The 57,671-nt window shown below is 47.1% G+C and carries 41 protein-coding genes and 2 pseudogenes (1 of these 43 running past the window's edge); 32 read left to right on the forward strand and 11 right to left on the reverse strand.

Annotated features, from left to right (window positions below; all coding sequences use genetic code 11):
- Positions 1–164: 164 nt before the first annotated feature.
- A complete protein-coding gene (gene xseA / locus IE064_RS14685) occupies positions 165–1,502 on the reverse strand; it encodes an exodeoxyribonuclease VII large subunit (protein ID WP_189618470.1) in 1,338 nt (445 codons plus the stop codon).
- A 127-nt stretch (positions 1,503–1,629) separates the two neighbouring features.
- On the opposite strand from xseA, the gene guaB reads away from it, so the two are divergent.
- The 6 genes from guaB to tadA all read left to right on the forward strand — a co-directional run bounded on the left by guaB (position 1,630) and on the right by tadA (position 8,564).
- Positions 1,630–3,096 (forward strand): IMP dehydrogenase, encoded by a 1,467-nt coding sequence (gene guaB / locus IE064_RS14690; RefSeq protein ID WP_133039912.1) that lies wholly within the window; start codon positions 1,630–1,632, stop codon positions 3,094–3,096.
- A gap of 88 nt (positions 3,097–3,184) precedes the next feature.
- Complete coding sequence (gene guaA / locus IE064_RS14695; RefSeq protein ID WP_189618472.1) at positions 3,185–4,762, forward strand: glutamine-hydrolyzing GMP synthase; 1,578 nt, start codon at positions 3,185–3,187, stop codon at positions 4,760–4,762.
- 416 nt (positions 4,763–5,178) lie between these two features.
- Positions 5,179–6,069: a sce7726 family protein gene (locus IE064_RS14700; RefSeq protein ID WP_189618474.1), complete on the forward strand. Its 891-nt coding sequence runs from the start codon at positions 5,179–5,181 to the stop codon at positions 6,067–6,069.
- Positions 6,070–6,076: 7 nt separating this feature from the next.
- On the forward strand, positions 6,077–7,012 hold the full coding sequence (locus IE064_RS14705) for a sce7725 family protein (RefSeq protein ID WP_189618476.1): 936 nt from the start codon (positions 6,077–6,079) through the stop codon (positions 7,010–7,012).
- A gap of 7 nt (positions 7,013–7,019) precedes the next feature.
- The gene (locus IE064_RS14710; protein ID WP_189618477.1) at positions 7,020–8,051 is read left to right on the forward strand and encodes an RES family NAD+ phosphorylase; all 1,032 of its coding nucleotides are present in this window, start codon (positions 7,020–7,022) and stop codon (positions 8,049–8,051) included.
- A 9-nt stretch (positions 8,052–8,060) separates the two neighbouring features.
- Entirely contained in the window at positions 8,061–8,564 is a 504-nt protein-coding gene (tadA, locus tag IE064_RS14715) for a tRNA adenosine(34) deaminase TadA (protein ID WP_189618479.1), read from the forward strand.
- A 199-nt stretch (positions 8,565–8,763) separates the two neighbouring features.
- On the opposite strand, the gene mltF is transcribed toward tadA, so the two are convergent.
- Positions 8,764–10,206 (reverse strand): membrane-bound lytic murein transglycosylase MltF, encoded by a 1,443-nt coding sequence (mltF, locus tag IE064_RS14720; RefSeq protein ID WP_189618481.1) that lies wholly within the window; start codon positions 10,204–10,206, stop codon positions 8,764–8,766.
- A 293-nt stretch (positions 10,207–10,499) separates the two neighbouring features.
- On the opposite strand from mltF, the gene purL reads away from it, so the two are divergent.
- The 5 genes from purL to ompW all read left to right on the forward strand — a co-directional run bounded on the left by purL (position 10,500) and on the right by ompW (position 19,754).
- Complete coding sequence (gene purL, locus IE064_RS14725) at positions 10,500–14,381, forward strand: phosphoribosylformylglycinamidine synthase (RefSeq protein WP_189618546.1); 3,882 nt, start codon at positions 10,500–10,502, stop codon at positions 14,379–14,381.
- 1,189 nt (positions 14,382–15,570) lie between these two features.
- Entirely contained in the window at positions 15,571–17,145 is a 1,575-nt protein-coding gene (locus tag IE064_RS14730; RefSeq protein WP_189618483.1) for a cytochrome ubiquinol oxidase subunit I, read from the forward strand.
- A 16-nt stretch (positions 17,146–17,161) separates the two neighbouring features.
- The gene (cydB, locus tag IE064_RS14735; RefSeq protein ID WP_189618485.1) at positions 17,162–18,322 is read left to right on the forward strand and encodes a cytochrome d ubiquinol oxidase subunit II; all 1,161 of its coding nucleotides are present in this window, start codon (positions 17,162–17,164) and stop codon (positions 18,320–18,322) included.
- 12 nt (positions 18,323–18,334) lie between these two features.
- Positions 18,335–18,448, forward strand: a complete 114-nt coding sequence (gene cydX, locus IE064_RS14740; protein ID WP_189618487.1) for a cytochrome bd-I oxidase subunit CydX — start codon at positions 18,335–18,337, stop codon at positions 18,446–18,448.
- Positions 18,449–19,082: 634 nt separating this feature from the next.
- Positions 19,083–19,754: an outer membrane protein OmpW gene (gene ompW / locus IE064_RS14745; RefSeq protein WP_189618489.1), complete on the forward strand. Its 672-nt coding sequence runs from the start codon at positions 19,083–19,085 to the stop codon at positions 19,752–19,754.
- Positions 19,755–19,815: 61 nt separating this feature from the next.
- Here ompW and IE064_RS14750 read toward each other — a convergent pair whose 3' ends face one another.
- Positions 19,816–20,574: an SDR family NAD(P)-dependent oxidoreductase gene (locus tag IE064_RS14750; RefSeq protein WP_189618491.1), complete on the reverse strand. Its 759-nt coding sequence runs from the start codon at positions 20,572–20,574 to the stop codon at positions 19,816–19,818.
- Between the two features lie 210 nt (positions 20,575–20,784).
- Between IE064_RS14750 and metA the strand changes: the two genes are divergently transcribed.
- The 10 genes from metA to IE064_RS14795 all read left to right on the forward strand — a co-directional run bounded on the left by metA (position 20,785) and on the right by IE064_RS14795 (position 32,034).
- Positions 20,785–21,732: a homoserine O-acetyltransferase MetA gene (metA, locus tag IE064_RS14755; RefSeq protein ID WP_189618549.1), complete on the forward strand. Its 948-nt coding sequence runs from the start codon at positions 20,785–20,787 to the stop codon at positions 21,730–21,732.
- 254 nt (positions 21,733–21,986) lie between these two features.
- Positions 21,987–23,174 carry a thiolase family protein gene (locus IE064_RS14760; protein WP_189618492.1) on the forward strand — a complete coding sequence of 396 codons (1,188 nt, stop codon included), beginning with the start codon at positions 21,987–21,989 and terminating at the stop codon, positions 23,172–23,174.
- A gap of 29 nt (positions 23,175–23,203) precedes the next feature.
- Positions 23,204–24,697 (forward strand): CoA-acylating methylmalonate-semialdehyde dehydrogenase, encoded by a 1,494-nt coding sequence (locus IE064_RS14765; protein ID WP_189618494.1) that lies wholly within the window; start codon positions 23,204–23,206, stop codon positions 24,695–24,697.
- 54 nt (positions 24,698–24,751) lie between these two features.
- Positions 24,752–25,909 carry an acyl-CoA dehydrogenase family protein gene (locus tag IE064_RS14770; protein WP_189618496.1) on the forward strand — a complete coding sequence of 386 codons (1,158 nt, stop codon included), beginning with the start codon at positions 24,752–24,754 and terminating at the stop codon, positions 25,907–25,909.
- Positions 25,910–25,920: 11 nt separating this feature from the next.
- Positions 25,921–26,694, forward strand: a complete 774-nt coding sequence (locus IE064_RS14775) for an enoyl-CoA hydratase (RefSeq protein WP_189618498.1) — start codon at positions 25,921–25,923, stop codon at positions 26,692–26,694.
- Between the two features lie 5 nt (positions 26,695–26,699).
- Positions 26,700–27,815 (forward strand): enoyl-CoA hydratase/isomerase family protein, encoded by a 1,116-nt coding sequence (locus tag IE064_RS14780; RefSeq protein WP_229800077.1) that lies wholly within the window; start codon positions 26,700–26,702, stop codon positions 27,813–27,815.
- Between the two features lie 27 nt (positions 27,816–27,842).
- The gene (gene mmsB, locus IE064_RS14785) at positions 27,843–28,745 is read left to right on the forward strand and encodes a 3-hydroxyisobutyrate dehydrogenase (RefSeq protein ID WP_189618501.1); all 903 of its coding nucleotides are present in this window, start codon (positions 27,843–27,845) and stop codon (positions 28,743–28,745) included.
- A 16-nt stretch (positions 28,746–28,761) separates the two neighbouring features.
- Positions 28,762–29,517, forward strand: a complete 756-nt coding sequence (locus IE064_RS14790) for an SDR family oxidoreductase (protein WP_189618503.1) — start codon at positions 28,762–28,764, stop codon at positions 29,515–29,517.
- Between the two features lie 186 nt (positions 29,518–29,703).
- The gene (locus IE064_RS18175; RefSeq protein ID WP_229800071.1) at positions 29,704–29,934 is read left to right on the forward strand and encodes a hypothetical protein; all 231 of its coding nucleotides are present in this window, start codon (positions 29,704–29,706) and stop codon (positions 29,932–29,934) included.
- Between the two features lie 39 nt (positions 29,935–29,973).
- Entirely contained in the window at positions 29,974–32,034 is a 2,061-nt protein-coding gene (locus IE064_RS14795; protein WP_229800073.1) for a S9 family peptidase, read from the forward strand.
- Here IE064_RS14795 and cueR read toward each other — a convergent pair.
- Positions 32,028–32,429: a Cu(I)-responsive transcriptional regulator gene (gene cueR, locus IE064_RS14800; protein WP_133039895.1), complete on the reverse strand. Its 402-nt coding sequence runs from the start codon at positions 32,427–32,429 to the stop codon at positions 32,028–32,030. The two genes, IE064_RS14795 and cueR, sit on opposite strands and share 7 nt — an antisense overlap.
- Before the next feature lie 141 nt (positions 32,430–32,570).
- On the opposite strand from cueR, the pseudogene IE064_RS18340 reads away from it, so the two are divergent.
- The 4 genes and pseudogenes from IE064_RS18340 to IE064_RS14815 all read left to right on the forward strand — a co-directional run.
- Positions 32,571–33,149: pseudogene (locus tag IE064_RS18340) on the forward strand (heavy-metal-associated domain-containing protein); the annotation flags it as partial.
- A gap of 180 nt (positions 33,150–33,329) precedes the next feature.
- Positions 33,330–35,537: a heavy metal translocating P-type ATPase gene (locus tag IE064_RS14805; RefSeq protein ID WP_229800079.1), complete on the forward strand. Its 2,208-nt coding sequence runs from the start codon at positions 33,330–33,332 to the stop codon at positions 35,535–35,537.
- Between the two features lie 169 nt (positions 35,538–35,706).
- Positions 35,707–37,299: an ABC-F family ATPase gene (locus IE064_RS14810; RefSeq protein ID WP_189618507.1), complete on the forward strand. Its 1,593-nt coding sequence runs from the start codon at positions 35,707–35,709 to the stop codon at positions 37,297–37,299.
- Positions 37,300–37,443: 144 nt separating this feature from the next.
- Positions 37,444–37,740, forward strand: a pseudogene (locus IE064_RS14815) (IS4 family transposase); the annotation flags it as partial.
- 42 nt (positions 37,741–37,782) lie between these two features.
- Here IE064_RS14815 and ycaO read toward each other — a convergent pair.
- Positions 37,783–39,549, reverse strand: coding sequence for a 30S ribosomal protein S12 methylthiotransferase accessory factor YcaO (gene ycaO / locus IE064_RS14820; RefSeq protein ID WP_189618509.1), 1,767 nt, complete (start codon positions 39,547–39,549; stop codon positions 37,783–37,785).
- A gap of 224 nt (positions 39,550–39,773) precedes the next feature.
- On the opposite strand from ycaO, the gene sohB reads away from it, so the two are divergent.
- A complete protein-coding gene (gene sohB, locus IE064_RS14825) occupies positions 39,774–40,796 on the forward strand; it encodes a protease SohB (protein ID WP_189618511.1) in 1,023 nt (340 codons plus the stop codon).
- A gap of 64 nt (positions 40,797–40,860) precedes the next feature.
- On the opposite strand, the gene IE064_RS14830 is transcribed toward sohB, so the two are convergent.
- Positions 40,861–41,919 (reverse strand): DUF3083 family protein, encoded by a 1,059-nt coding sequence (locus IE064_RS14830; RefSeq protein ID WP_229800074.1) that lies wholly within the window; start codon positions 41,917–41,919, stop codon positions 40,861–40,863.
- Positions 41,920–42,069: 150 nt separating this feature from the next.
- On the opposite strand from IE064_RS14830, the gene IE064_RS14835 reads away from it, so the two are divergent.
- Positions 42,070–42,573 (forward strand): GNAT family N-acetyltransferase, encoded by a 504-nt coding sequence (locus IE064_RS14835; RefSeq protein ID WP_189618515.1) that lies wholly within the window; start codon positions 42,070–42,072, stop codon positions 42,571–42,573.
- Between the two features lie 25 nt (positions 42,574–42,598).
- Here IE064_RS14835 and IE064_RS14840 read toward each other — a convergent pair whose 3' ends face one another.
- Positions 42,599–43,183 carry an arylesterase gene (locus IE064_RS14840; RefSeq protein WP_189618552.1) on the reverse strand — a complete coding sequence of 195 codons (585 nt, stop codon included), beginning with the start codon at positions 43,181–43,183 and terminating at the stop codon, positions 42,599–42,601.
- A 22-nt stretch (positions 43,184–43,205) separates the two neighbouring features.
- On the opposite strand from IE064_RS14840, the gene IE064_RS14845 reads away from it, so the two are divergent.
- Complete coding sequence (locus tag IE064_RS14845) at positions 43,206–43,919, forward strand: ABC transporter ATP-binding protein (RefSeq protein ID WP_189618554.1); 714 nt, start codon at positions 43,206–43,208, stop codon at positions 43,917–43,919.
- Between the two features lie 2 nt (positions 43,920–43,921).
- A complete protein-coding gene (locus IE064_RS14850) occupies positions 43,922–46,375 on the forward strand; it encodes an ABC transporter permease (protein WP_189618516.1) in 2,454 nt (817 codons plus the stop codon).
- 274 nt (positions 46,376–46,649) lie between these two features.
- On the opposite strand, the gene IE064_RS14855 is transcribed toward IE064_RS14850, so the two are convergent.
- The 3 genes from IE064_RS14855 to IE064_RS14865 form a co-directional block, all read right to left on the reverse strand.
- Positions 46,650–47,174, reverse strand: a complete 525-nt coding sequence (locus IE064_RS14855) for a hypothetical protein (protein WP_308427327.1) — start codon at positions 47,172–47,174, stop codon at positions 46,650–46,652.
- A gap of 114 nt (positions 47,175–47,288) precedes the next feature.
- Entirely contained in the window at positions 47,289–51,569 is a 4,281-nt protein-coding gene (locus IE064_RS14860) for an EAL domain-containing protein (RefSeq protein WP_189618518.1), read from the reverse strand.
- A 253-nt stretch (positions 51,570–51,822) separates the two neighbouring features.
- Positions 51,823–54,603 (reverse strand): insulinase family protein, encoded by a 2,781-nt coding sequence (locus IE064_RS14865; protein ID WP_189618558.1) that lies wholly within the window; start codon positions 54,601–54,603, stop codon positions 51,823–51,825.
- Between the two features lie 184 nt (positions 54,604–54,787).
- On the opposite strand from IE064_RS14865, the gene sixA reads away from it, so the two are divergent.
- The gene (sixA, locus tag IE064_RS14870; RefSeq protein ID WP_189618520.1) at positions 54,788–55,258 is read left to right on the forward strand and encodes a phosphohistidine phosphatase SixA; all 471 of its coding nucleotides are present in this window, start codon (positions 54,788–54,790) and stop codon (positions 55,256–55,258) included.
- A gap of 55 nt (positions 55,259–55,313) precedes the next feature.
- Here sixA and smrB read toward each other — a convergent pair whose 3' ends face one another.
- Complete coding sequence (gene smrB, locus IE064_RS14875) at positions 55,314–55,844, reverse strand: endonuclease SmrB (RefSeq protein WP_189618521.1); 531 nt, start codon at positions 55,842–55,844, stop codon at positions 55,314–55,316.
- Positions 55,845–55,925: 81 nt separating this feature from the next.
- Here smrB and prmB point away from each other — a divergent pair, with 81 nt between their 5' ends.
- Together prmB and aroC are read left to right on the forward strand one after the other, a co-directional pair.
- Positions 55,926–56,873, forward strand: a complete 948-nt coding sequence (prmB, locus tag IE064_RS14880) for a 50S ribosomal protein L3 N(5)-glutamine methyltransferase (protein ID WP_189618523.1) — start codon at positions 55,926–55,928, stop codon at positions 56,871–56,873.
- Positions 56,874–56,909: 36 nt separating this feature from the next.
- A protein-coding gene (gene aroC / locus IE064_RS14885) for a chorismate synthase (RefSeq protein WP_189618525.1) crosses the window boundary here: on the forward strand, positions 56,910–57,671 show its 5' portion. Its footprint extends 333 nt past the window's final position; only the first 762 of its 1,095 coding nucleotides appear in the window; the start codon lies at positions 56,910–56,912; its stop codon lies off the right edge, out of view.

Consider the following 57,671-nt stretch of genomic DNA (forward strand, 5'->3'; position numbering starts at 1 on the left):
ACTCGGCGGTAACCTGTAATTCTTTAGAAAATTCGGACATAAAAAATCGGCCTCAACAATGTTGAGACCGATTATGAAGTCTGCTCAGGATCGTTCAATTACTTAAAGCGATCGGCATTAGGAATTAAGCCCGGCTTTTTTGTTTTAGATGTCCGTACTAAGGGTTACTCCAATTTATCGATTTTGGAAATCACCTTGCCTTGCTTGAGTAAGGTGTATAACTGTTGCCCAGGTTGCAGTTGTGCCGTGCTTTGCACAATCTGACCGTTAACATCGCGGGTAATACTGTAACCGCGGCTGAGCGTTGCCAGCGGACTGACGCTTTCGAGTGCATGGCTGCTGTTACGCAAACGTTGCTGCGCTTGCTGCAGTCTCAACTGCGTTAATTTCTGCAACTGTTGAGTCAGGTATTCCAGCCGCTTACCCTCTAACGCCAGTTGATGCCGCGGGTGTTGAGCATTGAAACGGCCTTCAAGACTCAACAGCCGCTGGCGCTTACGTTGCAAGAAACTGGTGAGTGAATTGACAAGGCGCAGTTGCTGTTCATCAAAGCGTTGCACTAATTGTTGTAAATGCCGCAGCGGCTCTTGACGTTGCAAGCGATGATCTAATACCTGTAAACGTTGGCGTTTCAATAATTGCCAATGTTGCCAGCCCTGCATTAATCGCGCTCTGGCACTACTGAGTTGCTGCTGCTTTTCGCTGGCCGCTTGCGACAGTATCTCGGCAGCAGCAGAGGGGGTAGGTGCTCTGACATCGGCGACAAAGTCACTGATGGTCATATCTACTTCATGGCCTACTGCTGATACCACTGGCAGTTCACTATTATAAATGGCGTATGCCAAGGCTTCGTTATTGAAGCCCCAGAGATCTTCTAGACTACCGCCGCCTCGGGTAAGCAGCAGTACATCAACTTCCTGGCGTAAGTTGGCCAGTTCTAAGGCCCGCATGAGTTGCAGCGGTGCCTGCTCACCTTGCACGGCAGCCGGATACACAATCACTTCGATGGCGGGATCCCGGCGTGACAACACCTGCAGTACATCGCGAATAGCCGCGCCAGTGGGGGAGGTAATGACCCCAATGCGTTGAATATTTTTCGGCAGTGGTCGTTTACTGTCTGCGGCGAATAGCCCTGCTGCCGCCAGTTTCATTTTAAGTGCTTCATACTGCTGTGCCAGTAACCCATCGCCAGCGGGCAACATGCTTTCAATAATCAGTTGATAATCACCTCGAGGTTCATAAACACTAATGCTGGCGCGCACTAATACCTGCTGACCGTTTATTGGCTTGAAGGTGACATTCTGATTGCGACCGCGAAACATGGCACAGCGGATTTGTGAACGACTGTCTTTGAGGGTCAAGTACCAGTGCCCCGATGACGGACAAGAAAAATTGGAGATTTCACCGCTGAGCCAGATACGACCAAGCTGACCTTCCAGTAGTTGTCTGACTTCACCATTCAGACGAGAGACTGTATACACCTGATCTGTCGCTATCGACATTAAACCTTTCCATGACAGAATTTTTAGTTATTTTCCCATTTACCCATTAACGGTTGCAAGGTATAATGCCGCCGCAATATTTCACCTCTATTTTGATTTGTATCCTACCGCAAGGGGAGATGTTGCAATGTTACGTTTAATAAAAGAAGCGCTTACCTTTGACGATGTGTTATTGGTGCCAGCGCACTCCACCGTCCTCCCTAATACCGCAAGCCTGAAAACCCGGTTGACCCAAAAGATTGAGCTCAATATTCCGTTGCTGTCTGCTGCTATGGACACTGTGACTGAAGCCCGTCTGGCCATCGCTATTGCTCAGGAAGGCGGCATAGGCTTTATCCACAAAAACATGAGTATTGAAGCGCAGGCCGAAGAGGTTCGTAAAGTTAAGAGTTACGAAGCTGGCGTGGTTGCTCAACCTGTGACCGTGACACCGTCAACTACTATTGAAGAATTGCGAGTGATGACTGAGCGTAATGGTTTCGCAGGTTATCCGGTAGTGACCGAAGCAAACGAGCTGGTAGGTATTATTACCGGTCGAGATGTGCGCTTTGTGACCGATCAGAGCAAAACCGTACAAGAAGTTATGACTCCCAAAGAACGGCTGGTGACAGTAAAAGAAGGCACCAAACACGATCAGGTACAAAAGTTAATGCATTCCAGCCGAATTGAAAAAGTGCTGGTTGTGGATGACGACTTTAAACTGAAAGGACTGATCACGGTTAAAGACTTCAAAAAGGCAGAGCGTAAACCGAATGCTTGTAAAGACGAATTTGGTCGTTTGCGAGTAGGCGGTGCTGTTGGTGCTGGCGCTGGTAACGAAGATCGTATCGATGCACTGGTGAAAGCTGGCATCGATGTCCTGTTGATTGACTCATCACATGGGCACTCAGAGGGCGTATTACAACGTATTCGCGATGCTCGTGCCAAATATCCCGATCTCCAAATTGTTGGGGGTAACGTTGCCACCGCCGAAGGTGCCTTAGCACTGGTGGAAGCCGGTGTTAATGCGGTGAAAGTGGGGATTGGCCCCGGTTCTATCTGCACCACTCGTATTGTGACCGGTGTGGGCGTGCCACAGATCACCGCAGTTTCCGACGCTGTAGAAGCGGTTAAACATTTAGACATTCCGGTGATTGCCGATGGCGGTATCCGTTATTCTGGTGATCTGGCAAAAGCGTTGGCTGCTGGAGCTTCCTGTATTATGGCGGGATCGATGTTTGCGGGTACCGATGAAGCCCCTGGCGAAGTAGAACTGTATCAGGGCCGTGCTTACAAGTCCTATCGCGGCATGGGGTCGTTAGGGGCGATGTCAAAAGGCTCTTCTGATCGTTACTTCCAGAGTGACAACGCCGCCGATAAGCTAGTGCCAGAGGGCATTGAAGGCCGCGTACCCTATAAAGGCAAAATCAAAGAGCTGATCCATCAGTATATGGGCGGCTTGCGTTCCTGCATGGGGCTGACGGGGTGTGCCACCATCAAAGAGCTGAACGAAAAAGCGCAGTTTGTGAAAGTAACCTCAGCCGGGATGGGCGAATCTCACGTACATGATGTGACCATTACTAAAGAAGCGCCGAACTATAACGTTCGAGGCTGATAATCATACGGGGCGGCGATAGTCGCCCTTGTTGTTAGTTTATGTCGCCAGTAATGGCGGCAGTTGCACTTAGAAATAAAGGTTTTCAATGAGCAATATTCATGAGCACAAAATACTGATCCTGGATTTTGGCTCTCAGTACACCCAGTTGATTGCCCGTCGAATTCGTGAAATCGGCGTGTATTGTGAACTGTGGGCCTGGGACGTCACTGAACAGCAGATCCGTGATTTTGCCCCTAATGGTATTATTTTGTCCGGTGGCCCTGAGAGTGTTACCGAGGTTAATTCACCCCGCGCCCCCGAATATGTGTTCAACGCAGGCGTACCAGTGCTGGGTATCTGCTATGGCATGCAGACCATGAGTGAACAGCTTGGCGGTAAAGTGATCAAAGGGGTCGGTGAAGGTGAATTTGGCTATGCCCAAGTGGAAATGCTGCAGCCATCAGCCTTGTTCCGTGATATTCAGGATGCGGTAAATAGCAACGGCAAACCGCTACTGGATGTATGGATGAGTCACGGTGATAAAGTGTCGGCAATCCCCGTTGGGTTTGAAGCTGTTGCCAGCACTGACACCTGCCCGTTTGCGGCCATGGCCAACGAAGCCAAACGTTTTTATGGCGTACAGTTTCATCCGGAAGTGACCCACACCCGACAGGGACAACGCATTCTTGAGCACTTTGTGTTAGGGATCTGTGGCTGCGAAAATAAGTGGCAACCCGCTTCCATTATTGAAGACGCTGTGGCTCGTATCAAAGCCCAGGTGGGGAATGACGAAGTGATCCTCGGACTGTCCGGTGGGGTCGATTCCTCTGTCACTGCTATGCTGCTGCATCGTGCCATTGGCGACAAGTTGACTTGCGTATTTGTGGACAACGGTTTACTGCGCCTCAATGAAGCTGAGCAGGTGCTGGAAATGTTTGGTGACCATTTTGGCCTGAACATTGTCCACGTTGCGGGCGAAACCCGTTTCCTAGATGCGTTAAAAGGGGTGAGCGATCCTGAAGCTAAGCGCAAGATTATTGGCCGAGTATTCGTGGAGATCTTCGACGAAGAAGCCTCGAAACGCGTTAATGCTAAATGGTTGGCCCAAGGCACCATCTATCCAGATGTGATTGAATCTGCTGGCAGTGCAACCGGTAAGGCGCATGTGATCAAGTCTCACCATAATGTAGGCGGTTTGCCGGAAGATATGGAACTGGGTCTGGTTGAGCCGTTGCGTGAACTGTTTAAAGATGAAGTGCGCCGTATTGGTCTTGAACTAGGACTGCCATACGATATGCTGTTCCGCCATCCATTCCCAGGGCCTGGTTTAGGGGTTAGGGTACTGGGTGAAGTGAAAAAAGAATACTGCGACTTGCTGCGCCGCGCCGATGCTATCTTCATTGAAGAGCTGCACAAAGCTGAGTTATATCAGAAAGTCAGCCAGGCATTCACCGTGTTCCTGCCAGTACGTTCTGTTGGTGTGATGGGCGATGGCCGTAAATATGATTGGGTGGTATCACTGCGCGCAGTGGAAACCATCGATTTTATGACTGCACACTGGGCACATCTGCCATACGATTTTCTGGGGCGGGTGTCTAATCGTATCATCAATGAAATCGACGGTATCTCCCGCGTGGTTTACGATATCTCCGGCAAACCACCGGCTACTATCGAGTGGGAATAATGCCCCTTTAAGAAAAGTCTGGCATTAATAGGCACTAAATCATACTTAAGTCCGTGTAATTACGGACTTTTTCGCTTAGTTATTTTGGACAATGACCGCCAATGTCAAACACGGTTTGACTGTGGTATTTTGATGGATATGATTCATTGATAATGTAAATCAATGAGCGTAGTGCTGATTCACACCTAAATTTAGTTGGCAGCACTTCCCTTTTTGCGTTATTTCTAATGTCTGACAATTAGTTGGTTGGAAGGAAGAGCGAACCTGCATGATCGCCAAAATTATATGTAAATGCTAGTATGCCAGTCAGTTTTACATAATTTAAAAGGTTGAAGGATACCTTCAATCAGGATCTATATAAGAAAAATTGTCTTTCTAATTTTGTTACCAAAATGTAGGATTTTGGTGGTGTTTAAATGAAAATCAACAAGTTAAGTTATGACTCTGCCTTAAACAGAATCTTCTCAGCTACTGTCTTTAGAGAGATGGCAAAGAAGGGGCAGTCAGCTTTGTTCACTAGGTTGCTCAAAGATACAGATATCGTTGACCAAGTGGGTACTAGTGCAACAGTGGGCGAAGCGTTCGATTTTGCATTTAATATACTCAAAGTCGCTGGTTATCGTGATGAATACATATATCGAGCGGCTGTTAGTCACAAAGTGCTTCTGGGAACCCATTCACTTCGTACAGCCTCAATGCTTAATGAGTTTCGCGCTGGTCAGTGCAAAGCAGATCTAGTGATCTTAAACGGTACTTCAACTGTCTATGAAATAAAGTCAGAAAGAGACTCTCTTGTCCGGCTTGAAAATCAAGTAACGAACTACAAACGTGTTTTTGCCAAAGTTAATGTAATATCTAGTGAAGATCATATCGATGGAATCCTTAAAACAGTATCGGAAGATGTTGGAGTTATGTGCCTGACGAAGCGTTATCAGATTAAAACTATACGCGAGGCACAAAATTGCCCTGAAAGAATCTGCCCTAGTACTGTATTTGACTCTTTGCGTATCTCAGAAAGTGTAGAAATACTTGAGAACTTAGGAATATTAGTTCCTAATGTGCCAAATATTCAGAGATATACAGTATTACGCGAGTTATTTGCTGATATTGATCCAGCTACTTTGCACTTTGAAATGGTTAAAACTTTAAAACGGACAAGGAATCTTGCTCCCCTTAAAGATTTTGTTGAACGTTTACCAAAATCGCTACAAACAGCTGCGTTATCAGTAGCTGTGCGCCGTTCTGATCAAGCTAGATTGATCGATGCTACGGAAACTCCGCTACATGCGGCAATGACATGGAGTTAATAGACGGATGTACTACCCATATTTTCGTGGAAAGCAATTTGAGTTAATAACAATTCGTGAAATGGCTCAACTTATGGCTGACAATGACTTTATACCCGTTATTGAGCCTGTTCGGGAGTCATTGAATGGCCTCAAAAAAGCATTAAAAGCGATTGAAGATGTAGGTGGTAAAGCTGTAGTTATAGTTAATCCCTACTATGGGGATCATCATGATGATGGCTGTAATATAACTAATTTTCTTGATGAAGAATTTTCTGATTCGAAAGACATATCCGCTGGGATTCTTCTGCGTAGTGATATGTCGGTAGATGAGGCTGTGTCTTGCTTTGAACAGCATAAAACACACAATCGAGTATTAGTTCATGCAGGCTTTACAGAACCAAAGGCCTTGGCTGCTAAACTTGAAGATTACATGCCTGAGCTAACAAATATTTTTATAGATGACCACTCGAAATTATTATACCGAAAACATTTTAGTTCAAATAAGCGTATTTTGATTCGTGATGGATTCAATAGACAGCGCAATGCCGATTATCCCGAAGTTGAGATGTTTTCTGAACTCCATGCTACTTTCCCTGAGCTAGGAATGGATGGATTTGGAGACTTCTTGATGGTTGGTGATGCTTACTCCGAAGGTGGCGGTCCCGCCTATGCAGTCGCTATCCACCTGACTTTCATAGATCATGACAATGATGATGTGATGTACATTTATCATTTTGTATCAGATTCGAAGGATACCCCAACAGATCCGGCAGGGAAATTTGGTCAAGCATTAGGAAAACTAATCAGGAAGCTTGAAAGTGGACACTCTGGGCTTCTCGAGACTAGTGCTATCAAAGAGTTTAAAGCACTTCATGATAAAGGGTATTTCCCAGGTTTAGGGTATGTGAAAAAACTTTCCATGAAACATCATATCGAAACGCTTGTCGACTATTTGAATTGAGGTCGCTATGGTTAAGCGTTACTGCTGCCCTGAATGTTTTGGCGATCGAGTGCTTCGAGATGAGATATTTCCAATTCTGGGGCCCAAAAACGGTAAATGTGACTTTTGCGAAACGGAGGATACATTATTAGTTGATCCTGCCAACTTAGCTGATTATTTCGAGCTTCTAGTCAATGTATACGAGCCTTGTGCTGATGGCAAAACATTAGTTGAGTGGATGAAGGAAGATTGGCTGATATTTAGTCATGTTAATATGGACAACGCTCACGCAAAAGACCTGCTTAGTGACATTCTCAATGACGGTGAAGTTGTACGCCAAACGTTTAAGCCATCTAGCAGTTATAGTAGTGATGGCCTGGCGCTGTGGGATAGATTGCGAGATGAAATGATGTATTCGAATCGTTGGTTTCTTGATGTAACAATAGATGAGGAACGTCTCAAGGAGTTACTCGAGATGCTAATTGCTAAGGAACTTCCCCATCGGTGGTATCGTGCTCGAATCAAGACTGAAGATGAGGCTTTTCAAATAGATAAGATGGGAGCTCCACCTAAAAGACGTTCTTCAAATGGACGTGCAAACCCTGCTGGTATTCCTTACCTGTACTTAGGATCACGACCTGATACAGCTGTCGCGGAAATTAGACCACATACAGGGGAGTCCGCCTGTGTTGCTATTTTTGATATTCCAGATATTAAGGCTGTAGATTTGCGAACCCCTCGTAAACTGGTATCTCCCTTCATTCTGGAGGATGCAAGACAAATAGCACAGCTGAGGGCTGATTTACCATTCCTAGAGCGTCTAGGGGAAGAGTTAACTAGACCCGTTCAACCTTCAGGTGCAGCTATAGACTACATACCTAGTCAATATTTGTGCGAGTTTATCAAGAAGAAAGGCTTTGATGGAGTTGTTTATCGCAGTTCTGTTAGTGAGGGGATTAATCTTGCCTTGTTCAATCCTGATAAGGCCGTAGGCGGTGAAGTTACCATATATAACGTAGATCGGGTTTCAGTTCAGGTTGCTCAAGCTAATGGGTCCTAATGAGTCGCTATGACAGAGCAATTGGATGACAACTATTGGATGCAGCAAGCGCTGATGCTGGCCAAGGAAGCTGAAGTTGCCGGAGAAGTACCGGTGGGGGCGGTATTGGTCAGAGATAATCAGTTGATTGCCAGTGGTCGTAACCAGCCTATTGGTAGTCACGATCCTTGCGGTCATGCAGAAATTCTCTGCTTGCGGCAGGCCGGTCAAATATTGCAGAACTATCGTTTACTGAATACCACCTTATATGTGACGTTGGAACCTTGTGCCATGTGCGCCGGTGCCATGGTGCATAGCCGGGTAGGGCGTTTGGTTTACGGTGCAGCCGATCCCAAAACTGGCGCAGCTGGCTCAGTGTTGGATCTGTTGCAGCAGCCACTGTTCAACCATCAAGTGCTGGTAACGGGAGGTGTAATGGCAACGGAATGCGGTGAGCTGCTCAGCAGTTTTTTTCGGCGTCGTCGCCAGGAAAAGAAATTGCTGAAATCGGGCAACTATGATGATGCTGATTAATATAGTAGAAACCAGAGAATAGCCGCTCGCGGGCAAAAATACGTTTACGGTGGACTTTCTTGATAAGACGTCTTCTGTGCGCGGCGTTGCGGTTGATTGAACCTGCTTTCATTGGCGTTCCTGATAATAAATTCGCATCCAACTTAGCAGGTTATTGCTGCTATCGCTAGTGACTTCAGTGAACTGATATCACAAGTCATTAACGCGGTTGTACTGCCGCGTCCGGCTCGGTAACAGCGGCAGGGATTTCATTATCGTTCAACTCACCACTGTTATTATCCGCTAAAGCCTGCTGACTCTGTTGATTGTCCAACCATACCAAGGTGTCGTAATAACGGCGGATGTTATCCACATACTGCACCGCTTCACTGCCGCGGGCGTAACCGTACTTGGTTTGTTGATAATACTTACGTTTTTGCAAGAGCGGCAGTACCTGTTTGACATCCTTCCAGGCACTAGGGTTTTTCCCGAGTTTTTCAGCCAGTATACGGGCGTCTTCTACATGCCCGAAGCCAACATTGTAGGAGGCCAAGGCGAACCACATCCGCTCTTCATCTGGAATTGATGCCGGCAATGTCTCCAGAATAGTTGCCAAATATTCCGCGCCGCCACGAATACTTTGTTGAGGATCAAGTCGATCATCGACTCCGAGTTGTTGCGCTGTTGGTATGGTTAGCATCATCATGCCTCGGACACCTGTGGGTGAGCGAGCTCGCGGATTCCAGTGTGATTCCTGGTAACTGGTGGCCGCCAATTTACGCCAGTCTAGTTCACCCGCGTAGCTTTTGAACCATTGCTCAAACTGCGGTAAACGAAATTTCACTGCACGGATAAACGCGCGGGTATCAACATAGTCAAAACGTTTGACGTGACCGAAGTACTTTTCCACCAGATGGTCGAGGGTGCCGTCGCGTTTTTCTTGATGCCAGAAGCGCAATAGTTCGCTCATCAGCGAATCGCTGTTGCTGGTGGGCAGAAGCCATACTACCGGTTGTTGTTCCTTGAGCACCAAGCTGGCACGTAGTTCCGGTAAAAAGCGGCGATTAATTTCCAGACTGGTGGAGTCCGCAATAGTATATTGCAACTCGCCACTGGCAATCATCGACAGCAGTTCCTCATTATCTTTGTCATTGACTTCCTGCCACTGTAGCGACGGATATTCAGGTTTGAGGTCTTCCAGCGTTTCAACAAAGGATGAGTCTGCAACCACTTGCAGTGGTTCTGCGAGATTGTTTAAATCTGCCGGGATCTGACTACCTTCACGATACACCAGCAATTGGTTCACATGATACAGCGGGGGGCTCAAGCGGAATTGGCTGCGACGCGTTTCGGTATCTCCCAGACCGGCGGCAATCAGATCTATCTGCCCTTCATCTAATGCTTGATAGAGTTCATGGATACTGCCATAAGGCACCATTTCCAAAGGTTTATTGATAAAATCAGCAAAGCGTGACGCCAGTTCATAATCGAAACCGCTGTCACCTCGGGGGGAAGCAACATAAATCTGTGGGCCATAAAGCGTACCCACCCGCAGCGTCTCAAACTGACCAGGAGGCGTCTGTGGTGGTGTTTCTGCCATAGGCAATTTCTGGCAACCTGCCAGTAACAGAATCGCGGTGAAAACAGCAGTCAGTTTTTTCATTAGTAGTGGCTAATTGAGCTCTTGGCTGTAGTTGTCATCAACTTAGGCAGTACATCCAGCTGCCGGACAATTTACTCCTACATTTCAGCCTGTTGCCTCAACGATGGCGTTTGCATTTCAAACAATCTTGAGCGTTGTTTGGTGAGCTGAACGCTATGTTCCTCTTATTGAATAAGTTTATACCATATATGGCGGTTAATTGCGCAAACTGCGAGGTGATTTACCCCCGATATTTCCCTATAATAGCGCCACTTCTGACCCTGTAATCCTATCTAATAAGGTGATAAGACGTGATGGAAATCATCCGCGGAGCCCCGGCACTCTCTGCTTTCAGAGTGCGAAAATTGTTGCAAGCCTGCAGTGCCTCAGGGCTGCCAGTCAAGGATATTTACGCAGAATATATTCATTTGGTCGATGTGCCAGAATCATTGACTGACGACGCTAGAACACAGTTGGAACAGCTCCTCACATATGGGCCGGCGATCGAGTCCCATGAACCTCAGGGCCAGTTGCTGTTTGTGACGCCGCGTCCTGGCACCATTTCTCCTTGGTCTTCTAAAGCGACTGATATTGCCCATAACTGCGGTCTGAAGCAGATAAAACGTCTTGAACGGGGTGTGGCGTACTATGTGCAATCTCAAGAATTAAATGCCGAGCAACAGCAACAACTGACGGCATTGTTACATGATCGCATGACGGAAGTAGTGTTGGACAGTTTTACGGCTGCATCCTGCCTGTTTCAGAAAGCGGCGCCTAAGCCGGTAGTTAGCGTCAATATTCTTGCCGAAGGTCGACGTGCTTTAGAGATTGCTAACCGGCAACTGGGGTTGGCGCTGGCCGATGATGAAATCGATTATCTGGTGAAGAATTTTGTCAAACTGGGGCGTAATCCTAACGATATTGAATTGATGATGTTTGCGCAGGCAAACTCCGAGCATTGCCGCCATAAAATCTTTAACGCTGACTGGACAATTGATAACGAAGTTCAGCCCAAGTCGCTGTTTAAGATGATCAAAAATACTTTTGAGAAAACCCCGGAACACGTGTTATCGGCCTACAAAGACAATGCGGCAGTCATGACTGGCTGTGAGGCCGGGCGTTTTTTCCCTGATGCCGATGGGGTTTACCGCTATCACACCGAGCCAGTGCACATTCTGATGAAGGTGGAAACCCATAACCATCCAACGGCGATCAGTCCCTTCCCTGGTGCGGCAACTGGATCTGGCGGCGAAATCCGTGATGAGGGGGCCACCGGCCGTGGCTCAAAGCCGAAAGCGGGTTTGACTGGTTTCAGTGTTTCTAACCTGAGGATCCCAGGATTTGTGCAGCCATGGGAAGGCAACTATGGCAAGCCTGAACGTATTGTCAGTGCTTTTGACATTATGATTGATGGCCCGTTGGGCGGCGCGGCATTTAACAACGAATTTGGACGTCCGGCGTTATTGGGCTATTTCCGCACGTATGAGCAACAGGTGAACAGCCACAATGGCGTGGAAGTCCGTGGTTATCATAAGCCAATCATGCTGGCTGGTGGTTTGGGTAATATCCGTGAAGAACACGTACAAAAAGGCGAGATTTCGCTCGGTGCCAAGCTAATCGTTCTGGGTGGGCCGGCAATGAATATTGGCCTTGGCGGCGGTGCGGCATCATCCATGGCTTCTGGACAATCCAGCGCAGACTTGGATTTTGCTTCGGTACAGCGTGATAACCCAGAAATGGAGCGCCGTTGTCAGGAAGTGATTGATCGCTGCTGGCAATTGGGTGACGACAATCCCATCCAATTTATCCATGATGTGGGGGCGGGGGGATTATCCAACGCGTTCCCTGAACTGGTCAGTGATGCCGGGCGTGGCGGCAAGTTTGAGCTGCGTAATGTGCCATCAGACGAACCCGGTATGAGTCCGTTGGAGATCTGGTGTAACGAATCTCAGGAACGTTATGTATTATCTGTCGCCGCAGAAAAACTGGCGGTATTCGCGGCTATTTGTGAGCGTGAACGCGCGCCGTTTGCGGTGGTAGGTGAAGCTATTGCCGAACAACATCTGAGCTTAAATGACACCCATTTCGGCAACAAACCGATTGATTTGCCACTGGAAGTTCTCTTAGGTAAAGCTCCTAAGATGAGCCGCGATGTTAGTAGCATGCAGGCGCATGGCAAACCATTAGATAAGAGCCAAATCCAAGTCACGGAAGCAGTTAAACGGGTGCTGAGTTTACCCACTGTCGCGGACAAAACTTTTCTCATTACTATTGGTGATCGCACGGTAACCGGTTTGGTCAATCGCGATCAGATGGTCGGCCCCTGGCAGGTGCCGGTTGCTGATTGCGCAGTGACTGCGGCAACTTTTGATACTTATGCTGGCGAAGCCATGTCAATTGGTGAACGCACACCGTTGGCATTGCTGGATTATGCTGCATCAGCACGGATGGCGGTGGCAGAATCACTGCTCAATATTGCTGGGGCGGATATTGGTGATTTGCGCCGCATTAAGCTTTCTGCTAACTGGATGGCCGCAGCGGGTCATCCGGGGGAAGATGCGGGTCTTTATGCGGCAGTCAAAGCCGTAGGTGAAGAGCTGTGCCCAGAATTGGAATTAACCATTCCCGTTGGTAAAGACTCCATGTCGATGAAAACGGCTTGGGAGGATGGTGAAGGTAAGAAAGCGGTTACTGCACCGTTATCGCTGATTATTTCTGCGTTCGCAGCCGTGCGTGATATTCGTAATACTGTGACACCGCAGCTGCGCAATGACAAAGGTGAAACCACATTGCTGCTGTTGGATGCCGCTAATGGTCAGCAACGTTTGGGTGGTTCCTGTTTAGCGCAAGTGTTTGGCGAGTTGGGAGACAAGGCGCCTGATGTCGACAGTGCTGCCGTCCTTAAAGGTTTCTTCAATGTGACGCAAGCACTGGTTGCTGACCGCAAGTTGATTGCCTATCACGATCGTAGTGATGGCGGTTTGTTTGTGACATTGGCTGAGATGGCTTTTGCTGGTCACACTGGCTTGGATGTAGATCTGAGTGCTTTGCCTGGCAGTGATATTGCTCGCTTGTTTAATGAAGAACTTGGTGCTGTGGTACAAGTCGACGTTGCAGATGTTGCAGAGATTGTGCAGGCTTATCAGTCGGCAGGCGTAAATTGCCTGCCAATCGCGGTAATAAATCAAGAGGATGTGCTGCGTTTTTCTGACGGTTCCCGCGAAGTCTTCAGTGCCACGCGTACCGAATTACGTACGTTGTGGTCTGAAACCACTTATCGTATGCAAGCGCTACGCGATAACCCGGAATGCGCCAGCGAAGAGTTTGCACTGAAACAAGATGCGGCAGATCTTGGCCTTACCGTTAAGCTGGGATTCGATCCACAGGAAGATGTCGCTGCGCCTTACATTCTCAAAGGCATTGCGCCTAAAATGGCCATCCTGCGTGAACAGGGAGTCAACTCCCAGACTGAAATGGCGGCGGCTTTTGATCGGGCTGGTTTTGAAAGTGTTGATGTGCATATGTCGGATGTGCTTTCGGGTCGCACCAAACTGCAACAGTTCCAAGGACTGGTGGCCTGCGGTGGCTTCTCTTATGGTGACGTGTTGGGAGCCGGTGAGGGCTGGGCTAAGTCAATTCTGTTCAACGCCCGCGCCAGAGATGAATTCAGTCAGTTCTTTGCTCGTGAAGATAGTTTTACGCTCGGCGTTTGTAACGGTTGTCAGATGCTGTCTAATCTCAGAGAAATCATTCCTGGGGCTGAGCTATGGCCACGTTTCGTCCGTAACCGTTCAGAGCGCTTTGAGGCGCGTTTCAGCTTGGTGGAAATACAACACAGTCCTTCATTGTTTTTTAGCGGCATGAGTGGCTCTAGGATGCCGATTGCTGTTTCTCACGGCGAAGGCCGCGCTGAATTTGTCTCTAGCGGTGCTCAGCAACTGGCTGAGCAAAGTGGTACGGTGGCATTGCGTTATGTAACCGGTGCCGGCGAGATAGCCACACGTTACCCACAAAACCCCAATGGTTCTCCAGCAGGATTGGCTGGCATTTCTTCTCAAGATGGCCGGGTCACTATTATGATGCCGCACCCTGAACGGGTTTTTCGTACTGTGGCGAACTCCTGGCACCCAGACGATTGGGGAGAAGATAGCCCCTGGATGCGAATGTTCCGTAATGCCAGAGTCAATGTTGGCTAGTATCCATTATATAATTTTTTTCTGATGGATAAGGGCGGGTAAATTTAATACCCGCCCTTTTTGTGTGTTTTGTGTAAGAGTTAAAATTCATTAAATTCATATTGTTATGTAAAGTGGATTACTTTATAAGCCGCTGAAGTGAGGAAAATTGAGTCTTAAGACCAAGTGAAAGGCGACTTCACCTCAATGTTCATTTTTTATGGCAAACGCCAATTGAATAGGTGTGTTGCTCCCCGCCGTTTTTCATCTTTTCTTTCAATAGATAAGATCCTGACGATAATTTTATTGATAGTACTAGTCATTACTGTTCTGGCTGCTATTAAATATTTTAATTATATAAAACAAATAGATATAGATGGTAAGTCCTCGAGAAATCATAATTAATTTACTAATGGATCGGCATGTCGCTTACTCTTCCTACGACAATCAACAAAGAATGACGACTATTTGTACGTATAACAGCCTAGCAATCCATTCTTTCTACTAAAAATGGCTTTCCGTGTAAAATTCTAATAATTATTGTTTTTTGGCATTAGATATTTTAATCAATATGTATTTAAAAAATCTAATTAAAATATGAAAATAATAAAAATATCACTATTTATCAATTAGTTATTAATAATTTATACTAATTGAGTGATTTTTAAACTAAGAAAAATACTATATTAAAAATATTAAAATTTTATTTATTGTGGTTTTTGTTGTTATTTCTTTGAAACGTCTGAAAAGTAGTGATAATGACATAATTGTACGTGTGCCTAGCACTGAATTGTAGCTTTGTCAATAATGCGTTATGCTGAGTGTGTTGTCTGCCTCAAAACCCGCTTAAAGCTAAGGGTTTGATTGATTTGAGTCAAAACCGAGTGGTATAAAATGATGGCGAATTTTGGCAAATGCATTTAACCAACTCACTGATATTTAATATTTTATAAGTATCTCGGAGAGAGTGGGTTTTGAAGTAAAACACAAAATTCTGATGAAATGTGATTCGTGTCACGATGAGGCGGCAAAAACCTTATTTTTGAGGTTAGGGTTGCTGAAGTGCAGTTCTAGAATCATTTGGATGGTTTATCTGATGGAACAGCATCGGATAGAAATTTACAAATTTACTAACGCTATCCTACTCACCATCCGGTCATTTTAATGGGGATTGAAATGGACAGATGGAACACCATGTAAGGAGTCACAAATGATAGTTGGAGAGGTTGTTGAGCTATCGCGCTTCCAGTTTGCGCTGACAGCCATGTATCACTTCTTGTTTGTCCCCCTCACTCTGGGTATGACCTTCCTACTGGCTATTATGGAATCACTGTATGTGATGACTAATAAGCAGGTTTATAAGGACATGACCAAGTTTTGGGGTAAGTTGTTCGGTATCAACTTCGCGCTTGGGGTGGCTACCGGTTTGACTATGGAGTTCCAGTTTGGGACTAACTGGTCATATTATTCTCATTATGTTGGGGATATTTTCGGTGCACCACTTGCCATTGAAGGGTTGATGGCATTCTTCCTTGAATCCACTTTTGTGGGGATGTTCTTTTTTGGCTGGGACCGCATGTCTAAGCGTCAACATCTCACCGCAACGTGGCTGACTGCGTTGGGAACGAACCTGTCCGCTTTGTGGATCCTGGTAGCGAATGGCTGGATGCAGAACCCAGTTGGGTCAGTATTCAACTACGAAACCATGCGTATGGAGATGACCAGTTTCGCTGAGGTGCTATTTAACCCAGTAGCTCAGGTGAAATTTGTTCACACTGTGGCTTCTGGCTATGTGGCTGGTTCCATGTTTGTATTGGCTATCAGTGCCTATTACATTCTGAGAAAACGTGATCTGCCATTTGCCCGTCGTTCATTCGCGGTTGCTGCCAGCTTTGGCATGGCATCCATTCTGTCGGTAATTGTGCTGGGTGATGAATCCGGTTACCGCATGGGTGAAGTACAGCGTGTTAAGTTGGCTGCAGTAGAAGCTGAATGGCATACTGAACCGGCGCCAGCATCATTCACCGTATTCGGTTACCCGAACCAGAATGAGATGGAAACCGACTTCGCTATCAAAATTCCTTACGCTATGGGTATCATTGCCACCCGTTCTATCGATGAACAAGTGACCGGTATCCACGATCTGGTAAAAGAGCATGAAGCGCGCATCCGTAATGGTATGCAAGCTTATGCATTGCTGGAAAAACTGCGCACAGCTAAGAAAGATCCGAGTATTGTCGTTGATGCTGCTGACAAGGCTGCATTTGAAGAGAAGAAAGTGGATCTGGGATATGGGCTGTTGTTGAAACCTTATACTGAGAAGATTGTCGACGCTACTGATGAGATGGTGAAACAAGCGGCTAAGGATTCTATTCCTAATGTGGCACCGCTGTTCTACAGCTTCCGTGTCATGGTCGCACTCGGCTTCTTGATGTTGCTGGTATTTGCCGCCGCCTTCTGGCAGAGCACTCGTCATCAGATTGAAGAAAAGCCCTGGGTACTCAAAGCTGCCTTATACAGCTTACCACTGCCGTGGATTGCTATTGAGTGTGGTTGGTTTGTGGCTGAATATGGTCGTCAACCTTGGACTATCTCTGAAGTACTGCCAACTTATATGTCTGCATCAACCCTGAGTGTTGGTGATCTTTGGTTCAGTATCATTACTGCAACCTTGATCTACACCGTGTTGCTGGTTATCGAGCTGTATCTGATGATCAAATTTGCACGTCGTGGCCCCAGCAGTCTGAAGACAGGCCGTTATCACTTTGAAAAATTGGAAGCCTGAGCAGAGGGATTAGACCATGTTTGATTACGAAATATTGAGATTTATCTGGTGGGCACTGGTTGGTGTACTGCTGATTGGTTTCGCGGTAACAGACGGTTTTGACATGGGTGTTGGTGCGTTATTGCCCTTTATTGGTAAGGATGACACCGAGCGCCGCGTGATGATTAACTCCGTAGCACCGCACTGGGATGGTAACCAGGTATGGCTTATCACTGCCGGTGGTGCATTGTTTGCCTCTTGGCCAACTGTATACGCAGTTTCTTTCTCCGGGTTCTATGTCGCAATGATCTTGGTGTTAGCGGCATTGTGGCTGCGTCCGGTAGGGTTTGACTATCGTTCTAAGATTGAGAATCCAAAGTGGCGTAAGACCTGGGATTGGTGCTTGTTTATCGGTGGTTTTGTTCCGCCCCTGGTCATTGGTGTGGCCTTTGGTAATTTACTGCAAGGCGTGCCGTTCCACTTCGACGAATATCTGCGCCCCTATTACGGAACAAGTGATAGCAACTGGATCCTCAACCTGCTGTACCTGTTAAATCCGTATGGATTACTGGCTGGTTTGATCAGTGCTGCCATGTTCATGAACCAAGGCGCTTGTTGGTTACAGATGAAGACGGAAGGTGAATTGCGTAACCGTGTGGCTGGTGCTGCTCAGATCCTGTCATTAGCTGTTGTGGTGCTGTTTGCTGTGGCCGGTGTCTGGTTGGCTTATGGTATTGATGGTTATGTGATTAAGTCTGCCCTGGATGCTCATGCGGCCTCAGATCCTACCAATAAACAGGTGGCTATTGAGGCTGGTGCTTGGCTGGTAAATTACAGCAAGTATCCGTTGACCGTTATCTTCCCTGTGCTAGGTCTGGTATCACCGCTGCTGGTCATTGTTACCAGTCGGATGGGGCGTTCAGGATGGGCTTTCCTGTTTAGTTCACTGACTATCGCGGGCGTCATTATGACTTGTGGTGTCTCTATGTTCCCGTTTGTGATGCCTTCTTCACTGGATCCAAACGTCAGTCTGACCATGTGGGATGCCACCGCTAGCCATCTGACACTTACCGTCATGACCTGGGTTGCCATCATCTTTGTACCTATTGTACTGGCATACACACTGTATACCTATTACAAGATGTATGGACGTATCGGTCGCCAGCATATTGAATCCAACAGTACTTCACTTTACTAAGGAGCAGCAGGTATGTGGTATTTCACTTGGGTATTAGGTCTGCTGCTGGCTTGTTCCTTCGGTATCATCAATGCGCTCTGGTTGGAAAATACAGAGAACATGGATAGAGAAGACGCGGATAAGTAAGCACTGCTGACCTCGGAAAAAAAGCCCCTGATGCTATGTTGATCAGGGGCTTTTTTGTGGGGAGGGAAAAGTGCGAAGTGTTGTGGATACGTGATTGGATAATGCGCTATCTGATTGCCCCATAGGAGTATATGCCGCAAGTTAACCGGCATTTTTAGGTGCGTCGCGAACGTTTCCTATAAGGTTAGTGACGGTCTTTTGCTACTCGGTTTTCTGAGATAAATTTTGGCGTGATTTATCGACTTTTTGTGGATAAATACTGCATTTTCTAATTATGGCCATGATTTTATATTATTTCGAAAAATAGGTTTTTATTAGAATAATTATCTAAAAAACTACTTTTCTTCAAAAATTGAAATCATCAGATTTCGATTATTTAGCGTCATTTTATGCAGTTTAAAATGTCGCCGTTTTCGCTGTCTAAAAGTTAACTACCGCACATTTTTAAACCTGCAAAAAATATGTATCTTATTGATTATGTGATCAATTATTCAATCATGTCGCTAGATGTATCAACGTGATTAAAAAGTTGATTTAAGTCAATGTTTGATGATTAGAGTGGTGGCAGGGTAGGTGCGGTTGTTATAAAAATCACGAAAATTGATGCGGTATCAAGTCGCTATGGAGTGAGTAAATGAAAAAGAATATCCTGTCAGGATTGATAGTTGCTGCACTGTTTTCTGCTGCTGCACCGGCAATGGCTCATCAAGCTGGGGACATTATTGTTCGAGCTGGTGCCGTGGTGGTAGCTCCAAACGAATCAAGTGATAATGTGGTAACTCCAGATTTGGGAAATCTTGGAGAGTTTGACATTAACAACAACACTCAGTTGGGGTTAAATTTCGGATATATGTTGACCGACAACTTCGGGATCGAACTGTTGGCGGCAACCCCGTTTTCACATGATGTGAAATTGGCCGGCACTAAAATTGCGGAAACCAAACACCTGCCGCCAACCTTGGTTGCACAGTACTATTTTGGGACTGCCGAATCTCAGTTGCGTCCATATGTTGGTGTAGGTGTTAACTATACCAACTTTTTTGATAGTAAATTTACTAATGATCTGGGTGGTAAATTGTCAGATCTGAGCTTGGAAAATTCTTGGGGATTGGCCGCTCAGGTAGGGATTGACTATCAAATCAACAAAAATTTCCTCGTTAACGCTTCTGTATGGTATGCCAAAATCAATACTGATGTGAGCTTCAATTACCATTATGGTGTTGGCAATAGCAGTGTTGCCCCAGTGACTATTGATACTGACATCGACCCATGGGTTTATATGGTCAGTGTTGGTTACGTATTCTAATAGCCTGTTGGGGGCGAATAAAAAAGGCGCATTTAGCGCCTTTTTTATGTCTTATAAGTTGTTATTCAATGGCAGTGGGTTCTTTCGCTTTTTTCTTTTTCCAGTGACGAGTGTTGTAAATATATTCAGGCAGTAACAGGGTCAGCCAAGCAACCAGACGCCAACGCTTGGTGACGTACACTCGGCGTTTCCCTTTCAACAAAGCATCAACGACCTGGCGTGCCACCTCATCTACAGGCGATAACCAAATACGACTGTGCTGTAGTGCCGCCTTATCCAGCAGTCCCAGTTGGATATCGGTAATAGTGATGGGTAACTTCAGCCGTTGCGCATGCATAGACAGCCCTTCTAGGTAATTTTGCGCAAAGGCCTTGGCGGCGTGAAATGCCACACTGGGTCCACCGCGCAAACCCGCAATAGAGTTAATTGCGGCTATTTGGCCGACCCCTTGCTCGCGAAATAAGCGAAAGGCAGTATTGCAAATGGCGGCAAAGCCACGCACATCGACTTCTATAATTTCCTGTTCCAGCGTCCAAGGCAAATCAGGGTGATAAGAGTTAAGTCCAGTATTAACCAATACTAATCGTACCCCATCCATTTCTTGCCAGACTTGCTCCAGTTGCGGAATGAGTTGCTGCGGATCTTCAATTGATAGTTGGTAAACGTTAGCCGCAGACGGTAATTCAGTGGCAAATTCGCGGATGGTATCAGCGTCGTGCGCCAGCAATGCCAACTCAATGCCTTGGGCGGATAATTGCCTTGCAATCTCCTTACTCAACATTGAACTGGCACCGACAATAATGGCGGAGGTTTTAGACATAATGGCACTCTACTGCGGAAGATGGGTCTTATAATAGGGAGATAGTCGCGCCTTCTCAAGAATTAACAGTGGAAGTATAGACATCTAGAAGTCTTTATGTATGATTGTGATGATCTCTCCGTGTTAATAAGCCCTTCGACTGATGGCTGACCACAGGCCTGCAATAACCGGAGAGTCATGTAATCTCCAATAAACACCAAGAGGCGGATGATGCCCGTAAGAATTCCTGATAATTTGCCTGCAGCCGATGTGCTTGAATCTGAGAATATCTTTGTGATGTCTGAGAGCCGGGCCGCAATGCAGGACATTCGGCCGATGAAAGTGCTGATCCTCAATCTGATGCCCAATAAGATTGAAACCGAAACGCAGTTATTGCGGCTTTTAAGTAATACACCATTACAGGTGGATATTGACTTACTGCGGATTCACGACAAAGAATCCAAGCATACTCCTATGGATCATCTCAATACTTTCTACCGGGATTTTGAAGAGATTAAAGAGCGTAACTTTGATGGCTTGATCATCACCGGAGCGCCACTGGGTAAGCTGGATTTTGAAGAGGTCACCTATTGGGATCACATCAAAGAAGTTATTGATTGGTCGCAAACCCATGTTACCTCAGTGCTGTTTTTGTGTTGGGCGGCCCATGCTGGCCTGTTTCATCTGTACGGGTTAAAGCGGGAGATCCTTAATATCAAATGCTCCGGTGTGTTCGAGCATACCCGTGTGAAGGCCCATATCCCTTTGCTGCGCGGATTTGACGATGTATTTTATGCGCCTCATTCCCGTTATGCGCAAATGAATATTACAGAACTGAAAGCACATCCACAGTTGTCAGTCTTGGCGGAATCTGCAGAGGCTGGCGCTTATCTGGTCATAAGTAAGGATCACCGCAATCTGTTTGTCATCGGTCACCCGGAATACCGCAAAGGTACCTTACGGGATGAGTATTTTAGGGATCTTGCTGCGGGTATTGCACCGCAGATCCCGAAGAATTACTTTCGTAATGACGATCCCAATGCTGAGCCGATAGCCCGTTGGTTTGGTCATGGGAATCTGCTTATCAGTAATTGGCTTAACTACTACGTATATCAGTTAACACCATATGATCTGAGCGATCTCAGCGCGAAAACGCCTTGGGAACAACGTAACGCATAAACCTATACAAGCCACCGCCTAGGTGGCTTTTTTGCGCAAGGTTTGTGAATCAAATCTCCTAGGCACCTTTTAGTTCTCTCGCCAGTTTTAATCCCTTCCAATCCTTTATTCTCGACACGCAAATTTTTCAGCATGACCTAATATTAGACCAACGGCTAGTTGCTTTACGTTCGCGTAAACGTAATCCTTGCAATCGTCGCTTAACTATAAAGGCTTCTTTTGGGGAGAAGGCCATCACTATCAAGGGGGCGAAGATGGGCGTAACAATCACTGATGATGTAGTGATCGTCGCCGCACGGCGGACACCGATGGGCGGATTTTTGGGGAGTTTGGCATCGGTGCCCGCCCCACAGTTAGCCGCGACTGTGATTAGAGAACTGTTGCACAGTACACAGTTGCCAGCAGAGCGCGTTAGTGAAGTGTTACTGGGGTGTGTGCTGCCAGCGGGGGTCGGGCAGGCTCCTGCGCGTCAGGCGGCCTTGGGGGCTGGTCTACCACTGTCGGTGGGGGCTACCACACTGAATAAAGTCTGTGGTTCTGGGATGAAGTCGGTAATGCTAGCGCACGATATGCTTCGCGCTGAAACGGCTGAGGTCGTTATTGCTGGCGGTATGGAAAGCATGAGCCGAGCGCCTTATATGCTGGATAAAGCACGTACCGGACAGCGCATGGGGCATGGTCGGCTGGTGGATCATATGTTTATTGATGGCCTGGAAGATGCCTATACCGGTGCATCCATGGGCAGTTTTGCGCAAAAAACAGCAGACGAATTTGGGCTGTGTCGCGCTGATATGGATGCGTGGGCGCTGACATCGCTAACGCGGGCAAAGGCCGCGATTGCCGAAGGCGCTTTTGCCGCTGAAATCGTAGCAGTAACGGTCAATGATCGGCGCGGAGATTATCAGATAGATACTGATGAACAGCCGGGCAACGCGAAACCAGAAAAAATTCCGACATTAAAACCTGCATTTGCGCAAGATGGCACTATCACTGCAGCTAATTCCAGTTCCATTTCAGATGGCGCAGCCGCTTTGATGCTGATGCGTCGTTCCTTGGCACAATCACTGGATTTACCGGTATTGGCCACTATCAAAGGCCACAGCAGCCATGCCCAGGCTCCAGCCCTGTTTACCACAGCACCTATTGGTGCAGTTGAAAAACTGCTGCAAAAACTCAACTGGACCACTGCCGATGTCGATCTGCTCGAAATCAATGAAGCGTTTGCTATGGTGACCATGCTAGCCATCAACGAGATGCGTCTAGACCCGGAGAAAGTGAATGTGAACGGTGGTGCCTGTGCTCTTGGTCATCCTATCGGCTGCTCTGGGGCACGCATTTTAGTCACGCTTATCCATGCGCTGAAACAACGTGGTCTCAAACGCGGTATTGCCACTTTGTGCATTGGTGGCGGTGAAGCGACTGCTATTGCCGTTGAGGTATAACACGGCACTTTCAACAGGACTCATCTCTTATGACAACGCTTATAAAACATTTTATTGCCGGTGAATTCACTGCCGGCCACGGCTCTCGCAGTATCAGCGTGACCAACCCGGCTGATAATCAACAAATCGCTCAGATAAATTGTGCCACCGCCGCCGAGATAGAACAGGCGATCAGCAGCGCTGCCCAAGCGTTTACAGAGTGGCGCAAGGTTGCTGTTCCAGAGCGGGCGCGGCTGATGCTGCGTTACCAGCACCTGCTCAAGCAGCATCATGACGAATTGGCAACCATTCTTGCGAAAGAAACTGGCAAAACTTTTGCGGACGCGCGCGGCGATGTTTGGCGCGGCATCGAAGTGGTAGAACACGCATGCAATATTCCCTCTTTGTTGATGGGAGAAACAGTCGAAAACGTGGCAAGCGGGATTGATACCTACAGCATGATCCAGCCTTTAGGCGTCTGCACGGGTATCACCCCTTTTAACTTCCCGGCGATGATCCCGTTATGGATGTTTCCATTGGCAATTGCCTGTGGCAATACCTTTATTTTGAAGCCGTCGGAGCAAGACCCAATGACCGCGCAGCGGTTGGCCGAACTGTTCGAGCAAGCGGGAGCACCGAAAGGGGTGCTGCAACTGTTGCATGGCGACCGTGAAGTGGTTGATGCCTTGCTGTGTCATCCACAGATAAAGGCGATCTCCTTTGTTGGTTCGGTTGCGGTTGGGCGTCATGTTTACCAGACCGGTACTCAGCATCTGAAGCGGGTACAGGCATTTGCTGGTGCCAAAAATCATTGTGTGATTATGCCGGACGCCAATAAACAGCAAGTGATTAATCAACTGGTCGGTGCTTCTGTTGGTGCCGCCGGTCAGCGCTGTATGGCAATTTCGGTGGCCGTGTTTGTTGGTGATGCAAAAGCCTGGTTACCTGAATTACGAGATGCTATGGCGAAAGTGCGGCCGGGGCTTTGGAATGACTCGGAGGCGGGATTCGGACCACTTATCAGTCCACAGGCTAAACAAAGAGTTCTGCAACTGATAGCACAGGGTAAAGCTGAAGGTGCCCAATGTTTGCTGGATGGTTCGAACGTCAGCGTGGCAGGCTATGAAGCGGGGAACTGGGTCGGCCCAACCTTATTCAGCGATGTTACCGAAGAGATGACGTTGTATCGCGAAGAGATTTTCGGCCCAGTATTAAGCTGTATGGCCGTTGACTCATTGGAGCAGGCCATCGCGCTGGTGAATCGAAATCCTTATGGTAATGGTACATCGCTATTTACCGCCAGTGGCGCTGCGGCACGTAAATTCCAACATGAAATTGAAGTGGGGCAAGTGGGCATCAATATCCCTATCCCCGTGCCATTACCATTTTTCTCCTTCACTGGCTGGAAGGGTAGTTTCTACGGTGATCAGCACGCTTACGGTAAGCAAGCCGTACGTTTTTACACCGAGACTAAAACCATCACCAGTCGCTGGTTTGATGATGACATTTCTCACGCGCCCAATATGACAATCAATTTGCGCTGATAAATGAGGTTAAGTTGCAACAGGCGGTGACGTTGTCATCGCTGGGAGTATCTGATGGATTTTAATCTGAATGAAGATCAGCGCCAGTTTGTTGAGCTGGCTCGTCAGTTTGCTGCTGAAGAACTGGCACCACATGCGGCGAAGTGGGATGCCGAACATTACTTTCCCAAAGCGGTCATTCAGCGTGCTGGTGAATTGGGGTTTTGCGGTCTATATGCCGCGGAGGAGTGTGGTGGTTTAGGGCTATCGCGGTTAGACGCAGCGTTAATTTTTGAACAGTTGGCGCAGGGTTGTACTACGACAACTGCCATGATCACCATCCACAATATGGCAACCTGGATGCTGTGCCGTTGGGGCAGTGCGGAGCTAAAAAGTGCGTGGGCCGAGAGCCTCACCTCCGGGCAGAAACTGGCCTCATACTGCCTGACAGAACCCGGTGCCGGAAGCGATGCCGCGTCACTGACCACCCGCGCAACTCGGGACGGTGACGAGTATCTGCTCAACGGCAACAAATGTTTTATTTCCGGTGCGGGTGCCACGGAGTTGCTAATAGTGATGGCTCGTACCGGGGCTGCTGGTGCTAAAGGCATCTCGGCGTTCGCAGTCCCTGCCGATGCTCAAGGTGTCAGCTATGGCAAGGCGGAAGAAAAGTTAGGTTGGAATGCCCAACCGACACGGCAGATAAGTTTTGAGCAAGTGCGTATTCCTGCCGGTTATCGCTTAGGCGATGAGGGGCAAGGTTTCAATATGGCGATGAAAGGGCTCGATGGCGGACGTATCAACATTGCCGCATGCTCTGTGGGAACGGCGCAGGCGGCGTTACAGCAGGCACTTGGTTACATGCATGAGCGTCAGCAGTTCGGTAAGCCATTGGCCGCATTTCAGGCGTTGCAGTTCAAACTCGCCGATATGGCGACGGAGCTGGTGGCGGCGCGGCAAATGATGTACCTGGCTGCCAGCAAATTGGACGAACAAGCTGCTGAAGCGACAGCATACTGCGCCATGGCAAAACGTTTTGCTACCGATGCCGGATTCGCTATCTGTGACAGTGCGTTGCAGATCCACGGTGGTTACGGTTATATCCGTGAATATCCGTTGGAGCGACATTTCCGAGATGTGCGAGTGCACCAGATCCTTGAAGGTACCAACGAGATCATGCGGCTGATTATCGCTCGGCGATTGCTGGAGCAAGACAGTGCGCTGGCCCTGTAACCGGAGTGTTTATGTTACCGTCAATCGCTGAAATTGAAGGCCACTGCGCCGTTATCACCATCAATAATCCGCCAGCCAATACCTGGACCTTAGTCAGCTTGCAACAGCTGCGAGATACCATTAACCAATTAAATCAGGATCCTGACATTCGTGCTCTGGTCATTACCGGCGCTGGTACGAAATTTTTCTCTGCTGGCGCGGATCTCAAACAGTTTGCTGATGGCGATAAAGGAAATGCTGCCACTGTGGCTGCTGCATTCGGCGCTGCCTTTGAAACGCTGAGTGCTTTTCGCGGAGTATCGATTGCCGCCATTAATGGTTATGCCATGGGCGGTGGGCTGGAAGTGGCTTTGGCTTGTGATATCCGCTTGGCTGAAGAACAGGCACAACTGGCGCTACCGGAGGCCAGTGTCGGCTTGTTACCTTGTGCCGGTGGTACCCAGAATCTTACCGCGTTGGTGGGAGAGGGTTGGGCCAAACGGATGATCCTTTGTGGTGAGCGGCTGAGTGCAGCCAAAGCAGTCACCATCGGTTTGGTGGAAGAGGTGGTCGCAACCGGTACGGTATTGCAGCATGCGTTGGCATTAGCGGGCAAAGTGGCTAACCAAAGTCCGGCCAGTGTTAGCGCCTGTAAACAATTGATCCAATCCGGCCGCAAGATGCCGCGTAGCCAAGCTTTACCGCTGGAGCGTGAATTGTTTGTGGCGCTGTTCGGTACTGAAGACCAGCAGGAAGGTGTCAATGCATTCTTAGAAAAACGTCCGGCACATTGGCGCAATGCTTAAGGAGAATATCTGTGGAACAGGTGCTGTTTAAAACCCTGGAAACTGTCAGTGGTAAACACATAGGTGTTGCTACACTGAATGCAGAAAAATCACTTAATGCGTTGGATTTGCAGATGGTGCGGCTATTGGCAAAACAGCTGCAACGTTGGCGACAGGAACCGCAGATTGCCGCCGTGGTGTTGGATGCTACTGGTGATAAAGCGTTTTGTGCTGGCGGCGATGTGCGGGCACTGTATCAGGCGCAGCAAAGTAATCCCGGCAGTTTTACCCATGAAGCCCGTTTATTTTTTGAAGAGGAATATCGGCTGGATTATCTGCTCCACACCTTCGGCAAGCCGATACTGGTGTGGGGCGATGGTATCGTAATGGGGGGCGGACTTGGTCTGATGATGGGCGCCAGTCATCGCATTGTGACTGAGCGTTCCCGGATTGCCATGCCGGAAGTAACCATCGGTCTGTACCCTGATGTCGGTGGCAGTTATTTCCTCGGGCGATTGCCAGGTAAAATGGGTCTGTTCTTAGGGCTGACGGCCTACAATCTCAACGCCGCCGATGCACGCTACTGTGGCTTTGCCAATCATTTTTTGGCTGCTGCCGACAAACAGCGGTTGCTCGACGCCATGAGTACCCTGAGTTGGGGCGACAATCACACCCTCAACCATCAAAAACTACATGATTTGCTTACCATGCTTGCGACCAACTGCAGCGAACATCCCGGTAGCAGCAGGCTCAAAGCCCATCAGCAAGTGATTGATGCACTGATGTCGGGAACACTTGCTGAAGTACTGCAAAAAATGCATAGCCTGACGTCGGATCAGCCATGGTTGCTAAAAGCGCGTGACACCATGCTGAGTGGGAGTCCACTTAGTTGGGCGTTGGCTTGGCAACAGGCGAATCTGGGGCACAGCATGAAGCTAGCTGACTGTTTTCGTATGGAGTTAGGTTGGAGTTTGAACTGTTGTGCTATTGGTGATTTTTGTGAAGGTGTCAGAGCCTTATTAGTTGATAAGGATCGTTCACCGCAATGGCGCTACGGTAATGGTCGCTTGCCACCGCAGGAGGCGGTAGACGCATTACTGGCCAACCCTTTCCCGCATGAGCATCCACTTGCCGACCTTTGAAGGCCTATTGAAACAGGAGAATACAATATGAGTACTGTCGCATTTATTGGTTTAGGCAATATGGGACTGCCAATGGCTATCAACCTGCTGCATAAAGGTTTTAACGTACGTGCCTTTGATTTGGTCGCCGATGCGGTCGCTGCTATTGCTGCTAAGGGCGCCACTGCCTGCCACAGCGCCGTGGACGCAGCGACTGGCGCTGATGTGGTGGTGTCTATGTTACCGGCAGGCAAGCATACCCGAGCGTTATACCTCGGGGATAGCGACAGTGAAGGGCTATTGCAAACAGTGGCCGAAGATTCACTGTTAATTGATTGTTCAACGATTGATGCGGCTACAGCTAAAGAGGTGTCGCTGAGCGCCGAGGATAAAGGTTTCGATTTCGTCGATGCGCCCGTTTCTGGCGGTACATCAGGCGCTACTGCGGGCACGCTGACCTTTATCTGTGGTGGTAATGTTGCAGCAGTAGAACGCGCCAAACCCATTCTCAGCGCTATGGGCAGCAATATTTTTCATGCGGGTGGCCCCGGCAGCGGACAACTGGCCAAAATCTGCAACAATATGTTGCTGTCGGTATTGATGGTTGGTACCAGTGAAGCGCTCAGTATGGGTATCGATAACGGTTTGGATCCTAAGGTGCTGTCAGATATCATGAAGGTCAGTAGCGGCGGCAACTGGGCGCTGGAAAAATACAATCCATGCCCTGGAGTGATGCCAGAAGTGCCGGCATCTAAAGGCTATCAAGGCGGTTTTATGGTCGATTTGATGGTAAAAGATCTGGGGTTAAGTCAGGAAACGGCGCTCAAGAGTTTGTCAAGTACACCAATGGGCGCGTTAGCTCGAGCCCTGTTTGTGGCACACGCGCGTAACGGTAATGGTCGCCGCGATTTTTCCAGTATATTTGAGCAGTTCTGCAATAAAAAAGCATAATCACAAGGAATTTGGGATGGAGATTAAAGGTAAGGTGGTGGCAATTACCGGTGGTGCCGGTGGTTTGGGGTTTGCCATGGCACAACAACTGGCAGCTGCCGGGGCCAGACTGGCACTCATCGATCTTGACCAACAGAAGCTGGAACAAGCCTGTGCGATGTTGGGTGATACCGAGGTGCAAGGGTATGCCGTTGATATCACTGACGAGGAGGATGTGATTGCGACCTTCCGTTTCATCCTAGAGGACTTCGGGCAACTCAATGTGTTGGTCAATAATGCTGGCATTTTGTTAGATGGTATGTTGCTGAAAGCAAAAGAAGGGCAAGTGACTGAACGTATGTCGCTCGCGCAATTTCAAGCGGTGATTAATGTGAACCTCAGCGGCAGTTTTCTATGTGGTCGTGAAGCCGCTGCTGCGATGATTGAATCGGCGCAGCCAGGCGTGATTATCAATATATCTAGCCTAGCTCGCCACGGTAATATTGGCCAAAGTAACTATGCGGCCTCCAAAGCCGGTGTTGCATCGTTGGCGGTAGGCTGGGCCAAAGAGCTGGCGCGCTATCAGATCCGCGCCGTGGCGATTGCTCCAGGGGTGATAGCCACTGATATGACCGCGGCGATGAAACCAGAAGCGTTAGCAAGGCTAGAAAAGGCTGTGCCAGTTGGCCGTCTTGGGCAGGCAGATGAAGTAGCGGCCACTGTTAAATTTGTCATTGAAAACGATTATATCAATGGCCGGATAATCGAAGTCGATGGTGGTTTATCGCTGTAACTGCTAGTTGCTGACGCCAGTCAAAATCCTGACTATTCCCATTCGTGACAGAATGTTCTAACGTGGGGAGTAATCAGGATTTTTTGTTGTCTGCGCTCTCTGTCCAAGATGACCGTTGACATACTTCCTTTGAGCCTGAACAATTCGCGCTGATGAGAAAAATTATTTAGAGGTTAAGCATAGTTAATGCACTGGCTGGAAACTGGATTAAAGCGCATCATGCTGGTGCTGGGATGCTTGGGTGTTGTCGTCATATATGGTGGATTTTTTTACCTATTATTCAGTGGCCGCTCCACTGCTGCCATCAATTGGTTTTATTTGATTTCTCCCTGGTTATGCATTTTCTTTGGCTTGTCGAAGCGCCAGCAGCACCAGGTAATACAGTGGTTTCTCGATAAATTTAACAGCAAGCACTAAAAAGCCGCGGCCGGCGGAATACATATTGAGGGAAAATTCATGATTACCGTGGGAGCTATGGTAAGGGGGCTGAGTTTGGCGGCGTTGGTGTTGCTGCAGACATCCTGTAGCCAACAAGCGCCGGCTGAAGTAACCGCAACCGAAGGGAAAGCTACTGTGCAAATATCCGCCTATGGTACATGGACATCGCCATTAACTGCCGAAGATGTGTTTGGTCAGGCTGTTACCATTGGCCAGTTGCAAAGCGTTGATGGCGCAATTTATTTCAGTGAGTCCGATCCCAAGCAGGGCGGACAACTGGGAATTAAGAAATTGGCTGCTGATGATCAGGTAACCGAGGTCGTCCCCGCAGCGTTTGGCGTTGGAAGCCGCGTGCATGAATATGGGGGGGCGCCTTATCTGGCCATCGGCAACAGTATTTTCGTTACCCGCATGGCGGATCAGCTGTTTTATCGGATTGCGCCTAATCAGGAGCCGGTAGCGCTGACGCCTCAAGGTACCCGTCATGCCGATTGTATTTCATATTCGAAAGGCTCGCGTATTATCTGTGTTCGGGAAGATCACCGGCTTGCTGGCGAAGCCAAAGCGAGTCTGGTGACCATTAATCTGAATTTTGCGGGTGAAGGCGATACCTTTGTTGATGGTCACGATTTTTTCAGCTCCCCAGCAATTAACCAAGACAACACCCAGCTTGCCTGGATAGCTTGGGATCACCCCAATATGCCTTGGGATAATACGCAGTTATGGGTCGGTGAGCTAAATCGTAAAGGCGAAATTAGCAATGTGCATCAAATCGCGGCGAAGCTCAAAGGTGCTGTGATGCAACCGCTTTATGCGCCCGATGGGCAACTTTACTTTATTGCCGATTATGACAATTGGTGGAATTTGTATCGGCTCAAGGCTGATGGCAGTATTGAGCAAGTCACTAAACTGCAAGGCGAAATAGGGGAGCCTGCATGGGTGTTTGGCGAACATGCCTATGCATTCGAAAACGCTCACAGTGTGGTGTTCAGTTATCATCAGAATGGCAATATTCACTTGATGCGTCAGGATGTGAATAGCGGCACCAGTGAGGAACTGGCCACTGATTTTGCGGAGGTCGGACAACTGATCCGCGCAGATAACGGTGTCTATTTTGTCGGTGCCAAAGCGACGCCTGAGCGCGGTATTTACAAGGTATCTGGCCGCGGAACAGAGCTAGTGTATGCCCCGCCCATCAAAGGGTTAGAACCAGATTATATTGCTAAGCCAGTTTCGATGAGTTTTGATACCAGTGACAGGCAAAAGGCGTATGGCTATTTTTATATGCCGCAAAACCCGTTATACAGCGCTCCTCAAAACAGCAAACCACCTTTGATTATGATGTTACATGGCGGTCCCACAGCTGAAGCGAGTAGCGCCTACAGCAGTGCCATTCAATATTGGACCACCCGCGGCTTTGCGGTATTTAACCTTAACTACCGAGGCAGTACTGGCTATGGCCGAAAATATCGCCAGAGTCTGTACGGCAAATGGGGTGTCGCCGATGTGGAGGATGCTGTCAATGCTGCCAGATATTTGGTCGATGAAGGATGGGTTGACCCTAACATGTTAGCCATTCGTGGCGGCAGCGCGGGTGGTTTCAGCGTGCTATCGGCGTTGGCATTTCATGACAGTTTTAAAGCCGGTACCAGTTATTTTGGCATTAGCGACATTGAGATACTGGCAAAAGAGACCCATAAGTTTGAGTCGCGTTATCTGGATCAACTGATCGGCCCTTACCCCGCGGCGAAACAGATTTATCATGACCGCTCCCCACTTTACCATCTGCAGGGGTTGAATGAGCCTTTGCTGTTGCTCCAAGGGTTAGATGATAAAGTGGTGCCACCTAATCAATCGGAGTTGATTTACCAGGCGGTGAAGGCTAAAGGTGTGCCGACGGCTTTTATTGGCTTTGACGGTGAAGGACATGGTTTCCGTAAACCCGCTAATAATATCCGGGCGTTACAGTCAGAGTTATCTTTTTACGGCCAAGTTTTTGGTTTCACCCCCGCCGGAGATTTACCTGCGTTAACACTGGATAATGCCGCGGCACTGCCCAAACCTGTCGACGCTCAGTGATGGCAGCAGCTTTTGCCGGACAAGCCTTCAATAATAGGGCAGTCCGGTGAATCGCCACCGTGGCATTGATTAACCAATTCACTCAATTCGGCGTGTAAGTCTGCCAAGCTAGCCATGCGCTGCTCCAGCACTTTCAGGTGTTCACTGGCTAGGCGTTTGACATCGCTGGCGCAACGTTGCGGGTCGTGTTTAAGCTGTAATAAATCTTTGCACTCTTCAATACTAAAGCCGAGTTCCCGACAATGTTGCACAAACTGCAGCGCTTCCAGTTGTGAGCTGTTGTACTCCCGATAACCGTTATCTCCGCGCTCAGCCTGTACTAAACCGATATCGTGGTAATAACGGATACTCTTGATACTTAATCCGGTTGCTTTGGCTACATCACCGATTTTCATATAGCAACTCCTGTGATCCATCGCTGAACTTTTACAGTGGACAATCTTATCACACTTGACTCTCCAGTTACTGGAGACTTTAACCTTTATGACATCGAATTACCATGAGCAGTTAGCACGTAAACTGTTTAGGAGCACAAGATGAAGGTTTACCAGTTTCATATCGATAATATGCACTGTGGTGGTTGTGCCCGTAAGATCCAGGCGTTATTTGCCGAAGAACCAGGGGTGAGTGTGACTACGGATGTTGATAGCAAATCATTGACCCTGACGCTAAGCGATGAGGCAACGCTCGATGAAACACAAGCCCGTGAACGTCTAAAACAGGCGGATTATCCAGCAACTGCTGCCAGTTATTGGCATCATTTTAAGGTCGCTGATATGAATTGTGGTCACTGTGAAGCCACTATTCGTAAAGCGTTGGCAGATGCAGATGAAGTGACCGTGGACTTGTCCACTAAGCAAGTTTCGGTGCTGAGTCAGCATGATGATGCATCATTGCTGGGCTTGATTACCACTGCTGGATTTACGCCTGAGCCTTGGACCGAAACCGCGGCGACTTGGCATGAGTTTAAAGTGCCGGATATGACCTGTGGTCATTGTGAAGCCACTATTCGTAAAGCGTTGGCAGATGCAGATGAGATAAAAGTTGATCTGCCGAGCAAGAAAGTTGCCGTGTTGAGTTCATTGGATGGCGGGCAACTATTAGCTAGCATTCAAGCTGCGGGTTATAGCCCTGAAATGTGGTCTGCAATGGAGGATAACTCGCACCCAAAATCTGAAGGAGCCTCAGTCGCTGCTGCGGCTCCGCAGCCTGAAGATAAAGCCAATACTAAAACTGAGACAACAACGCCTGACGCCACTGTAGCCTCTAATGCAGCAACGGCTGACGGTGTGTTGATGTTTGTACCAGACATGAGCTGCGCCAGTTGTGTGGTGAAAATTGAAAAGGCATTTGCCAACGCCGGGGTTGAGGCCAGAGTCAATCTGGCAGATAAGCAGGTGAGCGCGGCCCATGGAGTATCGGTCGCCGATGCGCAGCACATTCTTGCCAGTGCCGGTTATCGTGGTGAAGTGGTTACCGATGCTGCCAACGCGATGGCTGATAAGGCGGCCCATGATGCTAAGGAATACCGCACTCGAATCATCCAATCGATGCTGACGCTTGGTGTGGGTATTCCGTTGATGCTCTGGGGCATGGCTGGGGGCGACATGACAGTGCATAGTGACAGTTCCCGCTGGGGTTGGGGCTTGGTGTCGCTGTTGTGTTTGTTGCTGCTTATTAGTTGTGGTGGCCATTTCTATCAAGGCATGTGGCGTGCATTAAAGGCCAAAAGCGCCAATATGGACACCTTGATAGCCTTGGGAACCGGTTGTGCCTGGCTGTATTCGTCAGCCGTTGTGCTGTTCCCAAGTTGGTTCCCTGACGGCACTCGCCATGTCTATTTTGAAGCCAGTGTCATGATCATCGGTTTAATTAATCTTGGTCACGCGCTAGAGCTGCGCGCACGAGGCAAAACCAGCGAAGCGGTACAAAAACTGTTGGGGTTGCAGGCGAATACGGCGCTGCTGGTTACCGAAAACGGTGACAAGGCTATGCCCATCAGCGACCTGAAGCCTGGCGATATCCTGCGCTTACGTCCGGGTGACCGGGTGGCACTGGACGGTGAAGTCGTCAACGGCGAGTCACTGCTAGACGAATCCATGTTGACCGGTGAACCCATGCCCGTCAAGAAGACCCAGGGCTCTGTTGTTAGCGCTGGCACAATTAATGGTGATGGTTCCCTCACTTACCGTGTAATGGTGGGGCCTAAAGATACCCGGTTGGCAAAAATCATCGCCTTAGTGCAGGAGGCGCAGACCTCCAAAATGCCGATTGGACGGTTGACGGATAAAATCGCCGGGGTGTTTGTGCCTGTCGTGGTGGTGATTGCCGTGTTGGCAGCACTTATCTGGTATCTCGTCGGTCCGGCGCCACAACTGTCGCACGCATTGGTGGTACTCACTAGCGTGCTGATCATTGCTTGTCCCTGTGCCTTGGGACTGGCGACGCCAATGTCGATTATGGTGGCTGTTGGTCGGGCGGCGCAGATGGGGGTGCTCATCAGAAATGGAGAAGCCTTGCAGGTCGCCAGTAACGTTAGCTGCGTAGTATTGGATAAAACCGGTACAGTTACTGAAGGTAAACCACAACTGGTTGCCATCCATGCCATTGAGAACGCCGAGCTAGACGAAGCGGAATTGATACAAGCAGTGGCCAGTTTAGAGCAGCAATCGGGGCATCCATTAGCTCAGGCATTTTTGGCGGCCGCTAAAGTCCGCGATACCGCGGTGGTTGAACCTCAGCAATTTGCATATCGCCAGGGTCAGGGCATTGTTGGCTCTATAAACCAACAGCAATGGTTAGTAGGGAACAGCAAATTGCTGGATGCCTTTGATGTCGCTATCAGCCCAACTGCGCAATCGCAACTGGATGATGCGGCAAGCTTAGGGCAAACCCCGGTGTTAGTAGCAAAGAATGGCAAACTTTTGGCCATTCTGGCAATTAGCGATCCTCTGCGAGCAGATGCCAAGGCGGCATTGGCAGCGTTGCGACAGCAAGGTAAAAAACTGGTATTGTTGTCTGGCGATAATCAACACACCGCCGATGCGGTCGCCAAGCAATTGGGCATTGACCAAGTGATTGCCGGAGTGTTGCCAGATGAAAAACAGGCCTGGGTGAAAAAACTGCAGCAACAGGGAGAGGTGGTCGCCATGGTCGGGGACGGCATCAATGATGCGCCAGCATTGGCGGCGGCGGATGTGGGGGTTGCGCTTGGCAGCGGCACTGAAGTGGCGATTGAAAGCGCCGATCTGACGTTATTGACTCCACGACTGGAAAATCTGGCACAGGCGTTTGCCTTATCCAAGGCTACCTTGGGCAATATCAAACAGAATCTGTTTGGTGCTTTCCTCTATAATAGTTGCGGTATTCCTATTGCTGCCGGGGTGTTATATCCGCTGTTCGGCGTGCTATTAAGCCCAGTGATTGCTGGTGCGGCGATGGCGTTGTCATCATTAACCGTTGTCACTAATGCTAATCGGCTACGCCACCAGAAATTGCAATAATCGACACCAAGCCCGCTATTTTCTGCGGTAGCGGGCTTTTGTCAGACAAGTGTCATGGCGCTGCGGTTGATAAATTCGCCGATGCTGTTTATAGTGACGCGCTTTATCCGCCAGCCTCAGCGCTGGCTGAATTTTTCATCCTTACAGCGACAAATTTGGAATTTCTGACGTGATCACAACCGCGAATATCACCATGCAGTTCGGCGTAAAGCCCCTGTTTGAAAACATCTCCGTCAAGTTTGGTGACGGTAACCGCTATGGCTTGATTGGCGCCAATGGGTGCGGTAAGTCCACCTTCATGAAAATCCTCACCGGTGAGCTGGAACCTACATCGGGCAATGTGTCATTGGATGTCAATGAACGCCTTGGCAAGCTGAACCAGGATCAATTTGCCTATGAAGAATTTAGCGTGATTGATACTGTGATCATGGGCCATAAAGAACTCTGGCAAGTGAAGCAAGAGCGTGACCGTATCTATTCGTTACCGGAAATGAGCGAAGCAGATGGTATTAAGGTTGCCGAACTGGAGATGGAGTTTGCCGAGATGGACGGTTACACCGCAGAGTCTCGGGCGGGGGAACTGCTACTGGGTGTTGGGATCCCACTGGAGCAACATTTTGGCTTGATGAGTGCAGTCGCTCCAGGCTGGAAACTGCGCGTGTTGTTGGCACAGGCGTTGTTTGCTGACCCCGATATTTTGCTGCTCGACGAACCCACTAACAACTTGGATATCGATACTATTCGCTGGTTACAAGAAACTTTGAACCAGCGTAACAGCACCATGATCATCATTTCTCATGACCGTTATTTCCTCAACTCTGTCTGTACCCATATGGCGGATCTGGACTATGGCGAATTACGGATCTACCCAGGCAACTACGATGAATATATGACGGCAGCGTCGCAGGCGCGTGAGCGCTTGCTGGCAGACAACGCCAAGAAGAAAGCCCAGATTGCTGAATTACAAACCTTCGTTGCCCGCTTTTCCGCAAACGCTTCTAAGGCAAAACAGGCAACCTCCCGCGCGCGGCAGATTGATAAAATCAAACTGGATGAAGTTAAGGCATCCAGCCGTGTTAATCCCTATATCCGCTTTGAGCAGGACAAGAAGTTGTTCCGCAATGCGCTAATTGTCGAAAACCTCAGTAACGGCTTTGACCACCCGTTGTTCAATAACGTTAACCTGATTGCCGAAGTGGGCGAGCGCATTGCCATTTTGGGTGAAAACGGTGCGGGTAAAACGACCTTGGTGCGCACGCTAATCCATGATTTACCACAAAAAAGCGGTACTATTCAGTGGTCAGAAAACAGCAGCATTGGTTATTACGCACAGGATCATGCTGACGATTTTGAGAACGATATGAATTTGTTCGACTGGATGAGTCAGTGGCGCCGTGAGGGGGATGATGACCAAGCTGTGCGCGCAGTCTTAGGGCGAATGCTATTCAGTGCCGATGATATCAAGAAGTCGGTCAAGGTGCTGTCTGGTGGCGAGCAGGGCCGCATGCTATTTGGCAAGCTGATGTTGCAGAAACCCAATATTCTGGTGATGGATGAGCCGACTAACCATCTGGATATGGAATCGATTGAATCACTCAACAACGCGCTGGAAATGTATGAAGGAACCTTGTTCTTCGTCTCTCATGATCGTGCGTTTGTGTCGTCACTGGCAAATCGGATCATCGAAATTTCCGCGCGCGGCGTGACAGACTTTAAAGGCCGCTACGACGAATTTTTGGCCAGTAAGGGCATTGACGGTTGAATTAGCCAATTGTCTTAAAAAGGCCTGCCAATGCAGTAATGCCGATCAGTTAAGACAGTTCGCTTGACGGTTTTGCTGAAAAGATCAAAATCCGATGACTTTATGTCATCGGATTTTTTATGTAACGCTTAGAAGCACTCGCTCGGCCTGCTGCTGGCCTATAATCTCATCAGATATAAGATGTTATTGATGGCTAAAAGCTTACTATCAGTCCATCCCGATCAACAGAGTTTTCGGGATGTAGCGTGTCATATCATCTTCAAATTGACACAACTGTCATCACAAGCGCCGGGCAATGTCCCGATAAACGTATTGGAAATAGAACGCAAGGCACGGCAATTTAAGTTGGATGGTAAATGGGAAAGGGCTTATCCACGCGTTCTTAAAATGAGCAGAATTAAGTTGCTAATTAGAGCCAAGAAAAATGCCGTTCACTCTTGAGTGAACGGCATTAAGCCAATACAGGCTTTTTATCTGGCGCCTTTAAATATGGCGCCAGTCGCTGAATGCGGCTTTGGCCTTCTGTAGCTTTGCATATGCCTGTAACAGGCTCTGGTGTTTATTAAAACTCAGTAACCCTCCGGTTTTGGGCAGATCATAAGCGGCAATTTGACCGTTGATATGCTGCAACGCCAATGTCACATCATGCTCGGTAAATAAACGGCGGAATTTCGGCAGATACTCCTCTGGTTCCCGGTCTTCTGCCTGCATCTGCAAAAGGGCCAGCAATGCGTGATAAAAGCGTAAACGGGGCTGTTTTTCTGCCGAGATGCCATAAGCATTGAAATCCACGGTCCACTGCGCCCAATCTTGAGCGTCTTGTAGTTCGTTCAACGCTAGCGCCAACAAACAGCGCAGCTCGCCAATACGCAATGTTGCCCATGCACTATTAGGGTCTACTGCAATGCACAACAACTGATCCAGCGGTTGAAACTCATCTAAATCCAAGGCATCAATTTCGGCCAGAACCTGCTCAGCTTTTTGCGCATCTGTCGGTATTTGTAACCACTGCTCAATCAGTGAACGGAGCCGCATCGCTCGGTTGTTATTGGCAAATGACAGGTCATCCACCGGATAGATCTCTGAATAGCCAGGCACCAGTATGCGGCAGGCATAGGTCTGTAGGTGGCTGTAATCTGCGATGTAAACTTCGGCACCTTCATCCTGAAATTTTGCCAGCAGATGTGCAAACTCTTCTTCAGTTGAGCCGCTAAAGTTCCAGTCACTGAAGGGATAATCGGCGGTTTCACGGAACAGATCCCAAGAGACTAAGCCGGATGAGTCAATAAAGTGAGTTTCCAGATTGGTGTGATCTGCTACCTCATCATTGTCGAATGACGGCGATGGGAAAATATCGAGATCTTTCAGGCTCCGGCCTTGCAGCAGTTCTGTGACTGTACGCTCCAACGCTACTTCAAAGCGTGGATGTGCACCAAAGGAAGCAAAGCAGCCACCATTTTGTGGATTGAATAAAGTGACGCAGATAACCGGATAACGACCGCCTAATGAGGCATCAAAGCAGGTGATTGGGAACCCTTCAGCTTCCAACGCCGCAATTGCTTGTTGGACTTTGGGGAAACGTGCCAGTACCTCAGTCGGAATTTCCGGTAACGAAAGGCATTCGGCAATAATCTTATTTTTAACATAGCGCTCAAAGCACTCAGACAACGCTTGGGTACGAGCTTCGGTCTTGCTATTGCCAGCTGACATCCCATTACTGACATAAAGATTGCCGATAATATTCATTGGAATATATACCAGCTCGCCATCAGACTGCCGCTCAAACGGCAAGGCGCAGATGCCACGTTGTGGATTGCCTGATTGCACATCAATCAGCGTGGCAATATCTAAATCTTGTTGCGGGTCGTAATGCCGCCACAGATAGTCGTCAAGTAACCCTTCGGGTCTGGTGTCATTCACTGGAAACCATCTTTCATTGGGATAATGCACAAATGGGGCATTCGCCAGTGCTTCCCCGAGATGAAAATCGGCAAAAAAGTAATTACAGGCAAGCCGTTCAAAATACTCACCCAGTGCACTGGCGAGTGCTGCATCACGGCTGGCACCTTTACCATTGCTGAAACATGCCGGACAGTTACGATCACGAATGTGCACTGACCAGACATTTGGAACCGGGTTCAGCCACGAAGCCTGTTCAATATCGAAGCCAAGATTTGCCAGCCGCTGTTGCATGGTATTGATCGACGTTTCCAGCGCTTCGTCTTTACCGGGGATGTATGTCAGAGTCATTAAAAGCCTTGCGAGATTATCGGTGCGAGGGGGCGCATGTTAGCACAGCTGCGATGTTTCTTGGCAATCATTATCATTCAACAAGTGTGGCAAGCCTGTGAATACACCAATTGTTACCAGAGGTAACAGCTTGCACATACAGGTTTTTTATCAACGGCTTGACTGCTAGAATGACCTCCAATTTTTTAGTCTGTTGCAGCCAGCGGCTGCCGGGGTTCAGTCACTTGGAATTTTTATACGATTACGGATTGTTTTTGGCAAAGGCGATTACCATCGTGCTAGCAGTTGCTGCTGTGGTGTTATTAGTCGTTGCGGCTTCGATGAAGCAAAAACATGAGCGTGGCGAGCTGAAATTGACTCATATCAGTGAGGAACTGCAGTCACTGCGGCATCATCTGAAGGCAGAGTTATTGGATAAAAAGGCCTTTAAAGCCTATGAAAAACAACATAAAGCGGAGCAGAAAGCGAAAGATAAAGATCAGCAATCCGCTGAGAGCACTAAACCACGAGTATTTGTGCTGGAATTTAAAGGGGGTATTGAAGCCTCTGAAGTGGCTTCGCTGCGGGAAGAGATTTCTGCGGTGCTGGCAATCGCCGAAAAATCTGATCAGGTGCTGGTTAACCTAGAAAGTGGCGGCGGTATGGTACACGGTTACGGTTTAGCCGCCAGCCAGTTGGAGCGCGTCAGACGTGCCGGATTACCGCTGACGGTGTGTGTGGATAAAGTTGCCGCCAGTGGTGGCTATATGATGGCCTGCGTCGCGAATCATATTGTTGCGGCGCCCTTTGCGATTGTAGGTTCCATCGGGGTGGTTGCCCAAATACCTAATTTCCATCGGTTGCTGCGCAAACATGATATCGATTATGAACAGCATACAGCTGGGGAATTCAAGCGGACTTTGACCTTATTCGGAGAAAATACCGATGAAGGACGCGCTAAGTTCCAGGAAGAACTGGAACAGACGCACGAATTATTTAAGGGATTTGTGAGTAATTTCCGACCACAGTTAGACGTCGCCAAGGTGGCCACGGGGGAACATTGGTACGGACAACAAGCAGTAGCGTTGGGATTGGTGGATGAGATTGGCACCAGTGATGATCTGCTGATGAAATTGGCGGACGAGAAACAGGTGATTAAAGTGCGTTATCAGATCCGTAAAAAGATTACTGATAAGCTGGCGCATAGCGCATCTTTGATGCTCAGTGAATGCTACGACCGGTTACTGCAGAAAAATCGCCCTATGTAGTTGTTATGGCGCTGCAGAAGACAAAGGCAAGGTAAATTACCTTGCCTTTGTTGTTTTTGCCGTATTACAGCGGGTAACTGATGTGCTGATAGAATCCGACCATCATCTCCTGTGTTTTAGGGTCAAGCTCAATGGCTTTCGCAAACTCTTTCAGCGCGGCCTCCACTTGATTCATATAGCGACAGTAGCCTGGCTCAGAGTAATCATCGCGGGTAGCAACCAGAATGAAATCGACGGCTTCTACCTGTTTTTTGCCATCCCAATGCTGCAGGAATTTGGCTTCATTGTCGTTGGGATTAAAACCGATCATTACGGTTTCTTTGGTGGAACCCAACTCTTCATATTTGCTATTTCGTACCAATGGGGTCAGGCCATTTCCCACCATCGCCACATGTTTCAAATGCTTTTGGTTAGCGGCCGCCAAAAAACGGTCTTCCAAGTATTGATACAACGCGGAGTAATCGCCTGTATCCTGTTTGAGAACCGCCATCTTTAATTGACGGCTTAATGGCAAGGTGACTTTAACGTAGGCAGTAGATGTGTAGTTGGTTGGCAGTTCACACTGTCTGGATTTATAACGCATATAAATATTACGCAGCTTGTAGCCATAGGTCTTGTTCTCTCCTTTAGCTGAGGCAAACAGATCGTAGGTCATATGCTGATGGTCACGAATTTTGACGTTTAACTGTTGTTCCGGCAATAGTGGCAACAGATCCCTGACCACAGCGCGAACACGGTTATGGAAATTAGCGGCATTCGCGCGAATATCAGTACCGGTCGCCAAAAACAGCAAACGCAGCTTACGGGCTTTGTAGTCCGGTTCGAAGAACAGACTTTGTGCTTCGTGGTAAGCCGGGTTATAAAAGAACAAAATCTGTTCAGCGGTTTGCAGGGTATAGGCTTCAGTGTGATAGCGCACAACCGGCAATTTGTCATTGGCGATAACATGAACATTAAACAGCTCCTGCTCCGCTGTCAGCTTAAAGAACTGTTCGCTGATGCTGCGGTAACAATGTTCGTAGCTGTCATAATGAGCCAGTAGGGCATCAGTGACCTTGATGTCAGCCATAATGTACTGATTGGTGCGCGTAGCCAGCGGTACGTATAGTTTTTGCATCAACATAATCATTCCTTATAAATCGTCATTCAACGAATGGGGATATTTTAACCGTTTTTCATGGGCGGAAATATAGAAGGCAAGCGGCTTTCAGCACGACATTTATTTATGCTAAGTTACCGTTTTTATGAATAAAACTAATCCGAAGGAATGCTGATGATCCTAGCTGCCAGTGACAGATTGATCCTGCGCCATTTTCAAGACGATGACCTGGTGGTGCTTTTCGAGATGAACCGAGATCCACAGATCTTGACTTACATTCCGTCAGTGCCTTTTCAGCAACTGGGAGACGCTGAAAAAGTGCTAAAAGAAGTGATTTACGCTGATTATGAACGGTATGGTTATGGTCGCTGGGCGGTAGAATTGAAAGCCAGCGGCGAGGTCATTGGTTTCTGCGGCCCCAAATATCTGGCAGATTTTGATAAAGTAGAACTTGGTTATCGTTACTTTCCCCAATATTGGCGACAGGGGATTGGTTTTGAAGCCGCCAGTGCTGCATTACCATTATTTAAAACACTGTGTGGCGTAGATGAAGCGATTGCACTGATTATGCCGGGTAATCAGGCATCAGCAGCGTTAGCTCATAAGTTAGGGATGCAGATATCTGCTCGCAGTCAGTTCCAAGGACATGACGTCGATGTCTTTCATACTTGGCTCTAAGTTTCGGCAAATTGCCGCAGCAGGTTTACTCTAGTGCCTTCTGCACCCACGGCAACATAAACTTACTGATAGTTAGCTGTGCTTGTTCATTGGGGTGTATGCCATCGCGCTGCATCAATTCTGGATGTGGGGCAATAACTGTCATAAAAAATGGCACTAAGGTTACTTGAGGCTGTTCCGCCAGTTGTTGGTAAACTGCCATGAAGGCTTTTTCATAACGTGGGCCATAATTAGGTGGTACCATGACTTGCGACAACAATACCTTGGCACCTGCTTGCTGTGATAGTTCAATGATTTTTTTTAGATTTTTTTTCAACTCCGCAGGGGAAAATCCACGCAAGCCATCGTTACCCCCCAATTCCACCAGCACGACATCAGGGTGCACTGATTGCAACAATCCTGGCAATCGTCGCAGCCCCCCGGCACTGGTTTCACCGCTGACAGAACCGTTAATAATGGTATGCTCAGGTAATGCGTTGCGTAACTCTTCAACCCAGCCTTTATGTTCATCAACGCCATAGCTGGCACCTAGACTGTCTCCTAGTACCAGCAACGTAGCAGCATGAAGCGGTAAAGACGTTAGCATTAATAACAATGGTAAACAGACCATCGGACGACAGTATAAGGAAGCGATTTTGAACAACAGTGCCATAAAAGTTTCCCAGTTAGTAAAAACCGTCAAGACTCAGGAAGGGGACCTCACTATCCTGAAAGGCATTAATTTGGATGTCAAGCGGGGCCAGAGTGTGGCCATTCTTGGCCCCTCTGGTTCTGGCAAGTCCACATTGCTTGGGTTGTTAGCGGCATTGGACACCCCCAGTTCTGGTGAAATCTGGTTAGACGGCGAGCCGTTATCTGGGCTGAATGAGGAGCAAAAGGCCGCGCTGCGCAAGCAGAAAGTCAGTTTTATCTTTCAGTCGTTTATGCTGGTTGATACTTTGAGCGCGCTGGAGAATGTCATGTTGCCAGCCGAGCTTGCTGGCATTAAAGACGCCAGAGATAAAGCCAAGCGGATGCTTGAACGGGTTGGCTTGGGTCACCGTTTAGCGCATTACCCAAAACAGCTGTCGGGGGGGGAACAACAGCGGGTGGCTATTGCTAGGGCCTTTATTTGTGATCCCCAAGTGCTATTCGCTGATGAGCCCACCGGCAACTTGGATAAACACAATGCCGATAAGGTCGCTGACATGCTGTTTGCGCTAAATCAAGAAAGTGCGACGACGTTAATTCTAGTGACCCATGATCTGCATTTGGCACAACGTTGTGAGCGTCAATTACTGATGGATGATGGCCAACTTTTTGAACAGCGTGCTGATAGCAGTAGTCAAGTTATTGGGGAGCGTTAACGATGGAGTGGACTCTCGCATGGCGCTTATTCAGGCGTGAACTGAAGCAGGGACAATTGGTACTGATTATTCTGGCACTGACGCTGGCGGTATTGTCAGTGACCGGATTGGCACGGGTGAGTGAACGCTTACAGGTGGCAATTAATGGACAGGCCAGCAAATTTATTGCGGCTGACAGGATTATTAACTCTCCTGTACTGTTAGACGGCACTATTCTGCAGCAGGCAACGAAGCTTGGGCTTAAGCTGTCTAAAAATCTGCAATTCAATTCGATGGTCTACAGCGGTGATGAGTTTCAGTTAGTAACGGTAAGAGCTGTTGATGATGCTTACCCACTAAAAGGCCACATTGAACTTACTAGCGGCGTCACCGATAAACTGCCATTACCCGGAGAGCTTTGGTATGAAAGCCGTTTAGCGGCGCTGCTGGGACATCCAGATACCGTCGAACTTGGCAACAGCCGTCTGAAAATGGGCGCCGCTCTCAGCCGGTTACCCGATGCTGGTTTTAATATTTTTGCTTCTGCGCCGCTAGTATTAATGCGGCTAGATGATGTTCCCGCCACAGGCGTTATTCAACCCGGGAGTCGCGTCACTTATCTTTATCAGTTTGTTGGTACGCCAGCACAATTACAGGCCTTTGAAACCTTTGCGAAACCGCTACTCACCAGCTCACAGCGCTGGGTAGATGTGCAGTCAGGTGATTCTCCTATTGCCAGTGCTGTGCAGCGTGCCGAACGTTTTCTGTTGTTGTCGAGCTTGTTAGGCATCGCATTGGCTTGTGCCGCCATTGGCATTGCAGCGCAGAGTTATTGCCAGCGTCATTACGATGTGGTGGCAATGGTGAAGACCTTTGGCGCAAGTGCGCGGCAGATCCGCATTCTGTTTGGTATGCATTTACTATTAGTAACCGTTGCGGGAGTGATACTTGGCTTGTTGGGAGGCTTTTTGCTGGATGCATTAATAATGCTGGCACTGCCTGCCGAAATAGCCGCGTATTCAGCACCCGTGTTACGTCCACTGTTGTTGGGCGTTGCCACCGGTTTTATCAGCGCATTTATGTTTTCGGCTTATCCATTGTTACGTTTACTCAATATTCCGCCTCTTAGAGTACTGCAGCGACAGTTGGAAGGCGTAAAGTTAGGGATGTGGCTGCATCTGATGCTTAGTTTACTTGCCATGGGGTTACTTGGTTGGTTGTATTCAAGGTCGCTGACATTGACGCTCACCGTTGTGGCAAGTGTGGTGTTATTAGGGCTGTTATTAGGCGTGTTGGGGTTGCTGCTGATCCGTATGGGCCAGAGCATAGGTATGAAAACCACCAATCCACTGTCTCTGGCGCTTGCTGGATTACGTCGCCGCGCCAGACAAAATGCGCTACAACTGGTGGGTTTTTCCAGTGCCTTGGTATTGCTGTTAATTATTTTGGCGTTACGACAGGATCTTTTGGAGGAATGGCAAAAGCAGTTACCCGACAATGCTCCCAATTATTTTTTGGTGAATATCGCGCCGGAAGAAGTCTCACCAATGCAGACGTTTTTACAACAACATGCGATTGACGCAACCGATATCTATCCGGTGATCCGCGGACGTCTTAGCGCAATTAACGGTGAAGAAGTCATTACATCGGAACAAAAAGAGCAGGGGCAGCGCGGACGGATGGGGATATCTCGGGAACTCAATCTGACCTGGCGAGATACTTTGCCGCGCCATAATCGGATTCTGCAAGGCCATTTTAATCAGGCCGCAGACGAAGTTTCTGTGGAGTCAGGGGTTGCCGAACGTCTAGGCATCAATCTCGGGGATGCTTTGAGCTTTGTCATTGATAATCAGACGGTGGTTGTTAAGGTGGCAAGTATCCGGGCTGTGCAATGGGAAACCATGCAGCCCAACTTCTTTATGATTTTTACCCGTGAAGCCATGGCGCCTTTTGCCTATACCTCAATGGCAAGTTTTCATCTCAATGATAATCAAAAAAATGTGGTACTTGAGCTTATTCGCCAGTTTCCGACTGTTTCTATTATTGATGTCGGGGCTATTATCAGCCAGTTGAAAGGCATTGTATCGCAGGTGTCTCTGGCATTGACATTGGTGCTGGTACTCGTTGTTATGGCAAGTGCGTTAGTGATGTTAGCGCAGACCGAAGCCGGGATGGCAACTCGCCAGCGAGAGCTGGCAATACTCCGAACCTTTGGCGCCTCCGGCGGGTTGTTGCGCTGGGCAACCAGCTTAGAGTTTGCAATATTGGGGTTTGTTGCTGGGACCTTGGCGGTAATCGTGACTGAATTTTCTATCTGGTTATTAAAAACGCAGGTGTTTGAATTGAACGTATATGCCCACTGGGCATGGTGGCTAATGGCCCCAAGCGCTGGTGCTACCTTGGTAGCGACGCTGGGATTGTGGCGTTGTTGGCAATTGTTGCAGAAATCGTGCGGTGAACTATTAAAGTTAGAATAAAATGTTCAAAAAATAGGCAGATATTTTCCTTGTGGATATTGCCATAAGGCAATGTTTATCCGTGTACATATATGACAATATCAAGTGATATGTCGTATTTAATAAAAAGGGGAGCCGAAGCTCCCTTTCTTTTGGTAATCATCTATTAATTCCACCAGCCATTTGCTGTTACTACTTCCAGATGTTGAAGCCCTTCTGGAAGTTTTGCTTTTTTGCGTTGAGGCTTAGAAAAACCCAGAATTTTCTTGATTGAGTTGATCATTGTATTTACCTCTTATGCGATGGATGTATCGTTAGATATCAGCTTGATATAAGGAACACCAGCGACTTCAGTTGGCTTGAGCTTGATATAAGGAACACCAGCGACTTCAGTTGGCTTGAGCTTGATATAAGGAACACCAGCAACTTCAGTTGGCTTAAGCTTGATATAAGGAACGCCAGCGACTTCAGTAGGCTTGAGTTTGATATAAGGAACGCCAGCGACTTCAGTAGGCTTGAGTTTGATATAAGGAACGCCAGCTACTTCAGTTGGCTTGAGTTTGATATAAGGAACACCAGCGACTTCAGTAGGCTTGAGCTTGATATAAGGAACGCCGGCAACTTCAGTTGGCTTGAGTTTAATATAAGGAACACCAGCGACTTCAGTTGGCTTGAGTTTGATATAAGGAACACCAGCGACTTCAGTTGGCTTGAGTTTGATATAAGGAACACCTGTAAGGTCAGATGCTGCTGAGTTTATAGACACAAATGCAGTTACACTGGCCAAAGCCATAGCGGTTAAAATAAATTTCTTCATCATCTCTTTAATCTCTCTTATTCAGCAAGTTATTCGGATAGCGATAGACTTTTGACGCTAGACAAGAGAGATGAAGCAGATGTCGTGCCAATTTTATTTTGACACTAAAATCAATTGTTAATTGGTTCCATTCAATTGATTATCGGAAGTCGTTTTATCTAGTTTTAGATATTCAGTGAACTCATGTTCAGGTATTGCTTTGCTATAAATAAACCCTTGTATTTCTTCACAATTTAATGCCTTTAGTATATTCAGCTGCGCTGCTTGCTCAACGCCTTCACCCACTACTGAGAGGCCCATGTTATGGGCAATAGTAATAATAGAATCGACCATCTTTAGATCACGATCAGATTTATCGATGTCGTCGACAAAGGCCTTATCGATTTTCAAAGTATGAATGGGAAAACGCTTCAAATAAGACAGAGAGGAATAACCCGTACCGAAGTCATCTAACGCTAAAGAGATCCCCAACCGAGTCAGTTGCTGCATAACTTTGATAGCTTTTTCCGGTTGCTTAATGACTGTACCTTCAGTAATTTCAAGCTCTAAGTTGTTAGCTGGTAGGCGGGTCAGACGTAAAATTGACTCTATTCGAGTTTGCAGGTCTGGTAATGCAAACTGACGTGACGATAAATTGACGGCAACTCTGCCGGTAAATAGCCCATCTTCTCGCCATTTTTGCGCGGCGAAACAGGCTTTTTTTAACACCACATCACCAACTTCGACAATTAATCCGGTTTCTTCTGCCAAGGGAATAAACTCGGCTGGTGGGATTAGTCCATGTTGCGGATGATTCAGTCGGACCAATGCCTCCATGCCAGCTAATTTGCCTGTTCTCAAATTCACTTTGGGCTGGAAATAGACCTCGAACAGATCGTCTTTTAGCCCTTCACGTATCAGGCTTTCCACTTCTAACTGCCTCAATGCATTACGATTGAGTGCCTCAGAATAGAATTGGTACCGGTTACCTCCTGCCGATTTAGCGTGATACATAGCAATATCCGCTTTCCTCAAAAGCGCCTGTTCATTCTGTTCATCTTCTGGGTAAAGTACAATGCCAATGCTGACTCCCACAACCAAGCTTTCGCCAGATAGCGTAAATGGTTCGTTAAAGGCCTCGATAATGTCATTGGCAATTAACGCGCTTGAACCTATATCCGGGTTTTTATCTACCAAAATTGCAAATTCATCTCCACCTAATCGATAGAGGCTAGTGTGCTTGGGTATTATACCTGCAATACGTGTAGAAACTTGGCAAAGTAAATCATCACCAACCTGATGGCCGAGTGAATCGTTAATTTTCTTAAAATTATCTAGATCAAGGATCATTAATGTATGGTGATGATCTTTCTTTACCAGATTTTCTAATGTCACTTGCAGATTAGAGCGATTTGGTAGGCCAGTCAGGAGGTCGTTATTAGTCAAACGACGAAGTTCCTCTTCCTGTTGTTTCCGGTGTGAAATATCTGAAAAAACACCAACGTAATGAGTGAGTAATCCTTGCTCATCGTAAATGGCATCAATAGTGAGTTCCATCAGAAAAATAGAACCATCACCACGTATTGATTCAATTTCGGTATTCCACTGGCCTTGCTGCATCAATAACTGTTTAATTTGTTTGTTATAATCGACTGAATACTTCTCAAATACCATCGGTTTGCCAATGGTTAACTCTTTTGTATAACGGGTAATATTGCAAGCTGCTTCATTTAACTCTACAAAGTTAAAACCAGTATCGAGGATAAATACGCCTTCTGAAATATTCTCAATAGCTCTCTCAAATAGTCTTAATTGCTCTTCAGCAGTTTTGAAACTGCTGATATTTTTGATGGTTCCAGTCATTCGGAGCGCATGATCCTTATCATCTCGCTCAACGATCTTTGCCCTGTCAAGTATCCATAGCCATTCGCCCGTTTTACTTCTTACTCGATAGGTTGCTTCGAAGTGATCGGTTTCACCATAAAAGTGACGATTCAATGCTTCTCTAACTCTTTCCTGATCTTGAGGATGAATATTACTTTCTTCACCTTCTTTACCGGAACGTTGCCCATCACGAGGGAACTCCAATGAGCCCCAGATATTTGAGCGATATATTTTCCCAGACTCAATGTCCCAATCCCACATTTCATCACCACTGCCCCACAACGAGAGTTTGAGTCGTTCTTCACTAAGCGCAATTTGGTGTTGTATTTCACGTCTTTTTAGAAATGCTTTTAGTAATACAAATACAATTATTAAAAATGTTACTATATAAGATATTTTTGCATATCCTGAAAGCCACCAAGGTGGTGTGATTTCTATTCCGAGAGAAGTAACTTTTCCTTCTATGCCAGTTAAGGGATTTATTGCAAATATGTTAAATGTATAATTCCCAGGTGAAAGGTTTGTATATGTTGCTGAATTGATTCCTTTCGATGAAATCCATGTATCAGATAATCCGGTTAGTTTGTAATTATACTCTATATCTTTCTTGCTGATATCAATATCTGGTGATGAGAAAGTTAAGCTGAACGGATAATCTGTATACTTTAATTTTATTTTTTTTGTTTCTGATATTGTTCTTTTTAATATATCACCACCAATTTTTTCTGGTATATTAAATACTAATAAATTGTCTATAATTGTTTTTAGTTTAATATTCTTTTGCTTATGAAAATAATTGGCTACTTTAGATGTGTCAATATAACTTACGCCTTCGTTTCCGCCCAGTAGAAAACCATCTGCATATGCTATTATTCCTTGAGTATTATACTCAACCTGAGAACCATAATGTGTATCTAATAGTAGCTTTTCATTGTTTTTAATATTTAAAATTACAATTTCTTTAATTGATGAAGCAATAACTGAATTGTTGAAATTTGATATTGAAAATATAGGTTTTTTGTTCTGTTCAAATATTTTTTCTATCTTATTGTTGTTTTCACTAGTTCTGAATATCCCTGACCGTGTTCCAAAATAAATACCTTCGTTTGTTTCCGTGGTACAAAAAACAATATCTTTATCATATATATTACTAACTTCACCATTTTTCAAGCGGAATAGTCCTGCTTGACTTGCAATGTACACAACTTTATTTGACTCAAGAATATCGAAGATTGGGTTTAAAGGGTAAATTTCATTTTTCCCAATGATCATGCTATCCTGTCTATTTATTTTGTATAAAAAGCCATTTGCTGTTCCAACATAAATATAGTTTTCAGATCTTTTTATTGCAGAAATTGGCTCATTAACTACTTTGTGACGGACGCCAGACGACATATCGACTATAGTTAATCCACTTTTTTCTCCGATATATAATAAGTTGTTGTCAATGATGGCTGTTTTAGCACCTATATCATCTGCTTTGTATGTTGCTATTAAATTAAAGTTATCACTGTAGATGTTTATATTTATAGAATTGTCAGTAATAACAATTTTCTCATTGCTACTTTTTATTGACCATACTTGATTTTTTATATTTTTTACATTCTGGATGAGGTTCTTTGAATTTCTAATATAAATAATTCCATTGCTTACATTAGATATTACAATCCCATTTTTAATTTTTTTATAATATATTAGATTTGATGGGGTGACATTTGAAATGCATCCCAAATTGTATATTTGATTTTTCTGATTTATTTCGAAAAATGTTTTGCCGTCAAATAGATATAAGTTTAAGTCATCACTAAATATTTTAAGGGTTTTTATGCTGGTAATCTTTTCATCATTATTAGTAAGGTTATATAGAGTGTTTTTCTTTAAATAATATATCTTGTTGTTGAATTTTTCAACATCAGAAACATCCTCAATTATTTCATTCTTATTTATAACGAGGCTATTTTTATTTGTGAGTATGATTTTTTTATTATTCAATAGTATTATTTTTTTTATCTCATTACTTTTTATATCTAAATTTATTTTATTTATTTCATTTTTATTTATTTCATAAATTCCATTTTCTGCTACGACAACTAAACTTCCACCTTCTGAAGTAAGAGTTGTTATACTGCTGTTAATGTTATATTTTATGAACTTTTCTTTTTCTTTATTATAAAAATATAAATCTTCATCAGTTCCTACAAATAGTCGATTTAATACTTTTGAATAATATATGGTTTTTATATATGAACTCTTTAGTCCAGTATCTTCGCTCGAGTAGAATCCATAGAATTCTTTTCCATCAAATCGATTCAGTCCGTTTAATGTACCTATCCAGATATAGCCATCATCATCTTCAGCAACGGAGGTTACTGTGCTTTGTGACAATCCGTCTGACACACCATAAGTTTCAGCGTTTAGTAGGACTGGCGGTTGTAATGTATCCTGAGGAAGCTCATCTGCAAGGCATGTTGCTGTCAGAAAAAAAGATGTAAAGGAAAACAGACAGAGCAACTTTGAAAGTGAATGTGAAGGCATAATGTAATCTTTTATAGTGGATGCCAAATCTCTGAAAGACAACTCTTTCAGAAAGTAAAGCGTTTGTCAAAGTTTAACATCTACAGAACATATATTGGGGTCAATGACAATGCTAACATTACTTATGACGTCGTCGATATGGAAGCCGTGCACATTGATGCTATTTTCTTCTATATCTTGATCCACAGCTTATTAATGCTGAAAATTTAAACATTAGTCGTGGCGTGTAATCATTATTTTCGGCGTGTTCTGCTCAACTATTAAATTTTTGTGTATTGAGTTTGAATGCTCTTAGATCGGTAATGGCTTCACCAGATATCAGCGGTTCTTGCTGTTTATGTTGCTCGCCAATGCTGAACAACACGAGTCTATCACTATGTTTGGTACGCATTTTTTTCATCATGAATTTGATTAAATCGGCTCGCGTCAGTTGCTGCAATTCAGCTACGACTTGTTCCCGTTGGTCAAAGCCATAATCTTTGTTTCCAATACTAACCCAGTAACGTTGCCCTCGTGTTTTAAGGTTGGCATCGTGCTCCATGATCTGATTGATTAACCCCTCTTTGGTCTGTTCCCATTGCTCATTAGTAATCTGCATTACAGCGTAATTAAAATCGGCAATGAACTGATCGATGGTTTCTAGGAGTTGCAGCGGTCCTGCAACGGGGGACTGGACATAGAAAATCATTCCGGGATGTCGATTCAGTGGCAAGTAACCGGTGCCTACCATATAGCCCAACTGTTTTTGCGTTCTCAACTCATGGAAAAACGGTGACGACATAGCGTGGTTTAATAAACTGAACAACGCCATGTGGGTTGGCTCCGCACGTTCTGACTGGTAGTAAACAATAATGGCGCTATCAGGATGTGCAATATCCAGCTCGCGCAGCAAGGTGCCTTTACCTTGTAGATCAACCAACTCGCGAGCAGATTCTGGGCTCGGTTTGGACACCAGTGATAGAATGTGTTGCAAGCGTTTAGCCAGCGCTTTGGCTTCCTGCGCTAGCCAATCACCATAGACCAGTCCCTCAAGATAAATGCGCTGATAAAAGGCGGAGATATGCTGATTAAGATCGTCCAAAGTGCAGTCTTCCAGCGCCTCAGCCATCTTTAATGGTTCATAGCTGCGGCGTTGTAACGTAACGGTAAGGCTGGTAAATAATTGCGATATTGGTTTTGCCCTCGAACCATTGTACCAACTGCGCAGCAACTGGCGTTTGATGGTATGAAATTGCTGCGCTGTAAAATTCCGATCTTTGGCTTTATCTATCAATAGCGCTAACAGGGTTTCCTGCTTCCCGGTATAACCTGTGAGGTGTAAGGTGATACCGCCTTGATGGGGATAGATGTTGTAACTGAGCCCGGCGACTTCGGCTTGGTAAGTGTATTCAGTCAGGTAGTCCAGCAACATCTCAACGTAGAGCCGGGTAAGCGCAGCGTGCCGTACTGTCATACTGGCCTGCTCTGAATCCAGAGACAAATAGAGATGTCCCTTAGGGACGTTAAATTCATCGTCTTTACGATGCCAAATGCGGTATCCAGGCCCTTCGGCGACGATAACGGGGACATCGGCCGCTGATTTTTCTGATCTAGCAACACTGTCAGCAACAATGAAGGGATTTGGCGCCGGCAGCTGCAAGCCCGGTAAATTGCCCACATCGCGCCAGGTTGACAGACGCTGTAAGGATATTGGCGATACACCATAAGGTGTTTGGTACCAACTGGCTTGTTGATTCGTATCCAACTCTGGTGCAACCAATTGCAACCGCATGTTATCTGGGGTCATTAATGCCAGTAACCCATCCATATGTGCCAGGTGATCTCCATCCATACGGTAATCACCATACATGATGTCTTCTGCCGGATAGTGCTGCATATTGATGCTTAAATGACTGGCGAGATCGAGCGGTTTTATTTGTTCCTGATGGCGGAACGCTAATTGCAGCAGATTAGCTCGCTCTTGATAACGCCATTGTTCGCGTCCTTCAAGGCGGATCAGCCTAATATAGGAAAAACAGGCTGTAATTAGATCATCTAGTGCCGTGAGGCCTGTGTCAGTTAACTGAATACTGATGTTGTATTCTTTGAAGTTGTAACCATTAATACCGCCTCCGGCAGAAAGATTGCTTGCCCAACCTTTATCTTTCAACCAGGCCAGTAGACTTCCTGCACTTTCGTTCCCCAACAGATGACTGATATAAGTTAGAGGTTTGGTCTGATAAAATGGCTCGATAGCGGGTAGGCTGAAGCTGATAGTGACGCGTTTTTGCTCTTTCAATGGTACGATGTGCACCTGATGCGCTAATTGCGCGGGGGTAAACAACGGCGTATCAGGGTACTGCTTTTGGAGGCGTTGGTTGGTAATGTTGCCAAAGTACTTGTGGGTGTGGAATTCCAGTTCATCTAGTGTTAACGGAGCAACTAGGCACAGTGTCATCAAGTTGGCACTGTAATGCGTCTGGTAAAATGTCAGCAATTCCTGCCGCAGTTGTTCTTCATTGCCACCCAGTGTTGCTAAATTTCCTACCGAAAATTTGGAAAACGGATGCAGCGGATTTACCGTTTCTTTTAATACCTGATAGATACGACGAATATCATCTTTCTGTTTTAATCGAAATTCTGATTCGATGGCATGACGCTCGCGGTCTACCAACTCACGGTTGAACATAGGTGCGATGAAAAACTGGCTGAATCGATCCATTGACTCAGGAAAAACTTGCGGCGGCACGGTATAGAAGAAATTTGTCAGTTCGGTGCCGGTCCAGGCGTTATTATTGCCGCCATTCTGGTTGATAAATGACAGAAAACTGCCGGCATCAGGATACTTTTCCGTACCGAGGAACAACATATGCTCAAGAAAATGTGCCATGCCCGGACGGTTGACAGGATCGTCGAAGTGGCCCACATTGACCGCCATGGATGCCGCAGCCTGGGTGGCCAAAGGATCATTGACCAGTAATACCCTGAGGCCGTTAGTCAGTTCTACGTAGCGATAGCTTCGATGGTCGTTAGGGCTGACAATAATGGGATGCATTGTGGGCAAAGTGGAAGCGTCCGTTTGGAATGAATCATTATATATTGATGGCCCTTGGCTTTTTTGGCAAATATCACCTACAGCTTTTCGTACAAAGATTGCGGAGCGGGCGGTTTTTCTGCCAGCCGAGATAAGGCTACAATAGAGGCATAATCAGAATAATATCTTCTGTAGTGAGTGATGTATGCAGCTATATTTGATGCGCCACGGGGAAGCTGGCCACGAAGCAAAGTATGACAGGGAACGGTCATTAACAGAGTCCGGTCTCCATCATGTTGCCTTGATGAGCGAGTGGCTTAAATCAACTGGCGTCAAATTTCAGTTGGTATTGGTAAGTCCTTATCTGCGGACGCAACAGACGTGGCAGGAAGTGTCGCAACATTTTCCAGCGCCGCGTAAATGTAAGGTGCTGGATGAACTAGTGCCAGCCGCCGATCCTGAAATGGCTGCCAGGTTGGTACTGGCATATGCCGAGCAGTATCAGGCTGAAAACGTCTTGGTGCTGTCGCACATGCCGTTACTTGGCTATATGGTGAGTGAATTGGTTCCGGGTATGGAACCACCGTTGTTTGCCACGTCATCTGTGGCATTGGTCGATATTATTGGACGTCATACCGAACTGATGTGGCAGCAAACGACACATAGCATCAGTTAGCATGAGGGCAATATAAAAGCGTTAGATGGCGCTTTTATATTGCGTTGACTAATGGTTAACGGCGGTGTGGATGGTCACCAATATCGACTAGCACCAAAATGGCAGCATCGCCGCCCCATTCGCGAGGAGCCTGATGAAATGCTTTTATCTGTGGATGCTGTGCTAACCACAGCGGGACTTGTTGCTTGAGAATGCCACTGCCATGGCCGTGCATAACACTACAACACAGCAGGTGCTCACGAATACATGCCTCAATTAACGCGGCAATTTCCAATTTTGCTTCAGTTTGCCGGTAGCCATGCAAATCTAATAAAAGCTCTGGGGTATAGTCGCCGCGTCTTAAACGTTTTAACTCCATGGCATCAACATCTTCACGACACCAACGCATTGCGCCATTTACTGGCAACAACGGCTGATAAATGTCAGAAAAATAACTCGTTGCCTGCAGCTGAACTACTTTCTCAAGCAGTTGCTGACGGGTCTTCACCGCTGGGCGAAAATGGCGTTTGTCTTGCGGCAACGGCGTAATGCCTTCAACGAGTTGTTGAAACTCCGCCAAGCCTTCTGTATTGGGATCTTTGGTCATTGGCGCATTTTATTGAATTCTGTTCCTTCTGAACAGAGTTCAGTTACAATGGGACAGTTTTGATTAAGCCGGAGTGCGATTTTGGACAAGATCTTTGTTGACGAAGCGGTCACCGAATTGAGAACCGTAGGCGACATGTTGCGCTGGGCCGTCAGCCGTTTTAATGATGCAGGCATCTATTATGGTCACGGTACTGATAATGCCTGGGATGAAGCCATTTCCTTGGTATTTCATGCGTTACATTTGCCTGATGAGATTGGTCAGCAGGTTATTCATGCCAATCTTACCAGCAGTGAAAAGCATAAAATTGTTGAACTGATTATCCGCCGGGTGCGTGAGCGCGTGCCCGTGCCTTATCTGACTCACCGCGCGACTTTTGCTGGGTTGGACTTCTATGTGGACGAACGGGTGCTGGTGCCGCGTTCACCTATTGCCGAAATGATTGAAAATCGCTTCAGTCCTTGGTTATACAATAAACCGGTCAATCGGGTACTGGATTTGTGTACCGGTAGCGGTTGCATTGCTGTTGCTTGTGCTTATGCGTTTGAAGATGCTGAAGTTGATGCTCTGGATATCAGTAATGAGGCGTTGGAAGTTGCCCAGATAAATATTGAGACGCTTGGGGTGATGGACCGCGTTTATCCGATGCAGTCTGATCTGTTTAGTGCCATTCCTAAAGGGCCACAATACGATTTGATCGTTTCTAACCCGCCTTATGTGGATGCGGTGGATCTGGCCAATATGCCTGAGGAATATCGCCACGAGCCTAAGTTGGGATTGGCTTCCGGCAATGATGGTTTAGATATTACGCGGCATATTCTCGCAAATGCCGTGGATTATCTGACGGAAACAGGTTTGTTAGTGGTGGAAGTGGGTAATTCCATGATCCACCTTATTGAACAGTTCCCCGATGTGCCTTTCACTTGGGTCACGTTGGAGCGAGGCGGCGACGGTGTATTTGTACTGACCAGAGATCAGTTACTGGAACAGCAGCAGGCGTTTGCACCTTGGCGCAATAACGACCAATAATACCGATTAATTCAGGAATAGGGGCAAAACAGTTAGATGTCGGGAAACAGCATAGGTCAGAATTTTGTTGTCACCAGTTTTGGCGAGAGTCACGGTCCGGCATTGGGCTGTATCGTGGATGGTTGTCCTCCCGGGCTGGCATTGACCGAAGCCGATATGCAGCGGGATCTTGATCGGCGCCGTCCGGGAAGTTCCCGTTATACCACAGCGCGGCGGGAAGCCGATGAAGTGCAGATCCTCTCTGGCGTGTTTGAGGGGAAAACCACCGGGACTTCCATAGGTTTGCTCATCAACAATACCGATCAGCGCAGTCAAGATTACTCCAATATCAAAGATCTGTTCCGTCCCGGCCATGCGGATTACACCTATCAGCAAAAGTACGGCGTTCGAGACTACCGTGGCGGTGGCCGTTCTTCGGCGCGGGAAACTGCCATGCGGGTGGCGGCCGGAGCCATTGCCAAAAAATATCTACAGCAACAGTTTGGGATAGAGATCCGCGGTTATCTGTCGCAGTTAGGCCCCATCTGTGCTGAGCAGCTCGATTGGGATGAAATCGAACGCAATGATTTTTTCTTTCCTGATGCGGGCAAGCTGACAGCGCTAGACGAATACATGCGCGCGCTGAAAAAGTCCGGTGATTCTATTGGCGCTAAAGTCAGCGTGGTGGCAACCAATGTGCCGGTTGGCCTAGGCGAGCCTGTGTTTGACCGACTTGACGCCGATATCGCTCACGCCTTGATGGGCATTAATGCGGTTAAAGGGGTCGAGATTGGTGATGGGTTCGCGGTGGTAACCCAA

Origin of the sequence: Shewanella fodinae (assembly GCF_014651955.1) — a bacterium.
Taxonomy (GTDB): domain Bacteria; phylum Pseudomonadota; class Gammaproteobacteria; order Enterobacterales; family Shewanellaceae; genus Shewanella; species Shewanella fodinae.

Coding starts and splice junctions, on each gene's coding strand:
- IE064_RS14760 (WP_189618492.1), top strand. CDS start 21,987: ATGGGCGTAACAATCACTGATGATGTAGTGATCGTCGCCGCACGGCGG.
- IE064_RS14705 (WP_189618476.1), top strand. CDS start 6,077: ATGTACTACCCATATTTTCGTGGAAAGCAATTTGAGTTAATAACAATT.
- IE064_RS14850 (WP_189618516.1), top strand. CDS start 43,922: ATGGAGTGGACTCTCGCATGGCGCTTATTCAGGCGTGAACTGAAGCAG.
- IE064_RS14710 (WP_189618477.1), top strand. CDS start 7,020: ATGGTTAAGCGTTACTGCTGCCCTGAATGTTTTGGCGATCGAGTGCTT.
- IE064_RS14865 (WP_189618558.1), bottom strand. CDS start 54,603: ATGCATCCCATTATTGTCAGCCCTAACGACCATCGAAGCTATCGCTAC.
- IE064_RS14700 (WP_189618474.1), top strand. CDS start 5,179: ATGAAAATCAACAAGTTAAGTTATGACTCTGCCTTAAACAGAATCTTC.
- smrB (WP_189618521.1), bottom strand. CDS start 55,844: ATGACCAAAGATCCCAATACAGAAGGCTTGGCGGAGTTTCAACAACTC.
- IE064_RS14805 (WP_229800079.1), top strand. CDS start 33,330: ATGTTTGTACCAGACATGAGCTGCGCCAGTTGTGTGGTGAAAATTGAA.
- IE064_RS18175 (WP_229800071.1), top strand. CDS start 29,704: ATGCACTGGCTGGAAACTGGATTAAAGCGCATCATGCTGGTGCTGGGA.
- IE064_RS14790 (WP_189618503.1), top strand. CDS start 28,762: ATGGAGATTAAAGGTAAGGTGGTGGCAATTACCGGTGGTGCCGGTGGT.
- ompW (WP_189618489.1), top strand. CDS start 19,083: ATGAAAAAGAATATCCTGTCAGGATTGATAGTTGCTGCACTGTTTTCT.
- guaA (WP_189618472.1), top strand. CDS start 3,185: ATGAGCAATATTCATGAGCACAAAATACTGATCCTGGATTTTGGCTCT.
- cydB (WP_189618485.1), top strand. CDS start 17,162: ATGTTTGATTACGAAATATTGAGATTTATCTGGTGGGCACTGGTTGGT.
- tadA (WP_189618479.1), top strand. CDS start 8,061: ATGACAGAGCAATTGGATGACAACTATTGGATGCAGCAAGCGCTGATG.
- mltF (WP_189618481.1), bottom strand. CDS start 10,206: ATGAAAAAACTGACTGCTGTTTTCACCGCGATTCTGTTACTGGCAGGT.
- IE064_RS14795 (WP_229800073.1), top strand. CDS start 29,974: ATGATTACCGTGGGAGCTATGGTAAGGGGGCTGAGTTTGGCGGCGTTG.
- IE064_RS14860 (WP_189618518.1), bottom strand. CDS start 51,569: ATGCCTTCACATTCACTTTCAAAGTTGCTCTGTCTGTTTTCCTTTACA.
- IE064_RS14840 (WP_189618552.1), bottom strand. CDS start 43,183: ATGGTCTGTTTACCATTGTTATTAATGCTAACGTCTTTACCGCTTCAT.
- sixA (WP_189618520.1), top strand. CDS start 54,788: ATGCAGCTATATTTGATGCGCCACGGGGAAGCTGGCCACGAAGCAAAG.
- IE064_RS14830 (WP_229800074.1), bottom strand. CDS start 41,919: ATGTTGATGCAAAAACTATACGTACCGCTGGCTACGCGCACCAATCAG.
- IE064_RS14750 (WP_189618491.1), bottom strand. CDS start 20,574: ATGTCTAAAACCTCCGCCATTATTGTCGGTGCCAGTTCAATGTTGAGT.
- IE064_RS14730 (WP_189618483.1), top strand. CDS start 15,571: ATGATAGTTGGAGAGGTTGTTGAGCTATCGCGCTTCCAGTTTGCGCTG.
- IE064_RS14775 (WP_189618498.1), top strand. CDS start 25,921: ATGTTACCGTCAATCGCTGAAATTGAAGGCCACTGCGCCGTTATCACC.
- mmsB (WP_189618501.1), top strand. CDS start 27,843: ATGAGTACTGTCGCATTTATTGGTTTAGGCAATATGGGACTGCCAATG.
- ycaO (WP_189618509.1), bottom strand. CDS start 39,549: ATGACTCTGACATACATCCCCGGTAAAGACGAAGCGCTGGAAACGTCG.
- xseA (WP_189618470.1), bottom strand. CDS start 1,502: ATGTCGATAGCGACAGATCAGGTGTATACAGTCTCTCGTCTGAATGGT.
- IE064_RS14770 (WP_189618496.1), top strand. CDS start 24,752: ATGGATTTTAATCTGAATGAAGATCAGCGCCAGTTTGTTGAGCTGGCT.
- cydX (WP_189618487.1), top strand. CDS start 18,335: ATGTGGTATTTCACTTGGGTATTAGGTCTGCTGCTGGCTTGTTCCTTC.
- IE064_RS14855 (WP_308427327.1), bottom strand. CDS start 47,174: ATGATGAAGAAATTTATTTTAACCGCTATGGCTTTGGCCAGTGTAACT.
- guaB (WP_133039912.1), top strand. CDS start 1,630: ATGTTACGTTTAATAAAAGAAGCGCTTACCTTTGACGATGTGTTATTG.
- purL (WP_189618546.1), top strand. CDS start 10,500: ATGGAAATCATCCGCGGAGCCCCGGCACTCTCTGCTTTCAGAGTGCGA.
- IE064_RS14835 (WP_189618515.1), top strand. CDS start 42,070: ATGATCCTAGCTGCCAGTGACAGATTGATCCTGCGCCATTTTCAAGAC.
- metA (WP_189618549.1), top strand. CDS start 20,785: ATGCCCGTAAGAATTCCTGATAATTTGCCTGCAGCCGATGTGCTTGAA.
- IE064_RS14765 (WP_189618494.1), top strand. CDS start 23,204: ATGACAACGCTTATAAAACATTTTATTGCCGGTGAATTCACTGCCGGC.
- cueR (WP_133039895.1), bottom strand. CDS start 32,429: ATGAAAATCGGTGATGTAGCCAAAGCAACCGGATTAAGTATCAAGAGT.